Genomic DNA, 57,671 nt, shown 5'->3' with positions numbered 1-57,671 from the left:
AAAGAAAAAAGATTTATACATGATAACAGTAATTTTAATAACATTATAGATGATTATGCTAAAATTTATTTAGAAACGAAAACTAATTTATTGGAATCAACATATTTACATATTTTTGTTGTTACACTTGAATGTAATTTAAATTGTTTATATTGTCAGGCAGATAAAGGTATAAATGAAAATTTAAGATGTATGATGGACATTAAAACTGCTGAAGCTGCCGTAAATATTGCAATGCAATCACCTCGTAAAAAATTAACATTTGAGTTTCAAGGTGGAGAACCTCTATTAAATTTTGAAGTGATTAAATTTATAGTAGATTACGCTAACAAAAAGAAAGAAAGTAAAGAAATATCTTTTACAATTGTAACTAATTGTCAAGCAATGGATGAAGATAAAGCAAATTATTTAATCAACAATAAAATAGGTATATGCATTTCTTTAGATGGACCCCAAGATGTTCATGATTTTAATAGACCAAGCAAAAATAGAGAATCAAATTATGAAAAAGTTATTTATTGGATTAATTATTTTAATAATAAGGGAGTAAAAGTAGGGTTATTGCCTACTACTACAAAAGCTAGTTTAAATAAATACAAAGAAATTGTTGACTTATATATAAATTTAGGTGCAAGAACGATTTCTATTAGAGAATTATCTCCGTTTGGAAGGTGTAAACAAAATTGGGATAAAATAGGTTACACTGCAGAAGAATTTGTTGATTTTTATATTAAAACATTGCATTATATTTTACAAAAAAATAAAGAAGGTATTCCCTTTAAAGAGAGCTATACGGAAATGTATTTAAGATTAATTTTAACAAAAGAATCTTTGCGTTTTCCTGATTTCAAATCGCCGTGTGGTGCAGTTATAGGACAGATTGCTTATAACTGGAATGGTGATATATATACTTGTGATGAAGGAAGAATGATAGCAAATAAAGGAGATCAAACTTTTAAGATAGGTAATGCATTTGAAAGTAGCTATAAAGATTGCTTAAATTCTGATGTTACTAAATGTGTTATATCATCATCTTGTATAGAGTGTAATCCAACATGTAGTTGTTGTGTTTATAATCCAATTTGTGGTATATGTCCAGTTTACAATTATGTTCAAGACGGTAGCTTTGTTGGAAAAGTAAGCAAAAGTCAGAGGTGCAAAATATTGAAAGGTATATTAAGACATTTAATATATCTTTTAAATACAGACAATGAAAATAGTAGTATTTTGAGGAGCTGGATAAATAATGACTAATGGCGTAGAATGCTATTTTAATAATACAGAAAATGAAAATTTTATAGATGAGTTTGATGTTAAAATGGTATACTATTATATTACAAGCAAAATTAATTTTAAGTTAAATTCAAATGTTTTATCTTTAGGATGTGGTAATTTAGAGTTTGAAAAAGAACTTTCTAAAAATAGACCTGATTTAAAAATATATGGTGTTGATTTTATTGATAAGTTAAAATATTTTAAAGGCTGTTTCAAAAATATATATGTTGTGAAAAAAAATATATTAGAAATAGACAATAATTCTTTTGAAAATAAATTTGATGTAGTTTATTCTTTTTCTGTTTTACAATATTTATCAGATTTGGATATTTTAAATTTAAACAGACAATTATTAAAATTAATAAATGATGATGGTTTAATATATCATTTTGATATTCCAGATAAAAGAAAAAAATATATATCAAGATACAATAATATTATTAATAGTGGAAAAACAGTGTTTTCTATTTTTAATGGCAGGGAAGATTTTAATGATTTATTTAGTAGATGGATAGATATTAGGATATTTAAAAAAATAAAGAATGCTAGTATATCTATTATTTATCCATCATTTAAATATGATAGATTTGAGGTAAAAATTGAAAAAAATACATAAAATATTAGATAATATTAATTATGATTTATTATTTCCCTGCTTTAAGAAGGAAAAGTACTATATCATTGATGAAAAAAATAAAAAATATGGAACTGATATTTCAAATACAGTTATATTTGATAATGATTATATCGCTATTTGGAATACATTAAAATTTAATGAATATGATGAATATGAAATTATTAGTGGTTTAATACATGAAATGTTTCATATATATCAACTTAAAAATATAATACCTTTTAGAAAATTGGACAATGTTGATAGAAATTATTTTTTAAAAGAAGAAATAGATGAATTATATGATTTATTTATGAATCAAAATTACAAAAAGATTATATCAATTTACAAAAATAAATATAATTATTATCCGAATTTATTCAGAGAAGACATAGAAGGTTCTGCTATGTATGTTGAATTAAAATTTCGAGAAATTTATTATAACAAATCGATTGAATATAATATTGAAAAAATATATAATTCAATACAACTTGGCAGAATGGATCTGATATGTTATTTAAAGGGAACTTTGGTATGTTTAATTTTAGATCATTTCGTACCAACTTGGAAAGAAATTTATAACAAGGAAAAGATATTAATAAGAGATATATTAGTTTATAACTAAAACTTCGCATATAAATAATTACTTCTGTTCCTTGAAAACTTAATACTTTGCCAAAAAAAAGTAATAGCAATTTACGCCATTATATAGGTAATGCATCTTTGATGTTTTCTTCGCCATTGCAATAATATCATAGCCCATTTCTTTAATAGCAATCAAAGAAGAGGGAGAGCAAAACCAAGTGTCAAACAATACATAGGATGCTGGAATCATTGCCTTTTTAGCGGCATTTATTAATTCAAGAACTACGGCTGTTGCTTTGGTTTGGGCTAAATTTCTTCTTAAATACCCGGCGGAACGCTTGTCCACAGGTATAGCTTCATTGATACGATTCTTTTGATTTTCAGTAGATAAAAGACATCCATTGACTGGGATAAAAGTATTTCCATCTGACCATCCGAGTGTAAGTAGGCAAAAGCCATACTTGTATGTTTTCTTAGCATGGTCATATACTTTTGCTAATAGCTCTACTTTTTTAGAGCTAGAGCGTTCGAATAAAGAGTCATCCACAATAAGAACATTTACGCGTTTGTCGCTTGTTAACCCGATAATTGTCTCATTTATAATCTGTGCACTAAGCCAAGTGGTAAACCGAATCCAATTGATATGAACAGAGTTTAAGAATCTGTAAACCGTGTCTTTCTTAAAACCAGCCTGATTTGTACCCATTAGCATATTCATATACATAGATCTATTGGTAAAGATCATGCAGAATAAGTACTCGAAAATAGAAATAACGGGAATACCCTTGCTTTTGTAAGCATTCGATAACCTTAAAGCAGCCGAAATTCTATATTTTTGAAGAAACTTTGTGAATGTCAATAGAAATTTGAGCCACATGCTAATGAATTTTTGAACCACTTCTGCTATTGAAAAAGTGATCCATGTGCTAATGAATTTCTGAGCCATAATATAAAGACTTTCCCTATGCTTGATATGTTGGTTTTTAAAAATGATATTTACTTTTATTTACATATAGCTAATAAAATCAGCATTTGCAAAGTTACCGTCTACGCAGATAATAATTTATTCTATTTGCGAATTATCACGCCTGAAAGATTCTCCATTCATATTTAATACATGTGAACGGAAGGTTAGACGATCTACTAATGCTGCAACCATAGTAGTATTCTCAAACATTTCTGTCCATCTTGAAAATTCAAGGTTCGTAGATACTATTACACTTCCTTTTTCACTACGATCCGAAATTATCCTGAATAATAAATCAGCTTGGTTCCTATTAAAACATAGATATGATAGTTCATCTAGAATTAACAGGTCCACTTTTTCTAGCTGTTTTTCAAGTTTTAGAAGCTTTTTGTACTCTTGTGCTTCTGTAAGTTCTGTTACAAGATTTGCAACGGTATAGAATTTTACGTTATGCCCCTCTTTACAAGCCTTTAGCCCTAAGCCTATTGAAATATGAGTTTTGCCTGTGCCAGTGTTCCCTATCATAATGACATTCTGTCGTTTAGATATAAATTCACATGTGGCAAGTTCCCATATAAAGGCTTGTTCGACGTATTTGAGTCTGGTATAATCAAATTCGTCAAGGGTTTTCAGGTAAGGAAATCCCGCTTTGTGTATGCGGCGCTTTTGCTGATTTTCTTGCCTGGAAGCTATTTCTTTTTTCATTAATTCTATGAGAAATTCCTCATATCCCATATTGCTATCCATACGTCTAATAATACTTGTGTATTGTGCAAAAGTAGGCAATTTTAGCTGTTTGGCATAAAGTTTTATTGTTTCTTTAGCTATATTTATTTCACTCATCGTGCCACCCCATATTGTTTATCGTATATACTTAAATCAACTTCTTCTACATTTACTGTATCTATAATTTTTTGTGTACTTTTCACCGGTGTGCTGTAATCTATTAAATAACTGCGGATTAAATCAACAGTAGGTGTTACACCTGCTGGAATTTGTTTTTTAATCTCCACAAGCTTATCTGAACCGTAGTCTACACAAAGTCTCAGAATTTTTACCATGTCTCTGGCTCCGCCAGGAAGTATTTGTCCCCACTCTAATAATTCTTGTTTGACATGGTCCTTTACGGGCTTTGCATTGAATACAGCTCTGGGCTTTTGCTCTAATAGATCTATGTAATGTTCTAGTTTGTAAGTGGTTTTGTTGGAACCATAGCTTCTGTTATGTTTAGCAATTTCCTGTCCACGATAGAAGATGGTTAATATATTTCCATATGCTTTGATACTGACATTTTTACCTACATACTTTACTGGTACTGAATAATTGTTCCTATCAAAGCGTACTGTTGAATACTCGTCTACACTGACTGATATGCTTTTGCTCGAATCAAATACATATTTAGGAAGTGAGTATAATAATGATTTGTCTATTTCATACATTTGGCCGACTGTCTGTTCATGGCCGCGTATCTGATGGGAACGGTATTTCAAACAGTTTGTCATAAGAATTTGATTTAATTCATCAATATCCTTTACTTTTGGGACAGGAACTAAAATATTGCGTCTTATCCAGCCTACCAGATTTTCTACCAGTCCTTTCTCATTTCCTTTACTTGGATTACAGAATTCCATTTTAAATGCATAATGTGCACTCAATGCTTGATAACGGGCCTGAGGTTTTGCATGAGCCCCAAAACCTTCCTTTACTGCAACTCTTGCATTATCAAAAATCAGCTTGTGGGGTACACCACCAAAATGTTCAAATGCTTTTACATTACCTTCTAAAAATGATTCTTCATTTTGGCGATAAAATGCCATTACAAAAATATCACAACTGTAGCAGAGTCGCATACAGAAAAGATTTATAGTAACTTTTTTGTTGTCAAGGTACACAGTTTTGCGCCCCAATCTACTTGTGCTGCTTCTCCAGGGTCAAATTCAAGGGGAACGAATGCTTTTGGTATTTCATCTTTAAGTTGTTGTACAGCCAATCTTACTGTGGATTCTCCACCTTTAAATCCTTTTTCTTCTACAAGGCGATGATATATTCTTCTGGCTGTATGTTGTTGTTTTTTTATTCCTTCTGCTTCGTCTTCTTTAATGCACTGCCTGATAAAGTCCATTACATCAGGTGTTAAGACATCAGGTTCACGGGAATATTCTTTTCTCTCCCAAGGAACATTGTCACCTTTGCAGTATTTTCTTACAGTATTCCTTGAAATTTTTAATTCCCTGGCTATAGCCCTTTGAGACATTTGATGTACTGTATACATTTCTCTAATCTTTTGGTATAAATTCACGTCAATAATCACACCTTCCAACCTCCTGTAAAATTTATCTTGTATAATAAATTTTACAGGTTTTTTCTGAAAAGTGGATCACTTTTTCGTCAGCACAGAGCCACTTTTTGGCTTACTTTTATATTAGCATATACAGCCTTAAAGACAAGTGAAAAACTTAATAGTGTTGTAGAAGCATATTTTAATGTGACAATATCGGATGAAAAATTAGCAGAGGTAAAAGAAGAAATAAAACTATCAGCAGCGGATGTAAACAAAAAGCAGAAAAAAGCTAAGGCATATCACATACAAAGAGGCGGTATGCCGTTTGAAGGTTGCGCAATGACAAACAGTCGAAAAGCAATAAGGGAAATACTAAGATACAAATGTTTAAGTGAACTAAAAGTCATATAAAAGGCGCAATATAAAAAGAAGAATGGAGCAAAAATAATTGCACGAAAATTCACAATACGTTAAACATTATGCGGATAAAATTTGAAGAAAAAAATTTGCCTACAACTACTTGACACAAACTGTTTTTTCTGTTACTTGCAATATCTTTAAATTTTGGTTATACTTCATATTAGGTACCTCCTTGTTATTTGAGAGTCGTGTTCATGAACAATCGACATCTTGTATTTTATCAGGAGGTACTTTTTATTTCAAATCTTATATTTTTTATCACAGAAATGCTCCCATTATTATGCCAAGTATCGTAAGTATTGAAAGCATTTATTTACATAAAAAGTTCGTCTATAAGTAAAATCCAAATCAATGAATCTAACAATTTTAAAAATTGAGGAAAATTCACTCAATTACCCCATCTTTTATTTTAATTATCCTATCGCTGAAGGATGCAGCATAATTATCATGAGTAACCATTAATACTGTTTTATTATTTTCTTTACTCAAATTATACAGAAGCTTTAAAATTTCTTCTCCCGCTTTTGAATCAAGATTTCCAGTTGGCTCATCAGCAAATATTATTTTAGGATCGATTATCAGCGCTCTTGCAATAGCCACTCGTTGTTGCTGTCCTCCGGATAATTGATAAGGAAAATTCTGCTTTTTTTCAATTAATCCGACCTTTTCTAAAATTTTATCAATATTGCTATTATATTCTTTCCTATTTATTCCTTCAAGTTCTAAGGGGAGTGTTATGTTTTCTTCAACGTTTAAATTAGGTATCAAATTATAAAACTGAAATATAAATCCAAATTCCCTCCTTCTCATTTTACTTAATTTATCATCATTTAACAAAGTTAAACCTTCTCCCTTAAAAAAGATACTGCCAGAAGTAGGTTTTTCTAAACCACTAAGTACATACAACAAAGTACTTTTCCCTGAGCCAGACGGTCCCATAATAGAAACAAACTCTCCTTCATTGATTTCTAAATCAATACCATTAAGAACTTTTGTCACATTTCCTTCCACATTGTATTCTTTAAATATTTTTTCTGTCTTTAAAATACCCATTTTGGTCCCTCCCTATATTTTTATTTTTTGCTTACTCTATTCCTTTTATTGCTTCTACAATATTAATTTTCTTAATTTTAATAAAAGGATAAATTGAACTTATAAAACCGATAAAAATCGAAGATAGTAATAAAATTAAATACACTAAATAATTATAACCAAAAGATAAATCTCCAACATAATAAGACAAAATTTTCACAATAAATAGATTCAGGCAAAATCCAAATAATAAGCCAAAAATTCCTCCCTCAAAACCTATAATAACCCCCTCGCCTATTATACTAAATAACAATTGCTTTAAGGACATCCCAACCGTTCTTTTTATTGCAAAATATCTAACCTGCGTCAAAACATTTATAATAAGATTATTATTTAAACTAAAAATACTTATAAACACCGATATTAAAAATAATGCATTTACTATTAAAAACAATCTATTATTATCTTCAGCATTTAATTTTTTCATTTCTTCAAGTGAATTTATACTATAGTAAGCTTTTTCCCCCAACATTTCTGTTATACCATTTTCCACTTGGCTAACATTGTAATTCTTTTTGATTTTTAATAAATATAAAGTGTAGTCATTAGAACCAATGTCCTTTATAAAATTGTCCTTAGATATAAAAAGAACTTTGCCCATATTCTCAAAACTACTTACAACTCCAATAACTTTATATTTTTCTCCCTTCGCTTTTGTTTTTAATTTAATTTGAATATAATCACCAACTTTAGTATTTGTGTTCTTAGCAAATGTATTTGTAATTACAATATTTTTTCCATAATTTAATTGCTTAAATAATTCATCTATTGAACCATTTTTATATATTTCAAAAGAAAAATCTTTATATTTCTCTGGATCAATTCCTGAAATTTCTACATCCATATCTCTGATACGTTCCTTTACCCTTAACTGCGAAACAACTTTATCAACCCCTGAAATAGAGGATAATTTTTCATCTAAGGACCCCATTGAAGAATCTGTATTAATAACAATATCAACACCTTTATATACCTTATCTACACTTTCTTTGACCAAATATGATAAAGTAAAACTAAGATATGCTATTCCAATTATTATACTAATAAGTATTATAGATTCCGCTGATCTTGAAAAGTCTCTTTTAAATTCTTTATTTAACAATCTTGCTCCCGGTCCCAGTAAATTTATAAATTTTAATAAAGTATTATTAATTAAAATATGTAAAAACTCTATAAGCAAAATAAATGAAAACGAAAATAAAATAATTCCAGAGATAAGATAAAAAATACCATTATTCATTTTCTCACTTAAAATCAATAATATTATAGACACAAATATCATCACTGCTCCGGCATGATTTTTAAGAATATTTTTCTTTTTGGTATGTTTTTCCACATTACCTTTTATGATATCTACTACAGAAATTTTAAGTATCCTCAAAACTGACAAAATAACACTTAATAAGCCTGTAATCAAAAGCATAAAAAATACTAACATAAACTTTAGAATGCTAAATTTCATTATAATTTCATCTTCAACTATCAATTTAAGAATAAAATGCAAAAAAGGAAAACCTACAATTAAACCAATTATAGTGGAAATTGTAATAATTATGAAGCTTTCTATATATGTACTTATAAATATTTCCATTTTAGTTGCTCCTAAGCTTCTTAAAGTACCAATTTGTGAAATCCTCTCATATAGTACTGTCTTGAAAGTAGAATATGTTAAAAATAAAGTTATGAAAATAGCAAACGCACTAAAAATACTCAATGCCATGCTTATCGTTCCAACATAAGCTTTATAACTTTCTATATCATACCTTTCTTCAACTATGTACCCAGAACCAATGGCTTTTTTTATATCATTAGCAACATCAGAAATACTATCCAGATTTTTTAGTGTAATACCAATAGAATACACCAACCCTTCTTTTTTAAATAATCTTTGTGCAGCATCAATATTTACAAAAACAATATTACCTTCTTGAAAAATTCCTTTATCCTCTGCAATTCCGCTAACTTTAAATTTTATTTCATTATTTTGAGTAGATAATAAAATAACATCTCCAATATTCAATCCATACTTTTTTGAAAACACCTTGCTCACAACAATTTGATTTTCAGAAGCAGGTAGTTGTATGTGATTAATATAATTGAATGAATAAACTTGTGATTGTTTATTAAAGTCGACACCAACTACATTTATTTTTTCATCTTGATATGCAGCAACACCTCCACATCTTTCAACAATATATTTTATGCCCTCAATATTTTTTATCTTATTTAACACATCCTCTGGCTTAAAATAAATATCTCTCTCATTTGAAGAAAGTACTACTATTTGACTATTTAATGTATTATTTCTAAGCTGTTCTTTTCTGGATTCAATAGCCGCATCTTTAAAAAATATAGCTGCCATTAAAGTTACGGCAGATAAAACAAAAGTAAGAAATAATATAAAAAACCTTACTTTTTTAGCAATGATATTTCGCAAAGCCAATTTAAAAAGAGCTCTCATCGACAGCACCTCACTGATGATATTTTTTATTAACATCTAAAATCATATAACTTGTTTTAAATTCTTGTTGTTTAAGATAAACTTAGAATAAAGACCATTTTTGTTTATTAATGTACTATGTGTACCTTCTTCTACAACTTTACCTTTCTCAAAAACAATTATTTTATCTGCACCTACTACTGTTGTAAGCCTGTGAGCAATAACTATAACAGTGCAATCTTTGGAAATTTCCTTAAGTATTTCACTTAATATCATTTCGTTTTCAGGGTCCAATGAAGACGTTGGCTCATCAAGAATGAAAATTTTTGGCTTCTTTATTAATGCCCTCGCTATCGCAACTCTTTGTTTTTCTCCCCCAGATAAATTAACTCTCTCAGAAATAATAGTATCATAACCCTCAGGTAATGATATAATTTTTCCATGTAATTTTAATTTTTTGCAAATTTCAAAAATCTCCTCATCTGAAGCATCTGGTTTACCAAACCTTATATTTTCTTTTATACTTGTGTTAAATAATTCTATGTCCTGTGGAACAAAACTTATATTTTTTCTTAAAACATTAACCCCCATATCTAATATATCTTTTCCACCAATCTTAATTTTCCCCGATGTTGGTCTGTAAAAGCATAAAAGCAACTTCACAATAGTACTCTTTCCAGACCCTGATCTTCCAACTAAAGCTACAAAACTTTTAGGCTCTATAATAAAACTAATATCATTAAGTGCACAAACATTTTCATTGTAATAAAATGAAACTCTTTCTATACTGATTTCACCATCTAATGAAATTATTTCATCTTTTAAAGGTTCATTCTCTAAATCAAAATATTCATATAACCTGTCAAAAATAGGTATTACTTTTCTTAAATGAATATTATTATTCAATAACTCGTATGTCGGTTGAACTAAAATCTGAAAATATAGTCCTATTGCAATAATAGTCCCAAGTGTCATATGTTCATTCATTACTTGCAATGCACCAACTCCATAAATAACAACTAATGATAAAATAACTATAACACCAGTTAAATTGTTTAATAAAATACTAAGATGTCCTATTTTTTTATTATTTCTATAAGCGTTAGTTATAACTTGTTCATATTTATCAAATATTTTATTTTCCGCCAAAAAAGATTTTATTGTCAATATTGAGTCTGCCATTTGCTCTACATTCGTACAAATCATATCATAGTTTTGCTGAACTTTAGCTTGTAAAATACTAAAGCGTCTGCTTAATATCCAATTTACAATAAAAAATAGAAGAAATAATATTATAACTATTCCTGTTATCATTGGTGAAAGATATAGCATGCCGCCTATAACTACAATAATCAAAAAAACATTTTTGACAAAAATTACAAAAAAGTTTGTAATAAATTCACTGGCACCTCTACTATCATTGATTATTCTCGAGATTATTTCTCCCTTATGAGTATCATCAAAAAATTTTAATGGTGCATAAATTAGCTTTAAAAAAAGTTTTTTCCTTATCTTTAGAGTAATAATTTCTGTAATATGTAAAAACAACAAGTCTTTTAAATATCCCACTATTGGTTGAGCTATACACACTATCAAAAAGATACCTAAACCAAGGTATAATTTATATATTGATTTTGCTGGAATTACCTCATCAATTAAATATTTTGAAACCAAAGGTGTAGCAAAAATTGCAAAAGTATATAAAATAGTTAAAATTGCTCCTAAAATTTCAAAAAACAAATAGGGTTTAATCAATGGTATTATCCTTCTTAATAAACATTTCATCAATATAACCTCCGTTTTTGTGTCTTTTTACTTTGAACTTAATTCTTTTACATATCTAATCCTATAACTTTCAAACCCTACTCTTTCTAATAATTTCATAATTCTGATATTATGAGCAAAAGCGTCTGCAATTATATATCGACTACCTTTCTCAATAGCCCAATTTAGTGCTGCCTCAAATAGATTATATATAATACTCAAAATATTTTCACTTCGTCTTGCATCAGGATCTATAAAAAAATGAAGAATATATGCATAATCATCTATAAAAAAATAAAAATCTTTCTGATAAAGCCAAACTTCTATAAATCCAATAACAATATTATTAACTTCCGCTACAAATATGCAACAATTATCACTATTTAACGCCTGCTTAAACTGCGAATAACCACCAGAAAATACCAAATCACCTTTATAATATGGGTCTTTACTCATTTGATCAATCGATAACTTTTCCCAAAGCTTTGCTATACTATCCAAATCATTAATATTAGCAACTCTAATTAAATAATCCATAAAAATCCCTCACTAAATACAATATTGATAACTTATTCGTTTTATATTATCTACACCTAAAATATAGTCTTCTTTGTAATTAGAAACATTTTTGATTCGAAATAAAATTGTTTCAATCCCGTAAACTTTTATTAATCTATCAACAGTTATTGCACTTATAAAATAAAGCTCTTCATTATCATAAGTTAATTCAAAAATATTTTCACAATAAAAGTCCTCATTTGTTTTTTTAAAAATATTTACCTGTTGTTCAGCAAAATACATAGCAATACCTTCATTTAACCAGACAGGACATCTATTTTTCGTTATCTTAGTTATTACTACATGTACAAACTCATGAAGCAATATTTGTCCAAATGTTCCCACACCCTTATTTTTCCAAATTTCATAATCCAGCATAATTATTGTTTTATCAAAATATGTACCAACAACCCATTCGGGAATCTCCAAACCCAAATAAATAGAAACCTCCTTAACAGACTCAAAGAGAAGGACATCGACGCTACTGTAAAAGTCGAATACTTCTCTTATTTTCTGCAATTTTTTAATCCAAACATCATCAGATAAAAGATACTTCAACATTCTTATATCTTTAAAATTTAGATTTATATTCATAAAATTAGCAGCTACACGCTCCTTTTTGTTCCAAATTCTCTTCAAGCATGTCCTTTTTTTGCATATAAGTTAATTTCAATATCTCTTCCAGATTATATTTCCATTTTTCACAATCTGGTGTTGAACCATTCTTTTCACCATTATAGGGGCATCCACCCATACATATAGGCAATAACTTACATTCAATACATTCTTTATGATCAAAAGGGGACCAAAGAATATAGTTTATATATCTTGTATACATATCATGATCTAATATTTCTTTAAAATTTTTTACATTTCCAACAGCTCTTTTAATATTTCCTATATCATTCCAGCATTTGTACATATATCCATATGGATCCACGACAAAAGAACCAATAGTATCTGCAGTACAATAATTTGCTTTTGTCCCAGGATAGTAAGGATATCCATGGGAAATAAATCCTCTTTTATGCAAAATATTTTGAAATATTATATTAACCTTTGCAAATTCTTCCGTATCCAAACAAGTTTCTGCAACAGAGGCACAAGCCTCAGTATAAGCAGTAACTTGCCCCAAAGCTAGCTGGATATTTTTCAAACCATTTATTTCTAATATATCTAAAAGCTCTTCCAATTTATCAATATTAGTTTTGTCAATATTCACGCGTATTGTTACATTCACTCCTGCTTCTGATAGTTTTTTAACATTAGTAAGAATAACATCAAAAGTTCCTTCGTCGCTTCCTTTTAATTTTCTACGTTTATTATGAATATACGGTGGTCCATCAATTGTAATTTGCATACCATTAATTTTTGTTTCTTTAAACTTGCATATTATTTCATTGTTAATAAGATAACCATTTGTAACAATGTAAGCACTATAATTAGTTTCGTTTTCCCTACATATATTTATCATCTTTTCTGACATATCAAACAAAATATCCTTGGCAATAAGAGGTTCGCCTCCATACCAAGTAACATATATACTTTTTTTTCTCTTTGCAGCTTCTGACACCATTTCCAATATACCTTTAACAACATCTTCTTTAATAAAGCTTTGTTTTGGATTTTCATAGCAATATGGACATTCAAAATTACAACTAAGAGTTGGTGCTATTGTTAATCCTAAACTTTCATTGTTGAACTTGCCACTCAAGTGTTTATATTTAATTAGCTTGAGTTCATCTATATTATCATGGACAATATAGTTTCCTTCCAGCATTTTATCTACAAGCAACTTTTGTTTAGCATCTAATTTTTTATATTGAAGTGAATCAATTTTTTCTATAATTTCTATAAAATCATCGTTTATTTCTGCTAAGGCACATGTCATACTATTAAAAGCTATCTTTGTTCCATCATCCATCGTCAATATTATATTATATTTAGATGCTTTCATTTCAAATTAACCTCCCAAAGTATAAAAAAGACTATTTTTATTTATGTATAAGCGACATGCTGCTTCAAACTTATATAATATAGCAGTATATCGCTTATATCACCCTACTTGATTATGTGTAAAATCATACCGGCTTATACCCTCTTATCTAAGCACTGTGTTCCACAATCATTTTGGCACTGCTTAGAACAGCCAAAACAATATCCTTCAACAAGTTTACTCGTTGGCTTCACTACAAATTTCATAATGCTGTCCCCCTTTCTTTTATCTTTCAATCTTTTTTAGTTTTATTTTCTTATGCAAAGTGTACTGCAGCCAGTTTGCTCTCCACATCTGTTGTTACATTGTTCGCCACATGCATAACAATAACCAGAAACTGTATTTTGTAGTGGTTTTACTATGTATTTCATTTTCTTCACCCCCTCGTATAATATGAACTCCCCTCTGTGGAATGTTGTCAAATAAGCATCACCATTCGGTAAAGATTGGACCTCTTCAGTTATTTGACTAATACATACTCGTTTATTGTACCTTTTTGCCTCTTTATAACCTCATCGACTTTATTGGATCCTACTCATATTTAATACTCAGGATGCCTTGGTTAAATGTGGTGTTCACTATCCGCGATATTATCTCGTTGAAACTGCTGACTGTGTTAGGACAAACACAGCACAGTTTAAAGACTATTACAACAAGAAATATCGCGGGTACCTCAACACCAACATAAACGTGCCCGCGTCTTAACTACCAGAAGACTAATCCATCTAAACTTTGCAATGCTCACGAAAGGTCAAATATATCAAAAAAGAGGTGTTGCTATTATTTAAATACTTTTTTGCCAAAAATCAATAAGGATTTTTGTAATGTTTACCTAATAAATAGTGCTATCTTATTGAACAATAAAATATTTTGAATAATAAAATATTAAAAAATTACTGCACCACAAAAAGCTGAACATTTAGAAGAACAAGGTGTATTTACTTTGCATTCGTTACATAGCGGAGTACAATTACTACAATCCGAACAATAACAATATGATACTATTATTTTACTTTCGGGTTTAACGATATACCTCATTGCACTTCACCTCCCTTAAGCATAATAAATTTTATCTGAACATGGTACATAACGTCCGCATTTGCTGTCACATTTATCGCAATTATCGCATTGATTGCAATAACAATACCTAACTTTCAAGGCATTTGATGGTCTAATGATAAACCTCATAAAAATCTCCCCTTACAATGCAACTTTAATAATTTAAAGTCCGTTTTATTTCCTTTTAGATATTAATTAACCGAAAACATCGCATCTTGAACCACATCTATCTCCACATCTTGTACAATTGTTGCAAAGGCAGTAACCCTTCGTGTTTATTTTAGTAGGCTTAACTATAAATTTCATTTATCGTTCACCTCCATATCTCCAGCATCATTCACTACGCAATCAACTAAACAAACTCTGCCGCAATTATTCGTACATACGTTCCCACATGATTTTCCAAAGCACCAAATACAATAACCCCTCGTTATTTCCTTAATTGGTTTGATAATATATTTCATTTTCCACCATCTCCTTAATATTCCATTTTTTAATATTTATCATTAGAATTTATTCAACTTTATATCCCCTAATCCAGTTCTTACAGTTACAACAACTTTTGCATTATTGTCTGACTCAAAATCACATTTGTGATTGTTTGCAACAGCATCAATCTTACATTTTGAGTTTTTTGGTATTGATAAATTGATGTCTCCCAAGTCACTCTTAACATATAATTCTGTAACATTTTCAATGTTGGCTAATTTAGCTTTTACATCTCCTATATCACTTTCAATTTTACTATTCAGCATTGGCTCAATCCCAGTTACTTTGATTTCTCCAACGCCTGTTTTTAAATAAAAACGAGCCCTTATATCTTTTACCTCTATATCTCCAACTCCAGTTTCACAAGTAACATTTTTTATCTCTTTAGGTATTTCAATATGATAATCAATAGAAATATCTCCTTTATAATTATCTCTTTTCCACTCCCAAAATTCTTTGTCATCTATTTTTGCATTAATTGAAAGAGTATTGTTCTCTACTGAAAACGAAAATGATATCCTATTACACACATCTTGAGCATAACTTTTATCCTGACCACTGACTTTTTTTGTAATATATACCTTTACTTCCGAATCATTTGATGGAATACATATGATTTCGCCTACGCCATTGTATATTTTTATCTTTTCAATCCCGGAAAGTTGTTTTGAAATTTGTTTTGTTTCTTTCACATGATAACTCATCCAATTTACTCCATTACACGCAGTAAAGATTATTAAAATTAAAATTAATATAAATAGTAAAACTACCGGAAAGAATCTCATTTTACATTCTCCCCTCAGTTTAATAACATATAATATTTTCATTTCTATCAATTGGATAAAGAAAAAGCATTAATTGTTTAAACATAACTATTTTTTTCTCCTTTTAAAAACTTTCTGCATTATATTCAATACAATTAGAATCTGCCGTAAAATTTCCCCTGCATCATTGAAGCTATAACACACATCACAATTAATTCCTTTATGGGTACCAACTTTATTTTTTATATACTTGCATTTTATTCCAGTATACTATCCCCTAACTCAACTAATTTTTTATTCATTTTTATTTTATAATGTATTTTTTCCAATGTCTACTATATCTTTGTATAGTTTTGGCGAAAAAATAAAAAAACTATACAAAAGTATAGTCCAAATTTAATCTATCAAATTAAGCTTAATAGCTCTTGCAATCGCCTCTTGAAAGCTTTTTACTCGCAATTTTTTAATAATTTCTTTTTTATGATACTTTACTGTAGCTAGTTTTAGTCCAAGTTCCATCGATATGGCTAATTCTGTGTACCCTTTTGCACATCTTTTTATTATTTCAATCTGCTTATCTGTCAATTTTTCAAGGTCTTCCTGTGATTTTAAATCCATTTCTCTTTTATACTCGTTGACAATTTTATATGCTAATAAATCTATAAATCCCATCATCTCATCTGCCATATTGTGTTTTATTGTTGATATGTCTAAATAGCCTACTGTATCATTATCAATATAAAGGGGCATGGCTATACAGTACCATTGTTTGAAAATATCACAATAATGCTCTTCCGCCTTTAAGTAAATTAGCTGCTTTAATTTCATAACAAGTGAAATGGCATTTGTCCCACAGCTTTCCTCCTTAAAAGAGGCTCCTCTCCTAATAGCTGAGTCAGTAATAACTTTTTCGTATATTTTCCCGTTATATAAAACATCTAAAAGGTATCCTTCACTATCTACAAGCAAAAAAATATATCTATTTTTCCATTGTCCGCGTACCTTATTAACACATTTTCTAAAAACTTCTATGAGTTTTTTATTCTCTTGTAATTTCCTTTTCAATTCCTCTTCTTCTAAAGATATTAATGGAGCAACTATCAATTTTGTAAGCCCTATTTCCAAACACTTTTTATAAGAAAAAAGTATTTCATTAGACTTTATATCTTCTGCCAAGATCTCACCTCACTTTAATTCATCCTTTCAAATATAAAGTCTGCAAAAAGTAAAAACATGCCGATTCCAAAACCATCATAAAGAATCTGTTCAAAAACATTTTATTTATAATATTCAACCTTTTTAGGCTTATACACAAGTTTCCCATTTTCATACTGATACAAAAGCCTATTTTCATCATCTGAATACCAGACATACTGCTTTGATGGACCTGCTTTTAATTCAACTTTAAAGCATTCTACTTCTCCATAGGTACAGTAACTTTCTCTTTAGACACAACTTTATTTGGAATAGGTGCTATCTGAGCAGTTTAAGCTATTGCATCATATATTGTAAACTCTGCTCCTACTTGAAAAGGGATATGCCCTCATAATCATAAGAAGGGAGTCATTGTCATAATAATATTTAGGAAGTTTAACAGTTAGATTCTGCTCCCCTTTGGAAGTTTCAGCCTTTATATTCCACTTATCCTTATATTTAGTCTCTATCATTATATCCCCTTGTGGTGACATTACATTGTAATAAGAACTCACAGGCATTAAAGTATCAGGCTTAACTGTAGTACCGGTATTCAGCTGTGTTGAGTAAATCTTTGTAATAGACGATATCTCATAAGTATTTGTACTTTGAGACTTTTCAATTGTAAATTCCGCTGTGCCTACCAGTTTGTCAGTTTCAAAAATGTCATAGGTAAGTCTCTGATAATCTCCCCAAGGAATCCTGTCAATCTTCATAGGCTTTGCATTCTGTGAATACCCTGTAAGGATGAACAAAGTAAAAATTATAACTGGCATTAAAAATCTTTTAACCATACTTAAGCTCTCCTTTCCCTCTTAATAGCATTTTTATAAAGAAAATAAAGCAAAATATAGCCTAACAGTGTACTTAAAACACAAATACTACATAAATAAGAACGGAGCGCAAAACAGGATAATATTGAAAAAACATTGCAAAGTTATCAATAAACATGCGATAAAGCATTGCAACAGCAAAATATATTAAGAGACTAACAAATTTTTTATCAAAAACATACCTGCTAAAGCCTATTCCTATTATCCCTCCCATAATTCCGTGCATTTGAATAGCAAAAAATCTTTCAAAAACATAAACAAAACCGACAAATGTTCCTACAAGAAACTGCATTCCGAAAACTCTACCATATTGAGGATTATAAAGCAAAAACATCAAAGACATCGCTTCGCCTATACCATAAGCAAGCCCTGTATATGTAAAAATCACTGTAGAATATTTTAAATCTTTAAATTGTACCATCATATTCTTATCAAGAAAGTATACTACAACTAAAACAGCTATAATTTGGATAATTCTTCCCAAAAAGCATTATCTGCCTACACAACTGTAAGCACATACCACAATGAAGTGTTTAAACTTAAAAGATACATTTCCCAGTGTTTTCTCAATAAAAATACTATTTGAAATAAAAAACCAGAAATGAACAAATACACCTATATTCTGTTTTTTTATATGTATATCTCCCTTTCTCAGTGCTATAAATAAGAAGGAAAATACTATAATTACATCAACAAGTACCATTACAAAAAACATTCAAAGTACCCCTATCTTATCGTTTTTATTTTCTGCAACCATAATTTTATACTTTGTGTAAGACAATAAAGTTATTAAACAAGAAATTTTTTACATAATACTATAAATTCTACAAAATTTCCTAAAATCCTTCTTTTATTTCCAATCCGCAGCAAAATTTAACATAGTTTTAAACATCTCTATCAGGTTGCCTTCTCACAGTTCTAACTATTTATAATTAGAAAGGGTAATATTTTTGTATAAAAATAATACAATTTTTATAAAACTTTGAAAAACAAAAATAAAATACACCCAAGATTTAGACAAAAGTCTAATATTCAAGGGTGCATTTTTTATTGATAGAATTGAATAAAAAATATCATTTGAATATCTTGCGTATATAGTTAAATATCCCCGAACCCACAACATGTGTCAATTTTACAAAGATTATTATAAAACTTAAAATCAAAACACTTCCTACAATAACAGTTAACATAACAGCACCTCATATATTTTTTATTTAAATCAATTTTATATTTCACAATAAAACTTTTCAACTGTGTGCTAATAAATCCCATAATAAATCTAAATCTTTCATAAAATGCGCTGAGTGGTCTTCAAAATTTCAATCTTAGCTTTGTAAAACTTTAGATTAATTTTCTTAATACTATATCGCTTTTATCATATTGCTTAGATCTATGAAGTGCTTTATCTCTTCATTTAATAATGTGATTGCAACTTTTTTAGTAGAATCAAACTTAGCATCTTTGACTATCTCATCATAAAATATTATGGAATCTTTCTCTGCCCTTATTGCTAATTCTATGGCATCTTCATATGTATTTATTTTTTTCAGCACCTCATTTACTGAATCTTTTGATGGAAATACAGATGTCTTGTACAACATCGTCAAATAAATAGACGCTTCGATATCAAAATATGCACTGTCGTCTCCTTTCTTCTCATCCAAAAGTTTTCTATACAATTCTTCAAATTTCGATTTGTGCATCAGCTCTTCTCTTGCCATCTCATCAAAAAACTCTTTTATTTTTTTATCATTGGAGAATTTTTCTGAAGCCATAGTGTAAAATTCATAGCCTCTATCTTCTATGTCAATAGCAAGGCTTACAACTTCAAGATCTGTTAAATATTTTTTCTCTATTTCGCTTGACATAACAACACCTCTTCGAAAATTATTATTTCCTACAAATAATTTTATCAATACAAAATTTTCTAGTCAATCAAATTTATATATAGATGAATAAAATTTCTGATTAAAGGCAAAACAAATTAAGGTGATGTTATGTGGTATATTGTTTTTTCCATTTTTACAATTATATTAACAATTTTTTTAATCGATAAAAGAAAAATGAATATATTAATACCTGCATATTTTCTTTCATCAACTGTAGGTTATACATTAGATATGATTTTTGACGTGACATTAAAATACTACTATTACGTCGAACCACCTATTCCAAATGGAATATTATCATTTCTAATGGAAACATTAATAGGGCCACCATACGGAATGATTTTTATACAGTACCTTCCGAAGAATAGAAAAAGTTATATTTTATATCTGATTGTTTGGACTTTATTGCTAACCGCTATTGAAGCAGTATTCCATATAAAAGGGCTTTTGATCTACAATAGATGGAATTATTTCTATTCAATTATCACATATGTTTTTACATTGGCGGCTTTAACAGTGCAGAATAAATACTTGTCCTAAAGAATCGGCAGCATTAGTCCATATATATGAGTAATATATGAAAATAGTATACCCATTGTAGAACCTATTATGACGTCTGAAGGGTAGTGCAAGCCCATGTATATCCTAGAGAGGCTTACCAAAACCGCTAAGCTTACAAAAACAATAGTCAAATCAGGAAAGAAAAAAGAGAATGAAACTGCTAAAGAAAAAATAGCTGTTGCATGACCTGATGGAAAAGAGTAATCTCTAAGCAAATATTTAAATGTATTAGCTTCAGGTAATACCATATAAGGTCTAGGCCTAGTGCAAAGCCTTTTTAAAATCTGCACAACCAGATGACTGCTGGTCAACGTGGTAAGTGCTTGAACAGCAGAAATTTTAACGCTATTTTTCCCGAATAAAATCAGCAATAGGCAAGACAATATCGTAAAATACGGCCCACCAATATGAGTTATCTTTGGCATAATTTTATCAAGAGCTTTGCACTTTATCCTTTCATTAAGAAGATAAAATACGTTTCTGTCCTCCGTAATAATCAATTTCTTAACTCCCGACACGAAATGAAACCTCCTTACACCCTTATAGCATCCTTTTTTATATTGTTTATAACAATGTAACATACTTTGTCTGCAGAATGATATATGCCAATCTCTCCCATTCGCTCTTTCATTTCATTTAACTTTTTGCTATCTCCTAACAAATCTATTATCTTCTTATCCAGCTTTTCTATATCCTTGATTCTTAAGGCAATCCTCTTCTTAAGCAAATATTCAAGGTTACGCTCTTCTTGACCTGGAATAGGATCAAAAATAATCATAGGCAACTTTTTAGTTATCGCTTCTGTGACAGTTAGGCCACCACTTTTTGTTACAAGCACATCAGCCGCTTCCATAAATTCATGTACATTATCCACATGTCCATATACACTTACATTATCATCAGCAATTTCCTCAATTTTGGCTTTTAAATTTTTATTCAATCCACATATTACAGCAATCTGTAAATCTTTATGGCTTTGTATGACATTAACAGCCTTTTTAATATTTCCAAGTCCAAGCCCACCACCCATTACAAGTATAAATGGCTTATCTACAACAAATCCTAATTTTTGCCTCACCTCAAATTTATCTTTCTTAACATAAAACTCCTCATCAATAGGTATTCCCGTAACATATATTTTATCATCAGAAACACCCATCAAATTCATCTGACTTTTCATCTCTTGAGAACCGACAAAATACCCGTCTATCTGGTGATGTATCCAATACGCATGGACATCATAATCAGTCAATATAGCGAATATTGGAATATTTAGATCTCTCTTTATATGAGACAGAATAGAGCAAGAAAACGGATGGGTGCATATTACAGCGTTAGGCTTTAAGTTTAATACGTAATCTTTTATAAATGTATAAACGGATATGCCTACCAGCTTATTTATGCGCCTTTCTATCTTGTCCCTTTCCATCTCATAGAGATAACCCCATAATTCAGGTGTCAATTTTAATGTCTTTAGGTAAATTCGAGTCGTCAAATACGAAAGACTGGGAAACTTCTCTCCAAGTGGATTTTCTACAAACACTTCAACATTATCTCTTTTTTCAAATGCTTTTTTTAATGCCATTGCAGTCCTTTTATGCCCAGTCCCTATATCTTCATAAAGTATTAAAATCTTTATTTTATCCATTTTAAAGACCCTCGCAATCACTATATTGATTATCTCATCCAAAAATTAAATTTGGATTAAAGTTTAATTAAAAATGCGTTAAAATAGTGTTATCAATATAGTTTATTTTCATTTGCTATCTAATATTATACCATCAAAATCAATTTATTGTATAAGATTTATTAAAACCCTCTTCCGTTAAGAAGAGGGTTTTAATAAATCTTTTTTAAGCTAAAGCTTTTTTCTTTATTATCTCAATTGCATTTCTCACTTGTGGAATAATAGAAACCATAAAGCAAATTAAAACCTCCACACCTACTAGTATCCCATTTACAAGAAGTGAATAGACGACAGGATTCATGCCTTTAGGTGCATAGCTGGCGAAGAAAAAGACACCTGATAGAAAATGTGAGAAAAACCTGCCAAAACCACCAACTAAAACGCCAAAGCTTAAGTTTTTCTTAAAAAACCCTGCAAGCCCTAAGGCTCCAAATGCTAATGGATAATCCAAGAGAAGCTGTATCCAATGCACAACATAAGGATCTTGTATTAGCTGAAGCATTCCATAAGCCATTCCCACCGCTATGCCTGGACCTGCTCCATAATAATATGCAAAGACAAACAGCGGAAGCATGCTGGCTGGCGTTATAGAGCCACCTTGAGGCCAATGGTAAAACCTTATATACGACAAGACAAATGATATAGCTATTGCTAATCCGCCATACACAAGCATCTTTGCGTTAAATTTCACGCTATTTCTCAGGATGTAAAACAAAAACACAGCAAATAAAATCGCGATGATGATGGAAAGTGTGGCAGGCTTTATCTTTGTGAAATCTGAAAAAATGCTTACAATGTAGGACATGAAAATAACCTCCTTTTGAGGCTATGTACCGCTTAAAACAAAAAAACCGCACACTGATGCGGTCTTTTGCCGCATTCCCTTCGTAGGCATTAACCTAATCAGGTTCTAGGGGTTTGGCATCTGCCATCTCAGCTAAAAGCACCCCCAGCGGACATAGTCTGTTTATTAATTTATACTATATTATAATGAAATTACTTTTTAAATGCAATACCTTCATGTTGAAGCAACAATGATTTTACATTAAGTCCTCCTGCAAAGCCTTTTAACGTCATATCCGAGCCGATGACCCTATGACACGGTATGATAATCGGGATCGGATTTTTATTAAGGGCATTTCCTACAGCCCTTGATGCATTTGGCTTTCCTATTCTCCTTGCGATCTCACCGTATGTAGCGTAAAAACCATACGGTATCTTCATAAGCTCTCGCCAAACAGATTTTTGAAAGTCTGTCCCCTGTAAGTCTAACTTTACATTAAATTCTTTCAAGCGACCTTCAAAGTACAATCTAAGCTGTTCTTTGCAATCTGCAATAAGCGAATTTGTACCCATTAAACATTGTAAATGTTCTTCATTGGGAAAATCTATCCTCGTTATGCCATCTTCGCTTGAATATATTCTTAGCGTTCCAATGGGTGTATCTAAGTCATCCCGCAGCACATTACCACATCCTGATACATTTTGCTATTTAACGATAACTTCTTCGACTTCATCTTCAACTTCAAAATCTTCATTAGATTCATAAGAAGACTCACTTGATTCTGACTTGCCTGAAGCTGCTATTTTTGCTAAGCTTTTTTCTATTGAATCAATCTTTTTCATCTTTTTCATTGTATAAACTATGTAAAATACCAAAAAGATAACTGAAACAATCGGTGTTGCTAATGCTACAAAGTACTGCAGAAATAGCATAAATCCGCTTTGAACCATCCTTGACACTCCCTTCTAAATAAGATATTCACTATTTATTATTTCACAAGTAAACCGTCAAAGCAAGTATTATAAAAAATATTATAAAAAGTAAAGCCATATTGGTGAAACTTAGGTTTCATCAATATGGCTTATTTTTAAACTGCTTCTTTAAAATATCTTCTTACATCCTTTAAATATTCAATTATCGTCAAGTGCTGAGGACACTTAGTCTCGCACTCTCCGCACTCTATGCAAGAACTTGCTTTTCCTTCATTTAAGCTATTATAATTTCTAAGTGCTTCATTGTAGTTATTGTACATGTGGGCTTCATTGTATATGGCAAAATTCTTGGGTATATTCACACCGTTTGGACACGGCATACAATAATTGCAGGCAGTGCATCCTACAGGCGAAAGCTTATTATAAGTTTCTCTTACCTTATCCACAAGTTTTACCTCATCATCAGTTAAGCCATTCGCTTTTGATCTTGAAGCACTTTCTATATTTTGTTTCACTTGCTCCATCGTGCTCATTCCACTTAATACAAGCGATACCTCTGGATGGTTCCAAACCCATTGCAAAGCCCATTCTGCAGGTGTCCTTTTTACACTTGCACTATTCCAAAGCTCTTTTATAGCTTGTGGCGGATCACCAGCCAACTTTCCTCCTCTTATAGGCTCCATGACAATTACAGCTAAACCTTTTGATGCGGCATATTTAAGCCCTTTTAAGCCTGCTTGGTTTTCTATATCCATGTAGTTGTACTGTATCTGGCAAAAATCCCAATTATCATAATCATCGATTATGTTTTTAAATACATCGTACTCATCATGGAAAGAAAAACCTATGAATTTGACTTTGCCTTCCCTTTTAACTTTTTCCATCCAGCTAAACACATCAAGCCTTTTGTACTTTTCCCACCTGTCTTTATCCAATGCATGGAGAAGGTAGAAATCTATGTAGTCAACATCCAGCTTTTTCAGTTGTTCATTTAAATATTTATCCATGTCTTCCTTTTCATTAATGAGCCATGACGGAAGTTTCGTGGCTAAATACGTCTTTTCCCTGTATCCGTCTTTCAAAGCTTTGCCTACCACGATTTCGCTTTGTCCATTGTGATATGGATATGCAGTGTCAACATAGTTAACGCCATTATCAATGGCATATCTTATCATTTTTATGGCTTCTTTTTCATCAATCTTGCTGTTGTCTCCGCCTATTATAGGCAATCTCATTGCGCCAAAACCAAGTGCTGAAACTTTAACACCTGTATTGCCAAACTCTCTGTACTGCATACAACCCCTCCGTATCTCAAATTTTAAATTTCTTATTTGATTATAGCACCATTGCTTTAAATAACAAAATCCACAAAACTCCGCCTATTGCTTTAGTTTTTCAACAATGTTAATCTTAAATTAATCTAATAGATTGGAGGTAATATTACATGGAATACATAGATTTAAGAAGCGACACAGTCACGCTGCCAACTCAAGAAATGAGAGATGCAATGTATAAAGCTTTAGTAGGCGATGACGTTTATGGCGAAGACCCTACAGTCAAAGAACTTGAAGAAATGGCTGCAGATATCATGGGAAAAGAAGATGCAATGTTTGTGACAAGCGGAACACAAGGCAACCAGGTATCTGTCATGACACATACCCATCATGGAGATGAAATAATACTGGAAGAAAAATGCCATATAATTACGTACGAAGTAGGCGGTATAGGATACCTATCGGGAGTTCAAGCTAAAACCATAAGTGGAATAAACGGCATCATGGATCCAAAAGATGTTTTGAGCTCCATTAGAACAGATGATATCCATTTTCCAAAGACAAGTCTTATATGCCTGGAAAATACTCACAATAGGGCAGGTGGTACAGTAATACCTTTAAGCAATATGAAAGAAATCTATGAAATCGCAAAAGCACACAATATACCTGTTCATTTAGACGGGGCAAGGATTTTTAATGCAGCCACATACCTAAATGTGGACGTAAAAGAAATATCAAGATACGCTGACAGCGTAATGTTTTGTCTGTCAAAAGGACTTTGCGCACCTGTAGGATCTATTGTGGCAGGCAGCAAAGAGTTCATCAAAAAGGCCAGAAAGTACCGCAAAATGTTAGGAGGCGGTTTAAGGCAAGCAGGAATTTTAGCTGCAGCAGGAATTGTTGCACTTGAAAAAATGACAAAAAGATTAGCTGAAGACCACGAAAATGCAAGGCTTTTAGCAGAAGGCTTAAACAACATAAAAGGCATAAATGTAGACATGTCAACAGTGCAGACAAATATCGTCATGTCTGACATATCTGCAACAGGTCTTACAGGAGCACAATTATCCTCAAAACTTTTAGATTATGGGATTAAGGTAAACGGCGGCAACGACTACACTGTAAGATTTGTAACACATTATTACATCAAAAAAGACCATATTGACAAAGTCCTTCACGCCATAAGTGCAATATTAAAAGAGCAATAATCTTATTGCTCTTTTTTGCATTTATCTTCAATATCATCGTCATCGTGAAGTTGCAGTGGCATGGTCGCAACCACAATGTGCTTATGCTTTAAAAGTTCCTTTTCTATATAAACCCTCGTCTTATTGTGAAGAATGTTGTGCCACCTTTTCCTGACTACAAACTGCGGCAATATTACTGTTATCATGTCTCCTTTTTTGTAATTGTACTCCTCAGACTCTATAAATTTAAGAAGCGGTTCAACAATTCTCCTAAATGGCGAATATTTGACAATGAGCGGTATGTCTGTATTTAGCATGGCATACCTCTTTTTTATCTTTTCACCGCTTTCTTCATCTATTGACACGTTAAAAGCAATGACATGCTCTGAGATCGTCCTGGCATACCTTAATGCTCTGATACTGGCCTTATTGATGCTCTCTATTGGCACTATTACCCTATTGCGATAATGATTTTCTGAGATCTTTATGCACTGAAGATCCTCAGGGCTTACTCTAAGCTGCACAGCCACAGCCCTGTAATGCTTATTTATCTTAAGCATCATAAATACCAAAACAGGTATAACTATTATCACAATCCAAGCGCCTTCTCTAAACTTAGTTATCCCGACAATTACGACAACTAATGCCGTAACAATAGCACCTGTACCATTTATAATTGCCTTTATAACCCAATTTTTGCTTCTCGTCGTTATCCATCTCTTTGCCATGCCTGTCTGCGATAAAGTAAATGATATGAATACGCCAATTGCATAAAGTCCTATTAAGGAAGTGACATTGGCCCTGAATGCCACAATAAGAACAGTAGCCAAAACTGAAAGCAATATTATGCCGTTTGAATAGCTTAATCTGTCACCTCTTTTGTTAAGCTGCCTCGGCATGTGTCCTTCCTTTGCCATTATTGCAAGTAAAAGAGGAAATCCTGAATAAGCAGTATTAGATGCCATTACCAATATTATAAATGTCGTTGCTGTAATGTAGTAGAACATGAAGCCTCTGCCAAATATTTCGTTTGCTAATTGTATGATTACAGCTTTGTCACCTGCAGTAATGTGATACATGCTTATAAGGACAGATATGCCGCCAAATGAAATTAAGACAATAGAAGATAGCAAAATCAAGACGGTTACAGCTTTTTTCACTGATGGTTCTTTAAAATTCGGCACCGCATTGCTTACAGCTTCAACACCTGTCAAAGCAGAACATCCATTTGAAAAAGCTCTTAAAAGCAAGAACAGTGTAACTGGTTCAACAGCTTTTAAAGGTGTGGTAGGAGGCACATATCCTCCTTTTATCTTTACAATACCCGCAATAAGCATCGCAACTATGCCAAAAACAAAAGCATACGTAGGAACACCAAAAATTCTGGATGATTCACGTATACCTCTCAAATTACCTATCATTAAAATCAAGACAATCGCGATACATATAAGTATTGAGTAAGGCCTCAAAAATAAAAATGCAGATGTTATCTGATCAACACCTGATGACACACTAACTGCCACTGTTAAAATATAGTCGACAGACAGTGCAGCACCAGCTACTACTCCTGCTATTTTCCCTAAGTTGTCAGATGCGACTATGTAGGCGCCTCCTCCATTTGGATAATTTTCTATCGTCTGTATATAAGAAAAAGTTAATATCAATAATAGACTGATAATGGCAGCAGAAATATAAAGCAGGTTTTTATACGCCATAAAGCCTATTGCAGGCAGCAAAACTAATAAGATTTCCTCGCCGGCATAAGCCACAGAAGAAATCGCATCGCTGGACAGTATAGGAAGTCCCCATATTACGCCGTATTTCTCGTTTTTAATAGCCTTATTTGTCAGTGGTCTACCTATTAAAGCCCTCTTAAGTCTATTAAACATCATAACGCCTCCGCTTATTAATAATAACCTATTATAAATCATTATTAATTATTTATCAATATCAATTTATTTATATATTTTACTATTTTTACTGCCTTTCCTCTCTGTATTTATCCATTACGTGTGAAAATATCTCCGCATTTGTTGGGGGTGTGTACGAAATAGCATTTGCACCAGCTTCTATCGTCTCCATTATTGTCTCATCTGTAGGCCCTCCTGTGGCAATTATCGGTATATTGGGGCAAATGTCTCTCACTCTTTTCACAATCTGCGGCGTTTTTTTTGCGCCTGAAATATTTAAAATCGTTGCCCCTGCATCTACGCGGCCTTTTATGTCTTCATTTTCTGAGACGATGGTGACTATTATCGGTATGTCGATCGTAGCTCTTATTTTTTTGATTATATCATTTGCGGTAGGTGCATTGACGACGACTCCCATAGCACCTTGGAATTCTGCATCAAGTGCTAAATTGACTACCCTCTTGCCTTGTGTAAGTCCACCGCCAACACCGCTAAACACAGGAATGTCTGACGCCATAATTATAGCATGTGTGATGACAGGCTGCGGTGTAAAAGGATAAACTGCTAATATGGCATTTGCATTTGTGTTTCTTATTATAGCTATGTCTGTAGTAAAAAGTATGGACTTTATCACTTTTCCATGTATTTTTATACCCGAAACATTTTGTATGACCTCTGGAACTCTGACCATCTTCTGCCTCAAAGGAGACACTATCTCCGGAATGAACATATTGTCCACACATATCACCTCCAAAATTAAGTTTTAAAAGCATATTGTAGTATACCACAACTTCGATGTCATTTAAACTGATTTTTTTCTTTTCCATTTAAGTAATAAATGGCTATCTGCGTCCTATGCTGAAGGGATGTCTTATCAAGTATAGACGATATATAGTTTTTCACGGTTCCTTCTGAAATAAAAAGTTTATCAGCAATTTCTTTGTTGGAAAGTCCTTTCGATATAAGATCCATTATTTCTATCTCTCTTTTCGTGAACATCGACATGTCGATTTTTGAACCGTCACGCTTGCGAATCCCTTCTTTAATCTTGTCAAGAACTACATCCTGTATGACCGAATTGCCTTCGTAGACCATTTTTATGGCATTCTTTATGTTTTCGGGAGAATTATTCTTCAAAAGATATCCTTTTGCGCCGCTTCTTATGGCATCTACTATGTATTCATCGTCGTCAAATGTAGTGAGTATCAAAACCTTCGTCTTTGTACGACTGCATATTTCGTAAGATGCCTGCACACCGTTCATTATAGGCATTCTAACGTCTATCAATGCAACATCTACTTTGTGATTTAAACAGTAGTTTAAAGCTTTTAGTCCATCGTCAACGCAAGACACTACTTCAAAGTCTTTATCCATTTCCAATATGATTTTAAGACTTTCTCTAATAAGAGAGTCATCGTCGGCAATAATTATCTTAATCGGCATTCAACATCCCTCCAATGGAAGCAAAAATATCACCGAAAATCCATTTGAACCATCTATAATGACTTTTCCTCCAACGCTTTCGCATCTCTCCTCAATGCCTTTAAGTCCAAGTCCTTTTCTTACAACATCAGTGCCAACGCCATTATCTTTCATTTCCACTTTAATAAATTTATTAAGCACGTCAATGGTTAAAGAAACTTTAGTGGCTTTTGAATATTTCATGGCGTTTGTCAACAATTCCTTTACATTTTCCATTATGATATTCCACTGTGAATATGTAATCTTATCAATAATACCAGTGTATTTTAAATTTGCAGAAATATGAGTCTTTAATGCAAAATCATCCAAAACAAGCTTCAATCTGTTAAGCCCCATCTGTTCTGGTGGTGGTTTTATCTCCCTTAATGCAATTCTTATGCTTTCAAGTCCATTTCGCAATGTGTCTATGGTGCTTTGGATCATCTTTTTCGCATCATCTTTGTTTCTATCCATTAGAAGCTTCGAAGCTTCCAACTGCATCAAACTTCCTGATATTGTATGCCCAATATCATCGTGGATTCTCTGTGACAGCTTATTTCTTTCTTCTAACTGTGTAGTGTATTTAAGCTGCCTTTCATACTCTTCATTTTTATCTATTCTTATGTATAAATCCTGTACTTTCCACCTTAATTCATCGTTTCTCTTTTTTAAGCTTTCTAACTTGTCGTATGACATTTTGCTGAGAAATAATATAAGGTACGACATCAACAATGTAATAATATATTCTGGCATCAATTCACTTTTAATAAATATCATAACTGAGAGCGAAACGACAAGGCTAAACAAATACGTAGTCAATCCCGAAAATATCTCATAAATATTAAGTGGAACTAAAAACACAAAAAAGCCGCTGACATAATTATAGGAAAACATCAATAAGCCAATGGATAGAAACAACATAAGCTTTTTTATCATCTTTCCATTTGTTAAATAATACGCCATATTGATACAAATGTATAGAAGAATGAAAGCAACAAACTCTGCCGGATATGTAGCCACATCTGTGTATATGTATTTTACAATAATGTATAAAATAATGATTAATTTTGTTGCAATAATCCACATTTCCATAAAAATATCTCCTTGATAGACTAATTATATTTTATCCCAAAATGATTATATTTGCACTATAAAAAAATAAGGCTTAAAGCCTTAAATTACACAAAATCTGCCATTTTATTAGACATCTTCATTTTATACGATGCAATCAGTATAAAAGTTAAAGCGAATGCCAGCAATATAAAAATATTCAGCAATACATCACTACTGGACGTGGCACCTTCTATTTTTGTTATGGCGTCAATAGCCCATCTTTGCGGCATAAAATATGAAACCTTTTGGAAAATCTTCGGCATGACTTCAATAGGCCAAAAAGCGCCTCCCAACATACAGCTTGGAGTTATTATCAATGTCGATAATCCTCCAGATTGAGCAGTAGAATCGCTAAATGCTACGATAAGCATACTAAGCCCTATAGCAGATATCCCAAACGCAACAAGAATTACAAATATTTCTAAAAAAGATTTGTCAAAAGGAAGCTTCAGAAACACAGCCAAAAGCAGCATGATAAGCCCTATCTGAAACAAAGTCACTATCATATTCACTATGAAGTTGCTTGATGCATATACTATAGATTTGACAGGTGCAGCGCATATCCTGGAGTAAGTTTTATCTCGTTTTTCCTGCAGCATAAGCTCTGCTATCCTGCTCGTTCCCATCATCAAAAACATTATAAACATACCTACGCTGCGTGTCATTATGTCGTTGATCACGCTTTTGTCTTTAACTGTGTATTCTCCTAATTTTATCAATGCATTTTTTTCGTATTCTTGGTACATTTTATAAAAAGTGCTGCTATCGCCATTAGAAGAAATCGACAGGTATTTTAAATTGCTGATGTATTCATCGACATAATTTTTTACGGCTAAGGCGACCTCTTTGCCTTTGATAGACACGATTTGAACTTTTAAAGGTTTATCTTCAATTATATTTTTGCTGAAATCTTTCGGAAATATAATCGCAAAATCGATATTTCCTTTTGTAACGTATTTATCCAAATTGCTTTTATCAATATTGACAACTTTGAACTTTTGAGAATCTTTAAACGAGTTTACTAAGTCTTTTGATAATATGCCTGTGTCGTTGTTTATGACTCCAATCGTTAATTTTGAACTGCCGGACAGATTCAACGTCAAAACTACAAAAGGTATTAAAACCGACAACAGTATATAAATCAAATTCCCTTTTCTCCTGAAAAACAATTTTAAAGTATTCTTTACGAGAAGAAAAACGTTTCTCACGATTAGAAAGCCTCCTTTCGAAACAAATAAGCGGCTAAAAACACGAAAACAAAGGCACATGCCAAATTAATGACTATCGCTGCTAATACGTCATTGTAACTATTGGCAAAAGCCACATTTAATATGGCTGAATTCGTCCATTTTATTGGTGATATGTTGGACAGATTTTTAAATAAGGCTTCCGCAGCATCTACCGAAAAATAAGAACCACCCAAAAATGCTATAAAAGGAATTATTGCATTGACAATACCTGAAGCAACGCCGCTGTTTTTAAATAAAAACCCGAGGCAGATTCCAAGACTTATAGAAAATATAATCTCACTTATTATTATCAACGTGATTGTGTATATATCATTTCCCCAATAAGCTTTAAGTATAAACCTGCTGTACAGAAAAACTAAAATTGACTGCAAAAAAACTGATAGCGATGAACCTAAAATTTTTCCCAATAATATCTCATGCTTTTTAGCAAGGGTTGTAAGCAATCTATTGCCTGTATTTCTCACTCTCTCACTGTTTATAGAGTAAATGCCGCTTATAGAGCCATAAAGTATGATTAACGTCAACATGGTGATTGAATAGTAATCGTAAGAAGACGGCTGTCTTACACTATTTAACGACACTATTTCCGTAAAGTCGTAATTGTCACTTACATTTATTTTTGATAATGATTGTGGATTTTCCTTTGCTACGACAGCAACAACATTAAATCTGTCAACAAAAGTTTTGAGAATCGTCTCAACAATGTTTGTATCAACAAAGTCTCTGTCGTTTTTGTAAAATACTATATTATTTCCTCTTAAGACAATGTAACCCGCACAATTATACTTTACATTTCTAACATCGTTTATGCCACTGGCTATTTCTTTTACCTCATGAAACCTTATCCCCAACTTCTCACAGCTATCCACAAAATTATTAAATCCTTTCGATAGCTCTTTGCTTCCGTTATCTGTGTATTCTACGCTGATATTGCTTATCTTGTGATCGCTATTAAATGTATTTGAAAAAGCAAAACCTAATATGGTCATAAGGACTATGGGAAATAAAACCATGAATACCATAGCTTTCTTGCTTCTAAAATTTTCCTTTATTTCTCTCAATGCGATTTTTAATACTCTCATGATCAATCCACCTTAATCTCTTAATTTTCTACCTGTAAGCGTCAGAAACACCGTTTCTAAATCAGGCGTCTGCGTCTCAATGTTTTTGATAGCTATGCCATCAGACGTAAAGTAGTGAATTATCTTGTCAAGATTGCTGACATCCCTATAGCTTACAATTTTTACCGTATTTTCATCTATATCAATGCTTTTTACTCCGTTAATAGCTTTAAGTTTGTTTTCATCTATATTCGCCACTGAAGTGACAGTTATCATAACCGTATTCGTATCTGTAATGATTGATTTAAGTTCTTCTTTAGTGCCCTCGGCAATTATCTTTCCATGATCGATTATGGAGATTTTCGTGCATATGGCTTCAACTTCCTCCATGTAATGGCTTGTGTATATTACAGTGCTTCCCATCTCATTTAGCTTTTTCACAGATTCTAAAATATGATTTCTTGATTGAGGATCTATGCCGACTGTAGGTTCATCCAATATTATTATCTTCGGCTTATGCGCTATCGCACATGCTATATTAAGTCGCCTTTTCATTCCTCCCGAAAATTTATTTGCCAGCCAATTTGCTTTGTCTTGTAGACCTACGAATTCCAACGCCATGTCAACACTTTCTTTAAGTTCCCTGCCTTTAAGTCCGTAAAGACTTGCAAAAAAGCTTACATTTTCGTATGCGGACAGTTCTCCATAGATAGCAATATCCTGTGGCACAACGCCAATATTCATTTTAGCGAAATCAGGCTCTCTTTTTATGTCCCTCTCCATCACATAGACTTTTCCGCTGTCCATCTTCAAAAGCCCGCATATTATATTTATAGCTGTACTTTTACCGGCACCATTTGGACCTAAAAAGCCGTAAATCTCTCCTTCTTCAATTTCAAGATTTACATTGTCAAGTGCCACTAAGTCCCCAAATCTTTTGGTCAATCTTTCAAATTTCACAGCTTTCATAAACATTCTCCTTTATTTGAATCTTACGTTTAAATCATATAACAAAAATTGATCTTTATTAAGTACAAAAAGTCACTACTTGTATATGACTTTTGTCACAAAAAAAGAGACGGCGATAACCGTCTCCATGATTATATATAAAAAGGCTCGCAATGATCTTCGCTTCAGCCTATATAAATCTTTGCACACCTGTATTAAATCAAACCTTATGACTTAATACAAGCATCTCAAAACCTATATAGACCTTTGCTCGACCATTATAAATACCTTAGAAACCTAATATAATCTTTCGACTATATTAGACCTCCAGCCTAAGTACAACATTAAGCTATACATCTGGCCTGCGGAACTTATAATGATCTTAGCTCGACTATAATACATCTCTTTTAACCTTATATTAATCTCTATGACTAATATAAAGCCTTACAAGACATATTACAGTCTGCCCGCCGACTGATATTGGGCCATTAGATCCAATATCAATCTTTGGCCGATCATCTAAGAACTTTCGTCCTTAGATGATCTTGGCTCAACCATTGCGAACCTTACGATATTATATTGTCCCGATTACGACATAATATACTTAAAAGCATGTGGTAAATTTAGGAATTTTTATAATTCAAAGCGATTACTTCTTTTCTGCCTTCTAAATAATTTTTGTCAATTTCGATTTCATTGGATTGAATCTTTTGTCCGCCTGTCATCTTCAAGAAATTATCCTCTGTTTCAATTGGAAAATCAACGTTGCTTGTCCTATAGTGCATCGCAATGGTCAACTTTGGCTTAAGCTGTTCAACTACTTTTACCGCTTGCCTGTCATCAATCGTGTAATACCCGCCAATCGGCACCATCAATACATCTATATCTCCTATGTCTTTTATCATATCGTCTGTAAGTATATGTCCAAGATCTCCTGCATGGCACACCTTTATGCCATCAACTTCGATCACGAATATAATGTTTTTGCCCCTTTTAGCCCCATGCTCGTCATCGTGAAACACGCTTACTCCTTTTATATGAACACCTTTCACATCGTGCTCACCAGGAGTATTTACGATCTTATAATCTCCTTTTACGGCTTTAAAGTAATTGTGGTCAAAATGAGAATGGGATGATGTCACAATATCGGCTTCTGTTTCAGGCAGCGGGTATCCTACAGTCTTATCAAACGGATCTGTCACTACGCTTATGCCATTTTCTGACACTATTTTAAAGCAGGAATGTCCAAAATACCTTATTTTCACATTAACACCTCCTATGCCATATTATAACACATTATCCTATCCTATATTAACATCATTGGCACGATTCATAGCTTTATCATAAATCTCATCTGGATAGCCTAATAACCTCAATATCTTTATAGCGTTTCTGCTTTTTGATGGCCCTTTTTGTAAAAGATAATTAAATCGCACATCATTATCATCTACTTCTTCTTCAAAATGGTAATTATCGTACATATCTTTTACAAGATTTGTTAGCTCCATGTCATGAGTCGCAGCTACAACAAAGCAATTTTTGCATGCAAGATATTTGAGGACTTCGCAAGCTGCACTTACTCTTTCTGCCGTATTAGTTCCTCTAAAGATTTCATCCAGTATGCATAAGACTGGCACTTCTCCCCCTGTAACATCAATTATCCTTTTTAAAGATTTTGCTTCAATCATAAAATAGCTATCACCGCCAATTATATTGTCCAATGTCCCAATAGATGTCATTACATTAAAAAAACTTGATGAATAATCTTTTGCAAGGACAGTATAAAATGTCTGAGCAAATATGGCATTTATACCTACTGTCTTTAAAAATGTCGATTTGCCCGACGCATTTGAACCTGTCAACAATACACCTCTGCCTGCAACCTCTAATGAATTAGGTACGGGATCTCTCAACAATGGATGGTATATATCGACTGCTTTAAAATGATATGCCAGATCTTTATCTAATACGGGTTTTGCATAATACTTCAAACTACTTTTGTATGAAGCCAAAGCTATATACGCATCCAACTTTCCAAGTTCAACATATACAGTAAGCAAATCATCTTTATATTTGTTAATCAAATTGATCGATCTATAGAAACTTTTTACTTCTACAAGAAACAAAACATTTATAAATGTAAAAATTCCTGTAGGATCACCACCTGATGAAGCTCTTTCAAAATTTTCTATCCATTTTATATTATTATAGATCTTCTTTACCTTAATAAAAGCAGATTTCAATGTGGATAAATCATAAATCTGTCCTTTATCCCCCATCTTTATTATCTCATTTGCAGATTTTAAAATTTTTGACATATATTCAAAGACGATTATACCTTCCAACAGTTTGTTTTTAGTATTTGTATAAATCATTCCATTTATCATAACAAGTCCAATTATCAAAAGTATCCCAAACGCATGTGTAAAAGCAATAATGATTGGAGACAAAACAACTAATATAGATAACATTTGTAAAATATAATATGTGGAAATCGGATTTTGATTTATTTTTATTCCTTGCATTAGATAGTTCAAAATATCCACTTCGTATTTTTTGCCAATCCTATGCAATCGGCACTGCACAGACATGGCATAATCTTTATTTTCCATAAATCCTTCAATTACAGCATCCCGCTTTTTTAATTCTCCATCATCAAGCAAAGGAGATTTCAAAAGCGAATATAAACATTGTTGTCCTGCAATTGACATTGTATGATCAAGTTTTCCAAAGATAAAATCCATATCAAGATCATTCCAAGTGATATCATCTACATCCATTTTATGAATTTCATCCTTTTTTATTTCATCCCAAAGCCTTCGTATTGATTCAAAGTTTCGTTTTTCTTCTCTTTCAATTCCCCAGTTTTTTTCTATTTCTTCTTTTATCTTTTTCCTAATCTTATTTTGCTGGACTCTATTCACAATTATCATGATGGCAATGCCTACAAAAGGCATTATAAAGAATAAATGATTCACTTGAAAACCTAATAATAGTCCACCGCCAATAAGAACGACATATAAAAGTTCTAAAATAAATTCTACGCCTTTCATAAATACTCCTCCATAAAAATATTAGGCGGATAATCCGCCTTTACATTTTCTCTGGTGCCGTTATCTTCAGCATGTCAAGCACATTCTTTATTACAATTCTTGTAGCATCGATTAAAACTATCCTTGCTTTCATCAGTTCTTCATCAACACCTCTCACCCTGCAGCTATTGTAAAAAGTGTGAAACAGTGATGCTACGTCGAGTATATACCGCGTGATTCTGTGAGGAGCCATGGTATTTGCTGCTATTGTAATTTCCTCAGGCAGATATGCCAGTTTTTTAATCAAACTAATCTCTGTATCTTCACTCAACAATTTTAAGTTGACTTCTTTTAAATTATCTGTATCAATGCCATCTTCTTTTAATTGCCTTAATATAGAACATATTCTGGCATGGGCGTATTGAACGTAAAAAACTGGATTTTCATTTGACTGCTCTTTAGCTAAGTCCATATCAAAGTCAACAGCACTGTCGGCTGAACGCATGTTAAAGAAAAATCTTGCAGCATCTTTGCCAACTTCATCTATCAAATCTCTCAGCGTCACCATTTTGCCTGTCCTTTTGGACATCCTCACTACTTCTTTGCCCTTCATAAGCCTTACAAGCTGCATCAAAAGCACATCAAGCTTATCAGGGTCAATGCCCAGTGCTTTCATAGCACCTTTCATCGGTGCTACATGTCCATGATGATCGGCACCCCATATATCAATGACCCAATCAAAGCCACGCGTTACAAATTTATTCTTGTGGTACGCTATATCAGATGCTAAATATGTGGGAAAACCATTAGCCCTTACTAATACGTCGTCTTTTTCAGCTCCAAAAAGCGTCTCTTTAAACCAAAGAGCACCGTCTTTTTCATACGTATAACCTTTTTCCTTAAGTTCGTTTATGACTGATTCTACCTCACCGCTTTCATGCAGTGTGTTTTCAGAAAACCATACGTCATATTTTATTCCGTATGCTTCAAGGTCCTCTTTAAGTTTATCTATGTTCTTTTTAAGGCCATACTGTATTAATGCCTTTCTCCTTTCTTCAGGATCTGCATCCTTATACTTATCACCGTATAATTCTAAAAATTCTTTTGCCCTTTCAATTATATCGTCACCGTGATAACCGCCCTCAGGTACTTCTGCATCTTCACCCAATAATTGCAAATAGCGTGCTTCCAATGATATGCCAAATTTTTCTATCTGATTGCCAGCATCGTTTATGTAAAACTCTCTCGTAACGTCGTATCCTGCATAGTCCAATATAGACGACAAGGCATCGCCTAATGCACCACCTCTGGCATTTCCCATGTGCATAGGTCCAGTTGGATTTGCTGATACAAATTCTACTTGCACTCTTTTACCATTTCCAATATTCACTCTGCCGTAATCTATGCCCTTCTTTTTAATAAGCAACAATGCTTCGACTTTATAATCATCATTTAGGTAGAAGTTCATAAATCCAGGACCGGCTATTTCTACTTTTTCAATCAAAGTCCCTTCAAGCTTAAGTCCATCTTTAATTATCTCAGCGATCTTTCTTGGCGGCATCTTTGCAGATTTAGCCATTATCATGGCTGTGTTTATAGCCAAATCTCCAAATTGTTTTTCTTTAGGCTCTTCTATTTCTACAGATGGAATTTCTTCAACATTTAAAAGACCATTCTTTTTTGCTTCCTCTATAGAGTTTATCACCATTTCAGTTATCTGATTTTTTACCTTTTGTACAATATTATCCAAATCAATTAACCTCCCGCACCGTTAAATGTAGTTCATTATCGCTTAATACTCTTTCATCTAAATCAATGGCATATTTGAGTTTCAACTCTCCACCATTTTCTGTCAAACTTACTTTGATTTCATCAGATCTTACACCAAGCATTATATTGCCGTAAGGAGTCACATAGTTTGATTCATGTCTTGTGTTCTTTTCAAATATCATCTTTGATTGATTGTCTCCAAATCTCATTAAGATTACTGAATCTTCGCCAACTTTCAATGTAGTAGTCGTCTTGTCTAAGCCAGAAAGCTCCGATTCATCGTACTTTATATAGTAGTATTCACCTTTTTTCAAAAATTCACCCTCTGTTATAAGTTCTATCGTATCTGTCTCATTTTGCGCATTCTTCTGTGTGCCTTTAACCGTAATCAAAGCTTTTTTCAAGCCAAACTCCCCTTTACCAGTTTGTACATTTCTCATTGTGGGCAGATAAAGCCAACTGTATCAGTTCATCAATCAGTTTGCTGTATGATTTCCCCGATGCTTCCCAAAGCTTAGGATACATGCTGATTTGCGTAAATCCTGGAATCGTATTTAGCTCATTTAAGTAAACTTTCCCTGTATTTTTGTCCATCAGAAAATCTACTCTGGCCATTCCTCTCACGTCTAATGCCATATACGCTTTTATGGCTAACTCTCTTATCTCCTCCATCTTAGCATCAGGTATAGGCGCTGGGATAAAAAGTTTTGATGCTTCATCAAAATATTTTGCATCATAATCGTAAAATTCATGTGCAGGAACAATCTCACCAGCAACAGATGCTTCAGGATTGTCATTGCCTAAAACGGAACACTCAATCTCTCTTGCATCAATACCTTCTTCTACAATAATCTTTCTATCATACTTTGCTGCAATTTTCAAGGCATCAAATAGCTCTCCCTCATTGTGAACTTTTGTTATCCCTACACTTGAACCCATATTTGCAGGTTTTACAAAGCAAGGATATCCAATCTTTTCTGATATTTCACTTCTTATCTTTTCGTGATTATCTGAATCATTTAAATCCTTTCTGTATACTACCGTAAATTTCGGCGTAGGTATGCCGGATTCCAAGAATATCCTTTTTGAAAAGACTTTATCCATGCACAATGATGATGAAAGCACATTAGGCCCAACATACGGCATCTCAAGAAGTTCTAAAAGACCCTGTACTGTTCCATCTTCTCCATTAGGGCCATGCAAAACCGGAAAAACCACATCAATCGGATAAAATTCATAGCTCCCGTCTTTAAATGCAATTATCCCCTTGTACATAGTGGAAGGCCCTATCAAAGCAGGCACAGCTTCTTTTTCCCATTCACCTGTGGCGATTTTGTCAACATCACCGCTGTATAAATACCATTGACCATTTTTCGTTATGCCTACCATGTAAACTTCGTACTTTTCTCTATCTATATTGTTAATTATAGAAGTGGCTGAAACCCTTGATACTTCATGCTCTCCAGACTGCCCCCCAAACAATACAGCTACTTTAAGCTTATCCATAAAAGAATTCATTCCTTTCAAATAGTATACATATAATTAATTATGTATTATTTATTAATTATATTCTAACCCTTTAGAAATATGGATTCAAGCTTAAGTTTTTCAATATAGTAAAATATTAAGGCGGATAAATCCGCCTTAATATTTTAATTTGTCATTTCGCTTTTGAAAATCTCTTTAACAACTGTACTGCCCGCTTTTCTTACCAATATAAAAATTGTATTGTCGCCAGCTACAGAGCCAACGATATCATCGCATTTTAATAGATCTATCATCTCGGCTACGGCAGATGCCGCTCCAGACAATGTCTTTATGACAATGATATTTCTATTACATTTAATATCGACTATTGATTTTAAAAAATTGTTTTTAGGAAGACTGCAGTCTTCATTAAAAGCATATTTATATGATTTCATATCAGTGCTTGGAACTTTTATCAACCTTAGCTCTTTAATGTCCTGAGAAATCGTCGATTGTGTGGCTATAATTTTATTTAACTTAAGCTCCTCTATAAGCTGTTTTTGGTTTATTATTTCCTTTTCTCTTATTATCTCGATTATCTTAGATTGCCTTAAAGCCTTTTGATTATAAGCCATCATTATAAAAACCACCTTTATAAGTATCCACAGCACTTTAAATCTTTTAAGCTTTTAAATTAGCAAGTTTTCTTTCAGCGACAGGACTTAAGATTATGGAAGTTCCACTTATGCCCATCACTGCTAATTTCGCTTTGCTTAACGATGCTATTATCGATTTTCGTCCTGCCTTAGACTCTGCAAACATTATTGCCGCTTTGACCTTAGGCAACATTGAGCCTTCTGCAAAATGTCCTTCTTTTATATATCTTTTGGCTTCCTCTACCGTCAACAGCGATAAATTCTTTTGGTCTGGCTTGTTAAAGTTTATCGCAACTTGTTCTACAGCCGTAAGTATCATGAGAATATCCGCATTTAAAATTTCAGCTAATTTTTCAGAGGCCAGATCCTTATCTATAACTGCTGGAACGCCTTTCAAGCTTCCATCTTCATTTTCAATTACTGGCACGCCGCCACCGCCTACCGCAATAACCACATGTCCTGCATTGACAATCGTTTTTATCAATTGCTCTTCAACGATCTTTTTCGGCATTGGTGATGCGACAACTCTCCTATACCCTCTGCCAGCATCTTCTTTCATTACATATCCTTTCTCTTCCATTAATTTTTTAGCCTGTTCTTCAGTGAAGAATGAACCTACAGGTTTTGTCGGATTTTTAAAACCTGGATCATCTTTATCAACCACCACCTGTGTAACCACAGACGCAACGTCCTTATTGATGCCTCTTTTTATCATCTCGTCTCTAATCGCCTGTTGCAGGTGGTATCCAATGTAACCTTGACTGAATGCACCGCATTCAGGAAAAGGCATAACAGGTATATTTTTATTTACAGAATTAGCAGTTTCATACGTTGATACAATTTGTCCTACCTGCGGTCCATTGCCATGAGAAATGATAACCTCATGTCCATCTTCTATAAGATCTACAATTGCTTTTGCAGTGCTATGTGCTGTCTTAAGCTGTGCTTCTGCAGATGTATCTTTTGGATTTTCTTGAAGTGCATTTCCTCCAAGTGCTACAACGATTCTTGCCATGTTACTTTCTCCTCTCTACGGTGTTATTTTTCCTGTCGCAACTTCATAAATCATGATAATCGCTATTAAAACCATTATCGCCATAGATATGACTTCAGCTTTACTGACTTTTTCTCCTCTCTCTCTTTTAGCAATATAGTAAGGAATTATACCTATTGCATACATAATGAATGCGAGACCTAAGTAGGATATGCCTACAGCATAAATCACGTACAAAGAATATACAGTGGCTATCAAAGAAATTACCGTATCAACGACTAAAGATTTGTCTTCATTGCATACTTTTAAAGAAAACAGTGCTGAAAAAAGATATGGTACAAGTATCAATGTAGTTGCCATATAATACAATGTATAGTATGCAGATTGTAATTTATCAGATAGCAATGATACCAAAAATATTTGTGTTAACACATTAGTCAAAATAAGTGAATTGATTGGCACTCCATTTTTATTTTCTCTGGAAAACCACTTTGGCATGACCCCATCCTTTGCCGCTACGTAAGGGATTTCTGCAGCTAACAGTATCCAGCTTAAAGTCGCGCCTAAAAGTGATACTATAAGGCCAAGCTTTACGATAACTCCACCAGCGCCTCCTAATATAGTGGCTTCAAGCACATTTGCCAATGGAGTGCTGGCTTTTACTAAAACCTTTGCAGGCACAACGCCCATTGCAATTGTGGATATAAGCATGTAAATCAAAAGTGTAATCAAGATGCTTAAAACTGTTGCTTTACCTACTATTTTTTGAGATTCAGCTCTTTCAGACAATACTGTTGCAGCTTCGACGCCTATGAAGCACCACAATATGGTTCCCATAGCGCCTTTTATCTGTCCTATTAAGCTACTTGCACTGCCATCGGATGCAAGTGTCGTGGTCCAGTTGTGTACATTAAAAATTGGAACCTTAAAAACTATCAATCCAAATACGATGACTAAAATCAACGGAAGCAGCTTTGCAACTGTTACAATCGCATTTACGACACCAGCATCTTTAATTCCTCTTGTAATGATATAATGTATTATCCAAAGCAAAATTGAAGCAACTATGAAAGTAACTACTGGTTTTAACTCATGCCCTTTTCCAAGCAAGCTATTAAATGTTTTAAAAAGCAAAACCAAAAATGCCACGTTGCCAAGCCATGCGCTTAACCAGTAACCCCATGCAGAATTAAATCCTACAAATTCTCCAAAGCCTGCTCTTGCATAAGAATAAATACCACCTGTCAAACTTGGTCTTTTATTTGCCAGCATCTGAAACACCAGCGCCAACGAAACTACACCAATGCCGCCAATCAGCCACGCAATAAGAGCTGATTGCGGATTTGACACACCTATGAGATCAGTAGGGCTATTGAATATACCTCCACCAATCATCGAACCCACGCCCAATGCTATTAAAAGCATCAGCCCCAACTTTTTTTGCTTCCCAACACTACCTTCCATATATTTCCCTCCTATACATTTATTTTTACAATGGGATAGGTTTGTAACCTAGCCCATTGTAAGATGCATCATAGAGTAGCAACCATCACTGCTTTAATTGTGTGCATTCTATTCTCGGCTTCATCAAAAACAACTGAATGTTTGCTTCTGAAAACTTCATCAGTAACTTCTCTAATATCCAGATTCATTTTCTCTTTTGCATTCTTAGCCATTGTCGTCTCAAAATCATGGAAAGATGGTAAGCAGTGCATGAATATGACTTCTGGATTCTGTGTAGCTTTTAACATATCCATATCAACTCTAAAAGGTGTAAGAAGTTTTACTCTGTCAGCCAGTTTATCTTCTTCGCCCATTGAAGCCCATATATCTGTATATATGACATCAGCACCTTTAATTTTTTCAATATCATCCGTAACTTCAAGTATAGCGCCAGTTTCCTCTGCAATTTTATTTACCTCATCAAGGACAGAACTCTCTGGCCACAGCTCTTTAGGTCCGTATGCCACAAAATGCATTCCCATTTTTGCACAACCATAAAGCCATGCATAAGACATGTTATTTCTTGTATCACCTACAAAAACTATTTTCACTTTGTTAAGTGGTTTTGTTACATGCTCTTCAATTGTAAGCATATCTGCCAGTATTTGTGTAGGATGATCTACATCTGTAAGCCCATTAAACACAGGAACTCCAGAATATTTTGCAAGATCTTCAACGACCTTTTGCGCAAAACCTCTATACTCGATTCCATCATAGAATCTGCCAAGAACCTTTGCCGTATCTTCCAGCGATTCTTTCTTACCCATCTGAGAGCTGTTCATATCCAAATATGTCACATGTGCTCCTTCATCTAATGCAGCCACTTCAAACGCACATCTTGTCCTTGTAGATGTCTTTTCAAACAAGAGGACGATATTTTTCCCATCAAGAAGTTTATCTTTTAGTCCCTTTCTCTTTTTTGCTTTAAGATCGTGTGAGAGATCCAGCAGATACCTTATTTCTTCTGTTGTAAAATCTTTAAGTGTTAAAAAGCTTCTTCCTTTTAAGTTTATTGGCATAATAATTCCTCCTCAAATCTTTTAGTTTTTATCTTAAATTTTCTCTAACAAGAGGCATGCTCATACATCTTGGGCCACCTCTACCCCTTGAAAGCTCTGCACTTGGTATTCTGAGAACCTTTATACCTCTTTTCTCCAACAATTCGTTAGAAACATAATTTCTTTCGTATGTTACTACGACACCAGGCGCTATTGCCAGCGTATTAGATCCATCATTCCATTGCTCTCTACCTGAGATTATTGGATCACCGCCACCGCATTTTATAAGCTCGACATAATCCAATCCCAATGCGTTGCTTAAAATGTTTTCAAGTGAATTAGTATCATTCCTGTATTTAAGGGCACCATCACTTCCGCTTGAAATTTCATATACATTTAAAGTTCCTTGTATGCCTGAATGTATTGTAAATTTATCGTAATCAACCATTGTAAATACGGTATCCAAGTGCATGAAAGAACGTGCTTTTGGAATTTCAAATACTAATATTTTTTTGAAGCTTGTATTGCCATTTAATAAATTTTTAGCTAATATCTCAATTGCTTCCGACGATGTCCTTTCGCTGCATCCTATTGCCATCACTTCATCTGATAATATAAGCTCATCCCCACCTTCGATGGAAAAAGGCATTGTCCTGTCATACCAAAGAGGAATATTCGCATCCTTAAAAAGATCATGATATTTATGAATGTACTTTATAAAAAGTGTTTCTCTCCTTCTGGCTTCAGTTTTCATTCTGCTTATAGAAAGGCCATTTCCAATTGAAGCGCCGATATCTCTGGTAAAGTATAGATTTGGCATCGGATCAAGATAAAATGGGTAATCATCTTTAATTATGCCTGTAAGAGAATTGACTTTTTTAAGCCTTACATCATCTTTTCGTATTCCAGCAATTATCGTGTCAATCATTTCTTCTGTGTCCATGCTAAGAAGGTATTCTTTCAGTGCATCCTTTAAAACAGGTAAAATTATGCCACTTTCATTCAAAAATTCTTCAATGAACTCGTTTTTGATATCATCGTCGTTTAAGACGTCTGCTATCAGATTTTCAACGTACACTACCTCTACTCCATTTTCTCGCAATACATCTGAAAATTTATCGTGTTCTTGTTGGGCAACTTTGAGATATGGTATATCATCAAACAAAAGCCTTCCCAAATAGTCTGGAACTAAATTTTCAATTTCTTTTCCAGGTCTGTGTAGTAAAACTTTTTTTAATACGCCTATTTCTGAATAGACGTTTATGCTCAAAGAATCGATACTGACACAGGATTCCATATTGCTACCTCCATTTCTAAATTTGTTTATCATCATCTGTTCACCGCAATTATACAACTAAAACGCTCATCCAATAAAACAGCAATAATCTTAAAATATTTTAATTTTATATGATATGGTTTTCTCTGAGAGAAATAACGGTTTACCTCTTAAATATGCGTATATTCTCTGAAATTTATGTATTTATCCGATTTTTATAAAAAAATATGAATTTTTACTTGCATACTGATTGATTTTTATTCATAAATGTCTTTTAATGTCGCTAATTGTTACAAAATATACAAACCTATACAAACTTTTATACATTCACTGCATAAAATATTAATTTAAGATTTTTATAAAAAAAATAACCAGGTTTTAAGCCCGGTTATTCTCATTCAGAAAAATTTTTGATTTCCTCATCTTACATTTAAAGTGCTGTGATATCTGCTGTATGCGAAATAAATGATCAAGCCTACTATCATCCATATGACAAATCTTGCAAGTGTCACCATCGGAAGATTGATGATAAGATATAAGCTAAATATCATCGTAAGTGGCGCTACAATCCACACAAATGGCACTTTAAACTTCCTTTCGGCGTTTGGCATCTTTACTCTTAGCACCAATATGCCAATCGATACAATGATAAAAGCGCTCAATGTGCCGATGTTTGTAAGCTCAATTATTTCATCTAATGGAAGAAATCCCGCAATAATAGCAGTCAAAACACATGTAATCAATGTATTTATGTGAGGAGTCTTGTACTTTGGATGAACCTTTGAAAAAACCTCTGGCAAAAGGCCATCACGTGCCATCACCATAAAAATCCTTATCTGACCATACAAAGTCACTAAAAGCGTCGAAACCATGCCTACAATAGCGCCTGTAGCAACCAGTGCAGAACCCCAGTTAATTCCAACACTTAAAAGTGCACCAGGAAGCGCATTGTTTGGATCTATGTGCTTGAAAGGTACCATCCCAACCAATGTGATGGCAACCGCCATGTATATGACAAGAATCAATACTACAGCCACCATAAGTCCTAAAGGAACATCTCTTGTGGGATTTTTCGTCTCCTCCGCTGCAGTAGAAACAGCATCAAAGCCTACATATGCAAAAAATATTATAGCTGCTGCAGTCATTATCCCTTTAAATCCATACGGTGCAAATGGAGTAAAATTGGCCATCTTAATGTGGCTAAACCCTAAAAATACAAACAACCCTATAACTGCAATTTTTAAAAGAACTATCAAATTATTTACAGTGGCACTTTCCCTTACGCCAACGTACAAAATCCATGTCACAAACGCAGTAATCAAAATTGCAGGCAAATCCATGATGCCGCCAGAAATTGGAGGTGTAGTTATGACTTTAGGCAATGTTATGCCAAGGGTTTTTAAAAATCCGATAAACGTGCCGGACCATCCTGATGCCACAGCGCTTGCAGATATAAGATATTCCAAAAGCAAATCCCATCCTATTATCCAAGCGACTATTTCACCAAAGGCAACATAAGAATAAGTATACGTGCTGCCAGCCACCGGAAACATCGTAACCAACTCAGCAAATATAAAAGCAGCCAAAACAGCCGTAACGCCACCAATTATATACGAGATAATCACTGCTGGACCCGCTTTTAAAGCGCCTTCGCCAGTCGACACAAACACTCCTGTTCCAACGACAGAACCAATGGCCAATGCAGCCAAATCAATAGCAGTGAGTTTTTTGTTTAAATTCGTCTTCTCAGCAGTCTCAAGCAGTTGATCTGCCGACTTCTTTCTGAATACATTCATCTAATATTGCCTCCTATGTTGTTTTTAACATCAACTTAATTTTTTAATATTTTCCCCCATTTGCGTATCGACTATTTTTTTTAATCTATCGATTACTTCTTTTACATTATCATCTTTGTCGACAAGCACAAAAATAGTATTATTTCCTGCAATAGTGCCTACGATTTCACTCCAGTTTAATTCATCAATTGCTTCAGCGGCACTTGATGCAGCACCAGACAACGTTTTAATTGCAATTATATTGCCTGAATAATCTACATCTACAATTACTTTAGATAAAAGCGATAAAAATTTATCCAATGTTATATTCTCATTTACATCCCTGGTGGAGTATTTGTATCTTTTCCCATCGCTGCTTAATATCTTTACTAACTTCAGTTCCTTTATATCTCTCGATATGGTGGCTTGAGTCACAATGAATCCTTCTTTTTGCAATTCATTGACTAATTCCTCTTGATTCTCAATATCTTTCTCTTTGATGATTTTTAATATCTTGTTGTGGCGATCCAGCTTTGTCATATAACTCACCTCAAATCTCTACAAAATTATTGATTATTTTTAAACATTTTTTACACAATAATTTTATCGCGTTTGCTATTAAATGTCTACAATTTTAGTTGAGCACTAAAAATTTTTTAAGTCATTATAGACGTTAAAAGGCCAGAGAAGAAATTTATCTTCCCCGGCCTTTCTGGGCTTTAATGAGGAGACTTAGAAGTTATTGTTCTGTACCATGCTTTCCTCGGCTTTCTTGATAGCAAGTTTTACAAGATTGCCGCAGTCACGAGATGATACACTTCCCCAACCTTCAGTCTTTACAATGTCGTAAACGCCTAACTCTTTTGCCAATTCCTCTTTCAGGTTATCTGACATGAGGCTATTGCGACGTCTACTCATTTTCAATTCCTCCTTTTGGGCCCATTTATATTTTTCCTGTTAAGCTCTTTTTTATTCTAAAAGAAATTACATCGTCAGATTGCCTTGATTTGTCTTTATGACTTTTAAAATCTTTTCTTCAACGCCATTTTCCGCGTTGATGTATACATAAAATGTATCGCCGCTGTATGTTCCTTTAAATTCATAAGCCAAAACTTCTTTCCCTCCGTCCAATGGTATTATGCACAATCGGCTGCTTTCAATTTTCAAATTCTTGCTGACCTTGCTTTGCGCTTCAGATTCCGTAAGCTTCGGCTTTTCTATTTTCCTATCAACGTGTGACATATAGTATGATGTGGCATCAAATCCTACTATGTCGCCATTGTCCAATGCAATTTTTACTTTGACAATGTCAGGATAGATTCTTACGTTATCCTGAACAGGAGTAAAATTAAATTGGACCGTTCCATTGGCCTTTATAGAATAAGTATTTTCCATATTGCTGAAACCATGTGATTTTAAAAACTTCATAGCATAATTTAACGCTTGTGTCTCTGATATGTTCACTTTAGAAACTGCCCTTTGATCCATAAGCCATATTACATGCCCGCCCTTCTTGCTTACATTCACATATATAGAAGGAACGTTTTGAGGTGGCTTTAATTCTACTCCATACGCATCTATCTTTCCATTGTTAGGACTGTATTTAATCGCAGACGATACTGGTTTTCCTAAAAACCTTTTTGCTATTGACACTGCGTTATCGTACGAAACGTTGCTGCCAGTCAATCCTTTTGGTGTCAACTTTGCCTGGCTTTCAGAAAAAGGTCCATCGTATATTAGTGTTGGATAGTTAGACATCTGTTGATTTACAGTATTCATATTCACATTCAGTATTTTGCTGTCTATCTGGCTCATCTTTTGAGTGCCTTTTTTATTTAAGTTGTCTAAATCATATCCTCCTTGTATTTTGCTTCTTAAATCCTGCAAACTTTTGCCAAGATATACTGCGTAGTTGTGTAGCTCTGATATTGTCTTTAAATCTTTGTCCGTCAATTTTTTGCCGTCAGCGACGTTTTTTGAAAGGCTGTAAGAATAATCGCCGATTTGAGACAAAAACTTTGAAGTGTTGTCTAATTCAGGCTGGCTTATTGGAAGCTGGCTTAAGTTTTCCTGCGCTTCAAAAGCCTGCCTCCATACATCGCTTAGAATTGGTATTGTCGTATTTTCCTGAGATGAAACCATCAACTTGCCTGTTGATGTCTCTATATTTTCTATGCTGTTTACAAGCTGATAAAAAGACCTATCGTACTGTGCCTGTAAATATCTATGGTATGTTACTTTCTGCATGTACTGATTGTATCCCCATGCACCTACTACTAAAAGCAAAAGAAGCATCACGACTGTTGATATTCTCTTCATTTACATCACCTACCTTGCAAATATATGGTTGCCAATCTGGGTTATTATTGGCCTATTAAAAATCCAGTAATTTTGTACTCTCGATGCATTGTAGTAGTACAGTGCTCCACCTGTTGGATCCCATCCTGCTATTGCATCCTGAGCTGCTCTTATGCAGTCTTGAGTTGGAGGAAGCCACATTTGTCCATCATCAACCGCAGAAAATGCTCCAGGTTGGAAAATCACGCCTGCAATCGTATGTGGAAACATTGGTGACCTTACTCTGTTCATCACAACCGCTCCAACAGCCACTTTCCCTATAAAAGGTTCTCCTCTTGCTTCTCCGTTTATAAGCATTGCCAAAAGATATACATCGTCATTTGTAGTCGTAGATGTTACCGGAGTGTATGTACTTGATATTGAGGTGTATTTGCTAATATTAAATCCCAATGCTACTTTCGTCTGATCGTCCACAATTCCAGTCACATTGAGCCCATTATTAGCCTGAAATTTTCTCACAGCCAGCCATGTTCTGACTCCAAAAAATCCATCTACAGGTCCATCGTAATATCCCCAATCTTTTAGCCTGGATTGAACTCTCGACACATCTGAACCAGAATTGCCCCAATACAAATTTGACATTGTTTTGATAGACATATTTAACGTGCTTAACTCAACACAAAAAGTAGTAAATAGTATTAATATCAGCAAAACTACTTTTATCCTTGAAACGGAATAGTTTTTCATCTGTTTCCTCCTCTACAATTTAGTATTTGTAGATATTTTTTGTAGAGAATCAAACTTTATACACGTGTCCCAAAACTTTTATATAATCTATGTTTGGATCCTCAGTGCCCTGAAGCTGACAATGTTGTTCCTTTAGTAGCTTTACCCTTTCAATTATGTCTTTTGTTATCCTTTCACCGGGGCAAATCATGGGTATTCCTGGTGGATATGCCATAATCATCTCTGCACATATCTCACCTTCTGCATCGTCTAAATAAACTAATCTACTTTTGCTGTAATATGCATCTCTTGGAGCTACGATGACTTCAGGTCTTATGAGATTTCCTGCCGTTATTTCACCATGATTTTTCTTCATCCTGACAAATTCCCTTAAACTGCGTATAAGGTGCTCTACATCATCCATATCATCACCTAGGCTTATTATAGCCATTATATTGTTAAGATCCGCCATTTCCAACTGAATGTGATATTTAAGCCTTAATTCTCTCATGATTTCATATCCAGTCATACCTGTTTTTGATACGTTTATTACAAGTTTAGTAGGGTCTAAAAGATATGGACTCATTATATCCTTTTGAATAATAGCTTTTAATCCTTCTATCTTGTTGATTTCTTCCCTTGCGTATTCCGAAAGTTCTATGACTTTCATAAGCATTTCTTCACCCTTAGTAGCCAACTGTTTTCTCGCCACATCAAGTGATGCCATCAAAACGTATGAAGCAGATGTAGACTGCAAAAGATTTAAAATTGACTTTATTGAAGACACTTCTACTCTATTTCCTTTAGACAAAAGAAGAGAGCTCTGTGTCATTGAACCGCCTGTTTTATGTATGCTAAGTGCACAAATGTCAGCGCCCAGTGTAATACCACCACGAGGCATGTAAGGATGAAAATAAAAATGGCTTCCATGCGCCTCATCACATAAGACAGCCATATTATTCTGATGTGCAACATCAATTATCTTTTCTAATTCTGAAGTAATACCATAATATGTGGGATTCAAGATAAGAACAGCTTTAGCATCTGGGTTTGCCGTAATAGCTTCTTGTACCTGCTTTGCACTTATTCCCAAAGCGATGTCTAAATCTTCATCTATTTCAGGATATAGGTAAACAGGTACTGCACCTGATAGAATAAGGGCTGAAAAAGCTGATTTATGGGCATTTCTCGGCATTATTATCTTGTCTCCCGGTTCTGTAGCTGCCATTATCATGGCTTGTATTCCAGAGGTAGTGCCGTTGACCAAAAAATAGGCATAATCTGCGCCAAAAGCCTGTGCCGCAAGTTTATGTGCTTCTTCTATTACACCTACTGGGTTCGCGAGATTATCTAAATCTTCCATGCTGTTGACGTCAATGCCCATAACTGCATTTCCCACGTATTCGGTAAATTCTTTATTGCCTTTTCCATGTTTGTGCCCCGGAACATGGAAAGCATATACATTTTCCTCTACATAATTTTTAAGCGCCTCAAATAAAGGCGCATCATTCTGGGTGTACTTTGTCATCTAAGTTTTCCTCCTAATCTTTTAATGCCATTCTTATTTCATTGAAGTATCTTTCCAACACTTCAACGACTTTAAATTTCACCTGTGGTTTTTCTGTCTCTATCATAGACAATTCATCTTCTGACAAATACCTGCTTAATTCTTTCTTTGTTTCATCGCTTGAGAGCCCATGTGTTATATCAATAAAACACAACGGCGGAAACATCACACACCACCAGTTTTTCCCTTCACCTTTGCCTATAACAATCCTCAATGCATTGTAATTTCCTGCAGGAAGCATAATTGTACCATAATATTTTGTAGGAAAATCAAAGCGACCATACATGACTTTGACACCATAATCTTTGCCATTGGCGTAAATAGTATCCTGCGCTATCTTTTGTATATATGGTATGTTCTTTTTTATTATTTCTTCTGACTCCTTTAGATTTGCCACACCGATAAATTTGTCGTTCATGCTCCTTATTACCGCATCTCTTACTTTCAGCTTTAAGCTTTGGTCATCTTTAGAATCGCTGTTTGCTATGACGTGAAATCTAATAAGCTTATTTGAAATATCTTTTTTCATGGCGTATGTGTCATCATTTTTACTGATTTCAAAAAGAAATACTGTAGAAATAATTAGAACAATTGCAATAAGACGTTTCATTATGTATAATCCCCCACTTATTTTTATTTGACAACCATAAGGCAAATTGTCTTCGATTTCAATTATTGCCAAATAAGATGGGAATTATACAAAATTTATCTAAATAAGCCTATTCTCCTAATGTGAGTAGTCACAACCGGCTCTACCACAACATCCGGAAATTTCTCATTCCAAGTTGGCCCAACTTTGCTCCAAAGTGAAGGTTTATACTTCTCAATGTAGTCTCCCACACCAATCATATCGACTTTTAAGTCCTTCTGAAATTTTTTAAGTGACTCATTTATCATTTTTTCAATGACACCGTCGGCTTTTTTCTCCATTGTGCCTAACACATTTGTGTCAAACATCTCGCCATGCTTTTGAAAGCTATATTCAGTCACTTCTCCTTCTACATCGTATTTTAATTTGTATATTATCTTTCCATTTTGTTCAGTAACCTGTCTTTTCATAACGGTATTTGTAATATTAAATGGCACCTTTACTTCCTTACCGTCCGTTGTAGGCATGTCAAATGTAATGTCTCCACCTTTGACAAACCCCATAAGCCACATGTAGCCCATGTTTTCCCCATCTGATAACCATCCTACCAGTTTGTAATTTTTTATGATGGCAGAACCGGCAATTTTTAGTTCATCTTTTCCAGATGATATGACTGGAATTATGGCATTTCCATTTGTATCATGTAGCGATTTAGTTATTTTATTGTAATCTATATTAGGAAATATTGACGTCCTATTGTACTGCTTGAATATATCATCAATATACACACCGATATCTGGATCAAATTTATAATTTTTAAGCAGTATATCTTGTGCTTTCCCGTTCGCCACTAGAAGCCTCAACTTTCTACTTAATTCGTAGCTTCTATCTAGAGTGTCTAATACTTCAAGAAATTTATCCCTATTGCTTACTACATCCTTGCCTAATATTACAGCTTTCGTATGACCTAAAAAAAGCCTTTTATCAAGTCTTGTGCTTACATGACGTGATGCAGAGAAGACCGTATCCCCAATTTCTGATATGGAGAAATTAGGCTGTCCTCCTCCACCACCGCCGCCACCTGCAGCACTGGACACCTGTTTTACATTTGGAAATTGAAAAGTCACTACGTAATTTTTTGCTTGATTTGACGTGTCAATCCCTATAGCCATCACAAATGCTCTGTCCTCAATCTCAACCTTGTCCCAACAACCAGTCAAAATTAACGGTATAATCAGTATCAACGTGACAATGGGTTTTTTCATTGCCTTTCACCTCCATGCTTTAACTTCACTATAGCCCACATTAATAAAGGAAGGATAATCACAAAAAACAGCGTCAAATATGTAGCGTATGATGCGTATCTGTACACCTCTACAATTGATTCAGGTATAAGTGCCATAAAGTATATGATGGGTATAAGCGGTATAACAAGATATGAATGTTCTCTTGCCTTTATAAGCTTTGACAAGCTCAGTGTGGCGGCATAATGAAAAGCCGATATAGATGTAAATACCGCAAACGTCCAAATGCCCATTATAAGGCTTTCAAGATTTTCAATAAAAAAACCTGGAAAGTTTATAGATTTTATGACTGTAAGCAATGGCCACAATTGGACACTTGTTTCCTTGTACCCGAATATACCTATGGTGAAAAACGTTATGTAAAGATAAAAAAATATTATGGAAAAAAATGATACATTTATGCTTTTTTTAAGCTTGTTTCCCAATTGGATATATGGAAATATGACGTACAATATTTCAAATCCGATAAAACTGTAGGTAGTCTGCAAAATGCCTTTTGCAAGCCTTAAAGGTGAAATCCTAAGCACAGGCAAAAAATTGCTTAAATCTATGTCTGTAATGGCTGGCAAAAGGATGATCATGGCAGGTATAACCATTACAGGAAAAAGTATCTCCGACATCCTTGCAATAGGTTCTATCCCATATCGCACAATGTACGCCGACGTGAAAAGCAGGGTTATCATTATAACCTCTATAGGAGTGCTATTCAGTAGGTATGACTTTGCGACTTCACCGAATATCCTTAAATTTAAACTGCAAAAAATCAAAAAATACGCGATTAAGAATATTGTAAGCAAAATAGACACAGGCTTAGTCATAATTTTTTCGGAATACTCTACAAATGTCTCCGTTGGAAATTTTGATGCTACGAAACTTATAATCCTAGCAAATGTTAAAGCCACAAGTCCTCCTAGAAGTATCACAATAAGACCATTGGGTCCTGCTGCCTTGGCCACATCTGCAGGTAAGCTTAATACACCAGCTCCTAACATAGTGGTAAAAAGCAGTATAGAAAGCTGATTTTCTGAGATCTTGTCATTGTTTTTTATCATTATTATCCCTCCGGTCTACTTCTACGCTTTCGATCTTCTCCGGTCTTAAATCCTTCATCCGTTTCTTATCCTGTGTGTCAAGTGTAGGAGGTCTCTTTTTAAAGGCCATCAGCGGCGCTCTTATAATTGTATCTGCCAAATCGCTTAAATTTATCTCTACAAATGGAGATAAATAAGGAAGTCCAAAGCTTTTAAGTACGACCAAATGTGTCAGCATAAGTATAAATCCCAGCATTATGCCGTATAACCCCAATACAGCCGCTAGAATCATAAAAGCAAATCTTAAAAGCCTAAAGGCAATGGCAGCACTGTAACTGGGTATAGAAAAAGACGAAACAGCAGTAACTGCTACCACTATCACCATCAACGGACTTACGATTCCTGCCATTACAGCAGCCTGACCGATGATCAAGCCGCCTACTATGCCTATCGTCTGGCCTATTGGTACAGGAAGCCTTATGCCTGCTTCTCTCAAAAGCTCAAAAGTCGCTTCCATTATTAATGCTTCCATAAAGGCAGGAAATGGAACTCCTTGCCTTGTTGAAGCTATATAAAGAGCCAATTTTGTAGGTATCATGCCAGGATGGTATGATGTAAATGCTATATATATAGATGGACCTACAAGAGCAATGATTGCCGCCGTAAACCTTAGTATCCTGAGAAGTGAAGAAATCATCCATCTCTCAAAATAATCTTCAGGCGATTGGAATAGTGTAGCCAACGTTGTAGGTATTATTAGTGCAAATGGCGAATTGTCTATGAGTATGGCAATCCTTCCCTCCAACACTGATGCAGCAACTTTATCAGGTCTTTCGGTGTTAAGCATTTGTGGAAATGGCGAATGCCAATCTTCCTCTATAAGCTGCTCAATGTAGCCGCTTTCTAAAACGCCGTCTATGTCTATCTGATTAAGCCTTTCTTTTATCAATGACAACAAATCTTTATTGACTATGTCATCTATGTACAGTAAAGCAATATCCGTCTTAGACCTTTTCCCTATCTGCATCTGCTTTATCTTAAACTTCGGATCCCTTATCCACCTTCTGACAAGAGCTGTATTTACCCTCAAAGTCTCAGTAAAACCTTCTCTTGCGCCCCTTACAACCATTTCTGTCTCAGGAGGTGCAACAGATCTCATCTGCCATCCTCTGCTGGATATAATGACAACTTTAGAGTGTCCATCTAAGAAAAGGGCCGTATCACCTGAAAGTATAGATGTTATACATTTGTCTAAATCGTCAATCTCCTTTATGTCACCACCAGTTATGGCCGCTTTTTTGATTACTTCATATATGTTCTTTTTAATCTCATCAATCGAAGGTCTTGCCTGCCTTGAATCAAGCATAAGGGAATGCATCACGTGCTCGTTTATGATGCCTTTGTCCACAAGTCCATCTACAAACACTAACTCTAATTTGTGCTGAAATTCCTCCCCAACCCAAAATTCTCTGTAAATTATATCATCAGAATCTTTTAACATATCCTTTATGTATTTTATATTTTCTTCAATGTCTTCTTTCACCTTTGGACTTTCTACATCTTTACCTTCCCTGTTATCATTGTTTTTATTTTTAAAAAGTTTATTAAAAAATCCCAAAAAAAGCACCCCTTTCTCATCAAATCGGTGAAAATTTAATGATTATGTACATGACAGCATCAACTAAAAGATACGCTATGCCTATATTTCTGCAAACTTTTGAGTCTTTATCAAGCCCTTTTTTCTTCAAATCTTTAGGCTCAAACACCGATTCATAAAAACCTGTTATGAAAAGTACGGTAAACAAATACGCGTTAAAAACTTGTTTCAAAAAAAGAAATACATTCATCATATCCACATCACCTTTTTTAAGTATTTCACAATAAAAAAAATATATGCAAAAAAAATAGGCCTCCGCCTATTCTCATGCATATATATTAAGCTATATACTTATTTGCCATTTCTACGTCTTCATCCTTATCTACATCATTGCCTATCTCTGGGTATTTAGATATTACAGCTTTTGCGTTAATATTGAAAAGCTCTGATACCTTTCTCTCAAGCTGACTTATGGTTACGCGCCCAAAAGCGAACAGTATCAAAATCCTAAAGCCCAGCAACTGTCCTAACTTCCACGGTTTTTTCCTAAACGCTATAAATTGTTTTGCCGCTTCAATGCAGGCATCGACAATTTGAGGATTTATATAAAATATATTTCCACCGGTGAAAGTGCCTTCTTTGATTTTAGCGTAAGTCCTCTTTGCGTCTGGAAATTTCCTCTCGTTGTCCTCTCTTTTAAC

At 33.6% G+C, this 57,671-nt stretch carries 61 protein-coding genes, 1 pseudogene and 1 riboswitch (2 of these 63 running past the window's edge); of the genes and pseudogenes, 6 read left to right on the top strand and 56 right to left on the bottom strand.

The features are described 5' to 3' along the window. The 3 genes in view from hxsB to JJQ93_RS11230 are tightly spaced (each overlapping or abutting the next) and all read left to right on the top strand, a layout consistent with a single transcriptional unit that may run on beyond the window. On the top strand, positions 1–1,254 hold the 3' portion of the coding sequence (gene hxsB / locus JJQ93_RS11240; RefSeq protein ID WP_274893835.1) for a His-Xaa-Ser system radical SAM maturase HxsB. The gene continues 156 nt to the left of window position 1, outside the view; the window shows 1,254 of its 1,410 coding nt (coding positions 157–1,410); the start codon falls outside the window, past its left edge; it ends in the stop codon at positions 1,252–1,254. Then, positions 1,247–1,891, top strand: a complete 645-nt coding sequence (locus JJQ93_RS11235) for a class I SAM-dependent methyltransferase (protein WP_274893834.1) — start codon at positions 1,247–1,249, stop codon at positions 1,889–1,891. Before hxsB ends, JJQ93_RS11235 begins: the two co-directional genes overlap by 8 nt. Further along, a complete protein-coding gene (locus JJQ93_RS11230) occupies positions 1,875–2,513 on the top strand; it encodes a hypothetical protein (RefSeq protein ID WP_274893833.1) in 639 nt (212 codons plus the stop codon). The genes JJQ93_RS11235 and JJQ93_RS11230 overlap by 17 nt, the downstream gene beginning before the upstream one ends. 11 nt (positions 2,514–2,524) lie before the next feature. Here the strand turns inward: JJQ93_RS11230 and JJQ93_RS11225 are convergent. From JJQ93_RS11225 to JJQ93_RS11210, 4 genes and pseudogenes are all read right to left on the bottom strand, one after another. Then, positions 2,525–3,350: pseudogene (locus tag JJQ93_RS11225) on the bottom strand (IS4 family transposase); the annotation flags it as partial. A gap of 186 nt (positions 3,351–3,536) precedes the next feature. Then, positions 3,537–4,283 (bottom strand): IS21-like element helper ATPase IstB, encoded by a 747-nt coding sequence (gene istB, locus JJQ93_RS11220; RefSeq protein ID WP_274893831.1) that lies wholly within the window; start codon positions 4,281–4,283, stop codon positions 3,537–3,539. Beyond that, on the bottom strand, positions 4,280–5,257 hold the full coding sequence (locus tag JJQ93_RS11215) for a Mu transposase domain-containing protein (protein WP_274893830.1): 978 nt from the start codon (positions 5,255–5,257) through the stop codon (positions 4,280–4,282). The genes istB and JJQ93_RS11215 overlap by 4 nt, the downstream gene beginning before the upstream one ends. Positions 5,258–5,301: 44 nt before the next feature. Then, on the bottom strand, positions 5,302–5,751 hold the full coding sequence (locus JJQ93_RS11210) for a hypothetical protein (RefSeq protein ID WP_274893829.1): 450 nt from the start codon (positions 5,749–5,751) through the stop codon (positions 5,302–5,304). A gap of 174 nt (positions 5,752–5,925) precedes the next feature. Here JJQ93_RS11210 and JJQ93_RS11205 point away from each other — a divergent pair, with 174 nt between their 5' ends. Further along, complete coding sequence (locus JJQ93_RS11205) at positions 5,926–6,132, top strand: hypothetical protein (RefSeq protein ID WP_274893828.1); 207 nt, start codon at positions 5,926–5,928, stop codon at positions 6,130–6,132. A 393-nt stretch (positions 6,133–6,525) separates the two neighbouring features. On the opposite strand, the gene JJQ93_RS11200 is transcribed toward JJQ93_RS11205, so the two are convergent. The 17 genes from JJQ93_RS11200 to JJQ93_RS11145 form a co-directional block, all read right to left on the bottom strand. Beyond that, entirely contained in the window at positions 6,526–7,194 is a 669-nt protein-coding gene (locus JJQ93_RS11200; RefSeq protein WP_274893827.1) for an ABC transporter ATP-binding protein, read from the bottom strand. A 31-nt stretch (positions 7,195–7,225) separates the two neighbouring features. Further along, positions 7,226–9,694 (bottom strand): ABC transporter permease, encoded by a 2,469-nt coding sequence (locus JJQ93_RS11195; protein WP_274893826.1) that lies wholly within the window; start codon positions 9,692–9,694, stop codon positions 7,226–7,228. A 42-nt stretch (positions 9,695–9,736) separates the two neighbouring features. Then, a complete protein-coding gene (locus JJQ93_RS11190; RefSeq protein WP_274893825.1) occupies positions 9,737–11,458 on the bottom strand; it encodes an ABC transporter ATP-binding protein in 1,722 nt (573 codons plus the stop codon). A 27-nt stretch (positions 11,459–11,485) separates the two neighbouring features. Beyond that, positions 11,486–11,974 (bottom strand): GNAT family N-acetyltransferase, encoded by a 489-nt coding sequence (locus JJQ93_RS11185; protein WP_274893824.1) that lies wholly within the window; start codon positions 11,972–11,974, stop codon positions 11,486–11,488. Between the two features lie 12 nt (positions 11,975–11,986). Continuing rightward, the gene (locus JJQ93_RS11180) at positions 11,987–12,589 is read right to left on the bottom strand and encodes a gluzincin family metallopeptidase (protein ID WP_274893823.1); all 603 of its coding nucleotides are present in this window, start codon (positions 12,587–12,589) and stop codon (positions 11,987–11,989) included. A gap of 4 nt (positions 12,590–12,593) precedes the next feature. Next, a complete protein-coding gene (gene ctpM / locus JJQ93_RS11175) occupies positions 12,594–13,952 on the bottom strand; it encodes a radical SAM/SPASM domain Clo7bot peptide maturase (RefSeq protein WP_274893822.1) in 1,359 nt (452 codons plus the stop codon). Between the two features lie 134 nt (positions 13,953–14,086). Next, positions 14,087–14,197, bottom strand: coding sequence for a Clo7bot family Cys-rich peptide (locus JJQ93_RS13055; protein ID WP_350494229.1), 111 nt, complete (start codon positions 14,195–14,197; stop codon positions 14,087–14,089). Positions 14,198–14,239: 42 nt separating this feature from the next. Next, positions 14,240–14,362: a Clo7bot family Cys-rich peptide gene (locus JJQ93_RS13050; protein ID WP_350494228.1), complete on the bottom strand. Its 123-nt coding sequence runs from the start codon at positions 14,360–14,362 to the stop codon at positions 14,240–14,242. A gap of 514 nt (positions 14,363–14,876) precedes the next feature. Next, positions 14,877–15,029, bottom strand: coding sequence for a Clo7bot family Cys-rich peptide (locus JJQ93_RS13045; protein ID WP_083761118.1), 153 nt, complete (start codon positions 15,027–15,029; stop codon positions 14,877–14,879). Positions 15,030–15,044: 15 nt separating this feature from the next. Then, positions 15,045–15,179, bottom strand: a complete 135-nt coding sequence (locus JJQ93_RS13040) for a Clo7bot family Cys-rich peptide (RefSeq protein ID WP_350494227.1) — start codon at positions 15,177–15,179, stop codon at positions 15,045–15,047. Between the two features lie 66 nt (positions 15,180–15,245). Continuing rightward, positions 15,246–15,356, bottom strand: coding sequence for a Clo7bot family Cys-rich peptide (locus JJQ93_RS11170; protein WP_083761116.1), 111 nt, complete (start codon positions 15,354–15,356; stop codon positions 15,246–15,248). Next, a complete protein-coding gene (locus JJQ93_RS13035; protein WP_350494226.1) occupies positions 15,353–15,514 on the bottom strand; it encodes a Clo7bot family Cys-rich peptide in 162 nt (53 codons plus the stop codon). The genes JJQ93_RS11170 and JJQ93_RS13035 overlap by 4 nt, the downstream gene beginning before the upstream one ends. A 42-nt stretch (positions 15,515–15,556) precedes the next feature. Continuing rightward, positions 15,557–16,231, bottom strand: a complete 675-nt coding sequence (locus JJQ93_RS11165) for a DUF4097 family beta strand repeat-containing protein (protein ID WP_274893821.1) — start codon at positions 16,229–16,231, stop codon at positions 15,557–15,559. A gap of 468 nt (positions 16,232–16,699) precedes the next feature. Next, positions 16,700–17,479 carry a LuxR C-terminal-related transcriptional regulator gene (locus tag JJQ93_RS11160; protein WP_274893820.1) on the bottom strand — a complete coding sequence of 260 codons (780 nt, stop codon included), beginning with the start codon at positions 17,477–17,479 and terminating at the stop codon, positions 16,700–16,702. 323 nt (positions 17,480–17,802) lie between these two features. Then, positions 17,803–18,291, bottom strand: coding sequence for a DUF3108 domain-containing protein (locus JJQ93_RS11155; RefSeq protein ID WP_274893818.1), 489 nt, complete (start codon positions 18,289–18,291; stop codon positions 17,803–17,805). Positions 18,292–18,364: 73 nt separating this feature from the next. Further along, positions 18,365–18,718 carry a hypothetical protein gene (locus JJQ93_RS11150; RefSeq protein WP_274893817.1) on the bottom strand — a complete coding sequence of 118 codons (354 nt, stop codon included), beginning with the start codon at positions 18,716–18,718 and terminating at the stop codon, positions 18,365–18,367. Between the two features lie 973 nt (positions 18,719–19,691). Beyond that, positions 19,692–20,198: a ferritin-like domain-containing protein gene (locus tag JJQ93_RS11145; protein WP_094045635.1), complete on the bottom strand. Its 507-nt coding sequence runs from the start codon at positions 20,196–20,198 to the stop codon at positions 19,692–19,694. Between the two features lie 195 nt (positions 20,199–20,393). On the opposite strand from JJQ93_RS11145, the gene JJQ93_RS11140 reads away from it, so the two are divergent. Next, entirely contained in the window at positions 20,394–20,759 is a 366-nt protein-coding gene (locus JJQ93_RS11140; RefSeq protein WP_231292697.1) for a CBO0543 family protein, read from the top strand. Here JJQ93_RS11140 and JJQ93_RS11135 read toward each other — a convergent pair. From JJQ93_RS11135 to JJQ93_RS11110, 6 genes are all read right to left on the bottom strand, one after another. Next, positions 20,756–21,298, bottom strand: coding sequence for a phosphatase PAP2 family protein (locus JJQ93_RS11135; RefSeq protein WP_015310764.1), 543 nt, complete (start codon positions 21,296–21,298; stop codon positions 20,756–20,758). The two genes, JJQ93_RS11140 and JJQ93_RS11135, sit on opposite strands and share 4 nt — an antisense overlap. A 14-nt stretch (positions 21,299–21,312) precedes the next feature. After that, positions 21,313–22,428: an MGDG synthase family glycosyltransferase gene (locus tag JJQ93_RS11130; protein ID WP_274893815.1), complete on the bottom strand. Its 1,116-nt coding sequence runs from the start codon at positions 22,426–22,428 to the stop codon at positions 21,313–21,315. A 205-nt stretch (positions 22,429–22,633) separates the two neighbouring features. After that, positions 22,634–23,272, bottom strand: coding sequence for an energy-coupled thiamine transporter ThiT (gene thiT / locus JJQ93_RS11125; RefSeq protein WP_274893814.1), 639 nt, complete (start codon positions 23,270–23,272; stop codon positions 22,634–22,636). 57 nt (positions 23,273–23,329) lie between these two features. Next, positions 23,330–23,428: riboswitch (TPP riboswitch) on the bottom strand. Between the two features lie 35 nt (positions 23,429–23,463). After that, positions 23,464–23,931 carry a methylated-DNA--[protein]-cysteine S-methyltransferase gene (locus JJQ93_RS11120; protein ID WP_014757714.1) on the bottom strand — a complete coding sequence of 156 codons (468 nt, stop codon included), beginning with the start codon at positions 23,929–23,931 and terminating at the stop codon, positions 23,464–23,466. A gap of 24 nt (positions 23,932–23,955) precedes the next feature. Next, entirely contained in the window at positions 23,956–24,201 is a 246-nt protein-coding gene (locus tag JJQ93_RS11115) for a hypothetical protein (protein WP_274894095.1), read from the bottom strand. Between the two features lie 137 nt (positions 24,202–24,338). Continuing rightward, on the bottom strand, positions 24,339–25,478 hold the full coding sequence (locus JJQ93_RS11110) for an aldo/keto reductase (RefSeq protein ID WP_274893812.1): 1,140 nt from the start codon (positions 25,476–25,478) through the stop codon (positions 24,339–24,341). Positions 25,479–25,627: 149 nt separating this feature from the next. Here JJQ93_RS11110 and ltaE point away from each other — a divergent pair, with 149 nt between their 5' ends. Continuing rightward, complete coding sequence (gene ltaE / locus JJQ93_RS11105; protein WP_274893811.1) at positions 25,628–26,665, top strand: low-specificity L-threonine aldolase; 1,038 nt, start codon at positions 25,628–25,630, stop codon at positions 26,663–26,665. Between the two features lie 2 nt (positions 26,666–26,667). Here ltaE and JJQ93_RS11100 read toward each other — a convergent pair whose 3' ends face one another. The 29 genes from JJQ93_RS11100 to JJQ93_RS10960 form a co-directional block, all read right to left on the bottom strand. Then, positions 26,668–28,533, bottom strand: a complete 1,866-nt coding sequence (locus tag JJQ93_RS11100) for an APC family permease (RefSeq protein WP_274893810.1) — start codon at positions 28,531–28,533, stop codon at positions 26,668–26,670. An 88-nt stretch (positions 28,534–28,621) separates the two neighbouring features. Then, positions 28,622–29,284, bottom strand: coding sequence for a beta/alpha barrel domain-containing protein (locus tag JJQ93_RS11095; RefSeq protein ID WP_284700707.1), 663 nt, complete (start codon positions 29,282–29,284; stop codon positions 28,622–28,624). Positions 29,285–29,352: 68 nt separating this feature from the next. Then, positions 29,353–29,997 (bottom strand): response regulator transcription factor, encoded by a 645-nt coding sequence (locus JJQ93_RS11090; RefSeq protein WP_014757707.1) that lies wholly within the window; start codon positions 29,995–29,997, stop codon positions 29,353–29,355. Then, on the bottom strand, positions 29,998–31,107 hold the full coding sequence (locus JJQ93_RS11085) for a sensor histidine kinase (RefSeq protein ID WP_274893809.1): 1,110 nt from the start codon (positions 31,105–31,107) through the stop codon (positions 29,998–30,000). 86 nt (positions 31,108–31,193) lie between these two features. Continuing rightward, positions 31,194–32,336: an ABC transporter permease gene (locus JJQ93_RS11080; protein WP_274893808.1), complete on the bottom strand. Its 1,143-nt coding sequence runs from the start codon at positions 32,334–32,336 to the stop codon at positions 31,194–31,196. 2 nt (positions 32,337–32,338) lie between these two features. After that, positions 32,339–33,460 carry an ABC transporter permease gene (locus JJQ93_RS11075; RefSeq protein WP_274893807.1) on the bottom strand — a complete coding sequence of 374 codons (1,122 nt, stop codon included), beginning with the start codon at positions 33,458–33,460 and terminating at the stop codon, positions 32,339–32,341. Between the two features lie 12 nt (positions 33,461–33,472). Further along, positions 33,473–34,408 carry an ABC transporter ATP-binding protein gene (locus tag JJQ93_RS11070; RefSeq protein ID WP_274893806.1) on the bottom strand — a complete coding sequence of 312 codons (936 nt, stop codon included), beginning with the start codon at positions 34,406–34,408 and terminating at the stop codon, positions 33,473–33,475. A gap of 602 nt (positions 34,409–35,010) precedes the next feature. After that, positions 35,011–35,652 carry an MBL fold metallo-hydrolase gene (locus JJQ93_RS11065; protein WP_274893805.1) on the bottom strand — a complete coding sequence of 214 codons (642 nt, stop codon included), beginning with the start codon at positions 35,650–35,652 and terminating at the stop codon, positions 35,011–35,013. Between the two features lie 36 nt (positions 35,653–35,688). Continuing rightward, on the bottom strand, positions 35,689–37,440 hold the full coding sequence (locus JJQ93_RS11060) for a MutS-related protein (RefSeq protein WP_274893804.1): 1,752 nt from the start codon (positions 37,438–37,440) through the stop codon (positions 35,689–35,691). 40 nt (positions 37,441–37,480) lie between these two features. After that, the gene (gene argS, locus JJQ93_RS11055; RefSeq protein ID WP_274893803.1) at positions 37,481–39,169 is read right to left on the bottom strand and encodes an arginine--tRNA ligase; all 1,689 of its coding nucleotides are present in this window, start codon (positions 39,167–39,169) and stop codon (positions 37,481–37,483) included. A 1-nt stretch (position 39,170) separates the two neighbouring features. After that, a complete protein-coding gene (locus tag JJQ93_RS11050; protein ID WP_274893802.1) occupies positions 39,171–39,593 on the bottom strand; it encodes a YwiB family protein in 423 nt (140 codons plus the stop codon). 13 nt (positions 39,594–39,606) lie between these two features. Then, positions 39,607–40,695 (bottom strand): D-alanine--D-alanine ligase family protein, encoded by a 1,089-nt coding sequence (locus JJQ93_RS11045; RefSeq protein WP_274893801.1) that lies wholly within the window; start codon positions 40,693–40,695, stop codon positions 39,607–39,609. A gap of 146 nt (positions 40,696–40,841) precedes the next feature. After that, on the bottom strand, positions 40,842–41,294 hold the full coding sequence (locus JJQ93_RS11040; protein ID WP_274893800.1) for an arginine repressor: 453 nt from the start codon (positions 41,292–41,294) through the stop codon (positions 40,842–40,844). Positions 41,295–41,337: 43 nt separating this feature from the next. After that, complete coding sequence (gene arcC, locus JJQ93_RS11035) at positions 41,338–42,327, bottom strand: carbamate kinase (protein ID WP_274893799.1); 990 nt, start codon at positions 42,325–42,327, stop codon at positions 41,338–41,340. Positions 42,328–42,342: 15 nt separating this feature from the next. Then, positions 42,343–43,770 (bottom strand): basic amino acid/polyamine antiporter, encoded by a 1,428-nt coding sequence (locus JJQ93_RS11030; protein WP_274893798.1) that lies wholly within the window; start codon positions 43,768–43,770, stop codon positions 42,343–42,345. A 68-nt stretch (positions 43,771–43,838) separates the two neighbouring features. Then, entirely contained in the window at positions 43,839–44,828 is a 990-nt protein-coding gene (argF, locus tag JJQ93_RS11025) for an ornithine carbamoyltransferase (RefSeq protein WP_274893796.1), read from the bottom strand. A gap of 28 nt (positions 44,829–44,856) precedes the next feature. Continuing rightward, positions 44,857–46,104, bottom strand: coding sequence for an arginine deiminase (arcA, locus tag JJQ93_RS11020; protein WP_274893795.1), 1,248 nt, complete (start codon positions 46,102–46,104; stop codon positions 44,857–44,859). A gap of 398 nt (positions 46,105–46,502) precedes the next feature. Next, positions 46,503–47,879 (bottom strand): amino acid permease, encoded by a 1,377-nt coding sequence (locus JJQ93_RS11015; RefSeq protein ID WP_274893794.1) that lies wholly within the window; start codon positions 47,877–47,879, stop codon positions 46,503–46,505. A 30-nt stretch (positions 47,880–47,909) separates the two neighbouring features. Continuing rightward, the gene (locus tag JJQ93_RS11010) at positions 47,910–48,398 is read right to left on the bottom strand and encodes an arginine repressor (RefSeq protein ID WP_085112454.1); all 489 of its coding nucleotides are present in this window, start codon (positions 48,396–48,398) and stop codon (positions 47,910–47,912) included. A gap of 192 nt (positions 48,399–48,590) precedes the next feature. Next, a complete protein-coding gene (locus tag JJQ93_RS11005) occupies positions 48,591–48,776 on the bottom strand; it encodes a small, acid-soluble spore protein, alpha/beta type (RefSeq protein WP_013786991.1) in 186 nt (61 codons plus the stop codon). A gap of 66 nt (positions 48,777–48,842) precedes the next feature. Next, complete coding sequence (gene ypeB, locus JJQ93_RS11000; protein WP_274893793.1) at positions 48,843–50,177, bottom strand: germination protein YpeB; 1,335 nt, start codon at positions 50,175–50,177, stop codon at positions 48,843–48,845. Positions 50,178–50,186: 9 nt separating this feature from the next. Beyond that, entirely contained in the window at positions 50,187–50,903 is a 717-nt protein-coding gene (gene sleB / locus JJQ93_RS10995) for a spore cortex-lytic enzyme (protein WP_274893792.1), read from the bottom strand. Positions 50,904–50,952: 49 nt separating this feature from the next. After that, complete coding sequence (locus JJQ93_RS10990; protein WP_274893791.1) at positions 50,953–52,410, bottom strand: aminotransferase class I/II-fold pyridoxal phosphate-dependent enzyme; 1,458 nt, start codon at positions 52,408–52,410, stop codon at positions 50,953–50,955. Between the two features lie 13 nt (positions 52,411–52,423). Continuing rightward, positions 52,424–53,059 carry a stage II sporulation protein R gene (gene spoIIR / locus JJQ93_RS10985; protein WP_274893790.1) on the bottom strand — a complete coding sequence of 212 codons (636 nt, stop codon included), beginning with the start codon at positions 53,057–53,059 and terminating at the stop codon, positions 52,424–52,426. Between the two features lie 95 nt (positions 53,060–53,154). Continuing rightward, entirely contained in the window at positions 53,155–54,303 is a 1,149-nt protein-coding gene (locus JJQ93_RS10980) for a Ger(x)C family spore germination protein (RefSeq protein WP_274893789.1), read from the bottom strand. After that, positions 54,300–55,394, bottom strand: coding sequence for a GerAB/ArcD/ProY family transporter (locus tag JJQ93_RS10975; RefSeq protein ID WP_274893788.1), 1,095 nt, complete (start codon positions 55,392–55,394; stop codon positions 54,300–54,302). The genes JJQ93_RS10980 and JJQ93_RS10975 overlap by 4 nt, the downstream gene beginning before the upstream one ends. After that, on the bottom strand, positions 55,378–56,991 hold the full coding sequence (locus JJQ93_RS10970; RefSeq protein WP_284700608.1) for a spore germination protein: 1,614 nt from the start codon (positions 56,989–56,991) through the stop codon (positions 55,378–55,380). Before JJQ93_RS10970 ends, JJQ93_RS10975 begins: the two co-directional genes overlap by 17 nt. A gap of 19 nt (positions 56,992–57,010) precedes the next feature. Further along, positions 57,011–57,223 (bottom strand): CLC_0170 family protein, encoded by a 213-nt coding sequence (locus JJQ93_RS10965; protein ID WP_274893785.1) that lies wholly within the window; start codon positions 57,221–57,223, stop codon positions 57,011–57,013. 85 nt (positions 57,224–57,308) lie between these two features. After that, positions 57,309–57,671, bottom strand: the 3' portion of a protein-coding gene (locus JJQ93_RS10960; protein ID WP_085112463.1) for a nucleotidyltransferase family protein. 360 nt of this gene lie beyond the right edge of the window; only the last 363 of its 723 coding nucleotides appear in the window; its start codon lies off the right edge, out of view — the gene reads right to left on this strand; it ends in the stop codon at positions 57,309–57,311.

Source organism: Thermoanaerobacterium sp. R66, from assembly GCF_028895185.1.
In the GTDB taxonomy this organism is placed as follows: Bacteria; Bacillota; Thermoanaerobacteria; order Thermoanaerobacterales; family Thermoanaerobacteraceae; genus Thermoanaerobacterium.
The sequence above is the reverse complement of the archived record's forward strand: the minus strand, read 5'-3'. Positions and strand labels throughout refer to the sequence as shown.

Bases quoted from the DNA above. Each gene is read 5' to 3' on its own strand.
- JJQ93_RS11235 (WP_274893834.1), top strand. From the start codon at position 1,247: ATGACTAATGGCGTAGAATGCTATTTTAATAATACAGAAAATGAAAAT.
- istB (WP_274893831.1), bottom strand. From the start codon at position 4,283: ATGAGTGAAATAAATATAGCTAAAGAAACAATAAAACTTTATGCCAAA.
- JJQ93_RS11215 (WP_274893830.1), bottom strand. From the start codon at position 5,257: ATGGCATTTTATCGCCAAAATGAAGAATCATTTTTAGAAGGTAATGTA.
- JJQ93_RS11200 (WP_274893827.1), bottom strand. From the start codon at position 7,194: ATGGGTATTTTAAAGACAGAAAAAATATTTAAAGAATACAATGTGGAA.
- JJQ93_RS11195 (WP_274893826.1), bottom strand. From the start codon at position 9,694: ATGAGAGCTCTTTTTAAATTGGCTTTGCGAAATATCATTGCTAAAAAA.
- JJQ93_RS11190 (WP_274893825.1), bottom strand. From the start codon at position 11,458: ATGAAATGTTTATTAAGAAGGATAATACCATTGATTAAACCCTATTTG.
- JJQ93_RS11185 (WP_274893824.1), bottom strand. From the start codon at position 11,974: ATGGATTATTTAATTAGAGTTGCTAATATTAATGATTTGGATAGTATA.
- JJQ93_RS11180 (WP_274893823.1), bottom strand. From the start codon at position 12,589: ATGAATATAAATCTAAATTTTAAAGATATAAGAATGTTGAAGTATCTT.
- ctpM (WP_274893822.1), bottom strand. From the start codon at position 13,952: ATGAAAGCATCTAAATATAATATAATATTGACGATGGATGATGGAACA.
- JJQ93_RS13055 (WP_350494229.1), bottom strand. From the start codon at position 14,197: ATGAAATTTGTAGTGAAGCCAACGAGTAAACTTGTTGAAGGATATTGT.
- JJQ93_RS13050 (WP_350494228.1), bottom strand. From the start codon at position 14,362: ATGAAATACATAGTAAAACCACTACAAAATACAGTTTCTGGTTATTGT.
- JJQ93_RS13045 (WP_083761118.1), bottom strand. From the start codon at position 15,029: ATGAGGTATATCGTTAAACCCGAAAGTAAAATAATAGTATCATATTGT.
- JJQ93_RS13040 (WP_350494227.1), bottom strand. From the start codon at position 15,179: ATGAGGTTTATCATTAGACCATCAAATGCCTTGAAAGTTAGGTATTGT.
- JJQ93_RS11170 (WP_083761116.1), bottom strand. From the start codon at position 15,356: ATGAAATTTATAGTTAAGCCTACTAAAATAAACACGAAGGGTTACTGC.
- JJQ93_RS13035 (WP_350494226.1), bottom strand. From the start codon at position 15,514: ATGAAATATATTATCAAACCAATTAAGGAAATAACGAGGGGTTATTGT.
- JJQ93_RS11155 (WP_274893818.1), bottom strand. From the start codon at position 18,291: ATGGTTAAAAGATTTTTAATGCCAGTTATAATTTTTACTTTGTTCATC.
- JJQ93_RS11145 (WP_094045635.1), bottom strand. From the start codon at position 20,198: ATGTCAAGCGAAATAGAGAAAAAATATTTAACAGATCTTGAAGTTGTA.
- JJQ93_RS11140 (WP_231292697.1), top strand. From the start codon at position 20,394: ATGAATATATTAATACCTGCATATTTTCTTTCATCAACTGTAGGTTAT.
- JJQ93_RS11130 (WP_274893815.1), bottom strand. From the start codon at position 22,428: ATGGATAAAATAAAGATTTTAATACTTTATGAAGATATAGGGACTGGG.
- thiT (WP_274893814.1), bottom strand. From the start codon at position 23,272: ATGTCCTACATTGTAAGCATTTTTTCAGATTTCACAAAGATAAAGCCT.
- JJQ93_RS11115 (WP_274894095.1), bottom strand. From the start codon at position 24,201: ATGGTTCAAAGCGGATTTATGCTATTTCTGCAGTACTTTGTAGCATTA.
- JJQ93_RS11110 (WP_274893812.1), bottom strand. From the start codon at position 25,478: ATGCAGTACAGAGAGTTTGGCAATACAGGTGTTAAAGTTTCAGCACTT.
- ltaE (WP_274893811.1), top strand. From the start codon at position 25,628: ATGGAATACATAGATTTAAGAAGCGACACAGTCACGCTGCCAACTCAA.
- JJQ93_RS11100 (WP_274893810.1), bottom strand. From the start codon at position 28,533: ATGTTTAATAGACTTAAGAGGGCTTTAATAGGTAGACCACTGACAAAT.
- JJQ93_RS11095 (WP_284700707.1), bottom strand. From the start codon at position 29,284: ATGTTCATTCCGGAGATAGTGTCTCCTTTGAGGCAGAAGATGGTCAGA.
- JJQ93_RS11090 (WP_014757707.1), bottom strand. From the start codon at position 29,997: ATGCCGATTAAGATAATTATTGCCGACGATGACTCTCTTATTAGAGAA.
- JJQ93_RS11085 (WP_274893809.1), bottom strand. From the start codon at position 31,107: ATGGAAATGTGGATTATTGCAACAAAATTAATCATTATTTTATACATT.
- JJQ93_RS11075 (WP_274893807.1), bottom strand. From the start codon at position 33,460: ATGAGAGTATTAAAAATCGCATTGAGAGAAATAAAGGAAAATTTTAGA.
- JJQ93_RS11070 (WP_274893806.1), bottom strand. From the start codon at position 34,408: ATGAAAGCTGTGAAATTTGAAAGATTGACCAAAAGATTTGGGGACTTA.
- JJQ93_RS11060 (WP_274893804.1), bottom strand. From the start codon at position 37,440: ATGAAAGGCGTAGAATTTATTTTAGAACTTTTATATGTCGTTCTTATT.
- JJQ93_RS11045 (WP_274893801.1), bottom strand. From the start codon at position 40,695: ATGGATAAGCTTAAAGTAGCTGTATTGTTTGGGGGGCAGTCTGGAGAG.
- JJQ93_RS11040 (WP_274893800.1), bottom strand. From the start codon at position 41,294: ATGATGGCTTATAATCAAAAGGCTTTAAGGCAATCTAAGATAATCGAG.
- arcC (WP_274893799.1), bottom strand. From the start codon at position 42,327: ATGGCAAGAATCGTTGTAGCACTTGGAGGAAATGCACTTCAAGAAAAT.
- JJQ93_RS11030 (WP_274893798.1), bottom strand. From the start codon at position 43,770: ATGGAAGGTAGTGTTGGGAAGCAAAAAAAGTTGGGGCTGATGCTTTTA.
- argF (WP_274893796.1), bottom strand. From the start codon at position 44,828: ATGCCAATAAACTTAAAAGGAAGAAGCTTTTTAACACTTAAAGATTTT.
- arcA (WP_274893795.1), bottom strand. From the start codon at position 46,104: ATGGAATCCTGTGTCAGTATCGATTCTTTGAGCATAAACGTCTATTCA.
- JJQ93_RS11015 (WP_274893794.1), bottom strand. From the start codon at position 47,879: ATGAATGTATTCAGAAAGAAGTCGGCAGATCAACTGCTTGAGACTGCT.
- JJQ93_RS11010 (WP_085112454.1), bottom strand. From the start codon at position 48,398: ATGACAAAGCTGGATCGCCACAACAAGATATTAAAAATCATCAAAGAG.
- JJQ93_RS11005 (WP_013786991.1), bottom strand. From the start codon at position 48,776: ATGAGTAGACGTCGCAATAGCCTCATGTCAGATAACCTGAAAGAGGAA.
- ypeB (WP_274893793.1), bottom strand. From the start codon at position 50,177: ATGAAGAGAATATCAACAGTCGTGATGCTTCTTTTGCTTTTAGTAGTA.
- sleB (WP_274893792.1), bottom strand. From the start codon at position 50,903: ATGAAAAACTATTCCGTTTCAAGGATAAAAGTAGTTTTGCTGATATTA.
- JJQ93_RS10990 (WP_274893791.1), bottom strand. From the start codon at position 52,410: ATGACAAAGTACACCCAGAATGATGCGCCTTTATTTGAGGCGCTTAAA.
- spoIIR (WP_274893790.1), bottom strand. From the start codon at position 53,059: ATGAAACGTCTTATTGCAATTGTTCTAATTATTTCTACAGTATTTCTT.
- JJQ93_RS10980 (WP_274893789.1), bottom strand. From the start codon at position 54,303: ATGAAAAAACCCATTGTCACGTTGATACTGATTATACCGTTAATTTTG.
- JJQ93_RS10975 (WP_274893788.1), bottom strand. From the start codon at position 55,394: ATGATAAAAAACAATGACAAGATCTCAGAAAATCAGCTTTCTATACTG.
- JJQ93_RS10965 (WP_274893785.1), bottom strand. From the start codon at position 57,223: ATGATGAATGTATTTCTTTTTTTGAAACAAGTTTTTAACGCGTATTTG.